Source organism: Rahnella sp. BCC 1045, from assembly GCF_019049615.1.
Taxonomy (GTDB): Bacteria; Pseudomonadota; Gammaproteobacteria; order Enterobacterales; family Enterobacteriaceae; genus Rahnella; species Rahnella contaminans.
Genome location: NZ_JAFMOZ010000109.1, coordinates 1 through 54,623 on the forward strand (window position 1 = coordinate 1; position 54,623 = coordinate 54,623).

Consider the following 54,623-nt stretch of genomic DNA (forward strand, 5'->3'; position numbering starts at 1 on the left):
ATATTCCGTCAATATTTAATTTCGGAGAGAAATCACAATTCCGGATTTTTCTGCCGCACAAAAACAAAAAAAACCCGCAGCAGTTACCTGTGCGGGTTTCTGAAATGCCGGGAATTTTTAACTTATGGACGTAGTGCCGAAAGCCTGCTGCCAGTCAGCGTCAAACTTTTGCACCGCCGCCTGAACCGCTGGCGTACCGAGAAGTTGTTCAGCAACATCCACCGGTAATGTAATCGACTGACAGCCCGCCAGCAGGCAATCCACCGCCTGACGCGGCGTTCTGAAACTGGCCGCCAGCACTTTTGAGTGCGGCGCGTGCAGACTCAGCAGCGTCTGTAATTCTCTGACCATCGCAATGCCGTCGCCGCCCTGCGCGTCCAGACGGTTCACGTAAGGCGCAACGTATTCAGCACCCGCCAGCGCGGATAAGAGCCCCTGACCTGCGCCGTAAACAGCCGTGCCGAGCGTTGGTATATTCATGCTTTTTAAGGCTTTAATCGCCGCCAGCCCCTCCGCCGTGACGGGGATTTTCACCACTAAACCGGGCACCCGCTGCGACAGTAGCAGGGCTTCGGCGATCATCTGTTCTGCATCCGCCGCCATCACCTGGGCAAACAATTTCCCGGTTCCGCCGAGGGCGTCACGCAGGGCAGGCAACACTTCCCAGAGGGATTTTCCTTCTTTCGCCACAATGCTCGGGTTCGTCGTGACCCCCTGCAACGGCAGAATGCGCGAAAGACGTTTCACCGCAATAACATCGGCAGTATCGAGATACAGCTCCATAACCTTCTCCTTAAACCTGTGAGCGAATGCAAAGTATCGGAGAGTGTACCTCTGCAAGCGGCGGGTTTATTGATCGTTATCAAAATGACTTTCGAATGAAAGCATTTAAATTACGAAAGAAGAAACTTAAGGGAGCGCCGCGATGATTTTTAATGTGCAACGTTATTCCACCCATGACGGGCCGGGGATCCGCACGGTTGTTTTTCTCAAGGGCTGCTCACTGAGTTGTACCTGGTGCCAGAACCCGGAAAGCCGTTCAGAAAAACCCGACGTATTGTTTGATTCGCGGCTGTGTACCGCCGGGTGTCAGCATTGTGCGCAGGCATTTCCCCGTGCAGTGACCGCAGAAAATGACGGGATCTGCCTGCGTCGCGAGGCATTCTCTGCGCAAGATTTATGTCAGATGGAACAGGTTTGCCCTTCCGGTGCGCTGAGCGTTTGCGGCGAAGACGCAGATATGGAAAGCCTGATGCAGCAAATCCTGCGCGATAAGCCGTTTTATCAGCGCACCGGCGGCGGCGTTACGCTTTCCGGCGGCGAGCCTTTTATGCAACCACAGACGACGCTGAATCTGCTGCAACGCTGTCACCACGCGGGTTTACATACGGCGGTGGAAAGCTGTCTGCACGTCCCCTGGAAATATATCGATCCTTCTCTCGGCGCGCTGGATTTGCTGCTGGCCGACTTGAAGCACGTCGCCGACGCGCCGTTCAGACGCCTGACCGGTGGCTCAGCAAAACGGGTGATGGACAATTTTCGCCGTCTGGCGGCTGCCGGTCAGAAGCTGATTGTCCGCGTGCCGCTGATCCCTGATTTCAACGCCGACCGGGCGTCCATCCGCCAGATTGTGGATTTCGCTGCGGGGGAAACCGGTTGTGATGCCATCCACTTTTTGCCTTATCACACGCTGGGTATCAATAAATATGTCCTGCTCGGCGAACCCTATCTGGCCCCGCGCCAGCCATTAAATGACCCGGACCTGCTGACGTTTGCTGAAGAATACGCCGCCGAAAAAGGTCTTTGTGCACAGTTAAGAGGATAAAAATAATGACGACATTGAACCTGAATACCCTCTCCGCCCGCATTCGCGCCCATAAAGACGCGCTGATCCACATCGTAAAACCGCCGGTGTGTACCGAACGCGCACAGCACTACACGCAGGTTTATCAGCAACATGCGGATAAACCCCTGGCCGTCCGCCGCGCGCTGGCACTGGCAGAACATCTCAGGCAGCGGACTGTCTGGATCAAACATGACGAGCTGATCGTCGGGAATCAGGCCAGCGAAGTGCGTGCCGCGCCGATTTTCCCGGAATACACCGTCAGCTGGATTGAAAACGAAATTGATGCGCTGGCCGACCGGCCGGGAGCCGGTTTCGCGGTGAGTGAAAAGAATAAGAATGTTCTGCACGAAATTTGCCCGTGGTGGCGCGGGCAGACGGTGCAGGATCGCTGCTACGGCATGTTCACTGATGAGCAGAAAGCACTGCTCGACAGCGGCATCGTAAAAGCCGAAGGCAATATGACGTCCGGCGATGCCCATCTGGCGGTCAATTTCCCGCTCCTGCTCGGGCTGGGGCTGGACGGACTGCGCCATAAAGTCGATGAACGCCGCAGCCGCGTTAATCTGACCGACTGGGAAGATTTGCATAAAGAACAGTTGCTGAAAGCCATTGATATCACACTGGCTGCCGTCAGCGATCATATCGTGCGCTTTGGCGATCTGGCGCAGGAAATGGCCGCCGCCGAGCCGCGCGAGAACCGTCGCGATGAGCTGCTGGCGATTGCCGCAAACTGTCACGCGATCGCCCATCAGCCACCTTCCAGCTTCTGGCAGGCGTTACAGTTGTGCTATTTCATCCAGCTGATTTTGCAGATCGAATCCAACGGGCATTCCGTTTCATTTGGCCGCATGGATCAGTATCTTTACCCGTTCTACCGCCGTGACGTCGAACTTGAGCAAACGCTGGATCGCGGTCACGCCATTGAGTTGCTGCAAAGCTGCTGGTTGAAACTGCTGGAAGTGAACAAAATCCGCTCCGGTACACACTCCAAAGCGTCGGCGGGCAGCCCGTTGTATCAGAACGTCACCATCGGCGGCCAGAAACTGCATCTCGGCGTGGCGTCCGACGCGGTTAATCCGCTTTCCTACGCCATTCTTGAATCATGCGGTCAGCTGCGTTCCACACAGCCAAACCTCAGCGTGCGTTATCACGCAGGCATGAGCAGCGATTTTCTGGATGCCTGCGTGCAGGTGATCCGCTGTGGTTTCGGGATGCCCGCGTTTAATAACGATGAAATTGTGATCCCTGAATTCATCAAACTCGGCGTCGAGAAAGAAGATGCCTACGATTACGCCGCTATCGGCTGCATCGAAACCGCCGTCGGCGGAAAATGGGGCTACCGCTGCACCGGCATGAGTTTCATCAACTTTGCCCGGGTTATGCTGGCTGCGCTCGAACAGGGGCAGGACGCTAAAAGCCATACGCAATTTCTGCCGCAGGAACGCGGGCTGTCTAAAGGCAACTTTGAAAACTTCGGACAGGTTTTTGCGCAGTGGGATGAGCAAATCCGCTATTACACGCGTAAATCGATTGAAATCGAATGTGTTGTCGATACCGTTCTGGAAGAAAATGCGCAGGATATTCTGTGTTCTGCGCTGGTCGATGACTGTATCGAGCGCGGCAAAACCATCAAACAAGGCGGCGCGACATACGACTGGGTTTCCGGCTTGCAGGTCGGGATTGCCAATCTTGGCAACAGTCTGGCAGCGGTCAAAAAACTGGTCTTCGAACAGGGTTCCGTCGGGCAGCAGGAACTGGCGGATGCGCTGGCTTCCGACTACGCGGGGCTGGACGGCGAGCGTTTACGTCAGCGGCTGATCAACGGTGCGGAAAAGTACGGCAACGACCATGACGGCGTGGATAATCTTCTGGTACGCGCCTATCAGTGCTACATCGACGAGCTGTCGAATTATCACAACACGCGTTTCGGGCGCGGCCCGATTGGCGGAACGTACTACGCCGGAACCTCGTCGATTTCCGCTAACGTGCCGTTTGGCGCAGCGACCACAGCGACACCTGACGGACGTAAAGCGTTCACGCCGCTGGCCGAAGGCGCAAGCCCGGCTTCCGGTACAGACCATCTGGGGCCAACGGCGGTGTTTAATTCGCTGGGGAAATTACCGACGGAAGCGATCCTCGGCGGTGTACTGCTAAATCAGAAGCTCAATCCGGCATCGCTTGAAAATGAAACCGACCGCCAGACGCTGATGCTGATGTTGCGGACGTTCTTTGAGGAGCACAAAGGCTGGCACGTACAGTACAATATTGTGTCCCGCGAGACGTTGCTGAAAGCGCGCGAGGAACCGCAAAACTATCGGGATCTGGTGGTGCGTGTGGCCGGTTATTCGGCCTTCTTCACTGCTTTATCGCCGGAAGCGCAAGATGATATTATCGCGCGAACGGAACATACGTTGTAATCTTCGGGACAGAATTCACTTCAGCTGACGGGCAGCCTGCGCTGCCCGTATTTTTGGGCACTTATGAACGACAGACAGCAAGTCATTTTGCAATGGGTAAACGATAAACAGCGGATCAGCGTAAGTGAGCTGTCGCAGATTTGTCAGGTTTCAGAAGTGACGATCCGTCACGATCTCAATCAGCTGGAGCAACGCCATTATCTGCGCCGCGCGCACGGTTTTGCCGTCGCGATCCAGACCGATGACGTCGATACCCGAATGATGTCGAACTTCGCACAGAAGCAAAAACTGGCAAAATTCGCGGCGTCATTAATCCAGGATGGCGAAACGGTATTTTTCGAAAGCGGCAGCAGCATTGCCCTGCTGGCACAATATCTGGCGGACAAAAAGAATCTCACGGTGATTACCGTCAGCAGTTATGTGGCGTCGTTGCTGAAAAGTATGCCGTGTGACGTGGTGCTGCTCGGCGGGATGTACCAGAAGACCAGCCAGACAGTGGTCGGTCCGCTGACAAAATTGTGTTTGCAGCAGATGAATTTTAGCAAAGCCTTTATCGGGATTGACGGATTTACTGACACCACCGGGTTTACCGGCCGTGACATGTTGCGTGCCGACGTGGTGAATACGGTCGTGACGAAGGGCGCGGAGAATATCGTCCTGACGGATTCCTCGAAATTCGGGCAGATCAATCTCAATCCGCTCGGCCCTGTCAGCGCTTTCAGTCATGTCATTACTGACGAAGCACTGCCGGATACGTTCCACCAGCAACTGACGAACTCAGGCATAAAAGTCAGCCTCGTAGGCTGACTTTTTTCATGTGATATTTGAAGTACGACGCGGATTACTGCCCGTAGTAGGCATTCTTGCCGTGCTTGCGCAGATAATGTTTATCCAGAAGTTGCGGCTGCATATCCGGCAACTGCGGCGTTAACTGGCGGGAGAAAATGCCCATGTAGGCGATTTCTTCCAGCACCACCGCGTTGTGTACGGCATTATCGGCATCTTTTCCCCAGGCAAAAGGCCCGTGCGAATGCACCAGCACCGCCGGAATATCCGCGGGATCGAGGTTACGTTCCGCGAACGTTTTAACGATCACTTCCCCGGTTTCCCACTCGTAGCGCCCGGCGATTTCGGCTTCGGTCATTAAGCGCGTGCAGGGGATGTTGCCATAAAAATAATCCGCATGTGTGGTGCCCCAGGCCGGAATATCAATGCCTGCCTGGGCCCAGATGGTCGCATGGCGGGAATGGGTATGCACAATGCCGCCCGCCTGAGGGAAGCTGAGGTAGAGCACGCGGTGCGTGTCGGTATCGGAAGACGGTTTCTTGCTGCCTTCCACGATTTTCCCGGTTTCCAGCTCCACCACCACCATGTCATCGACGCCCATATGATCGTATTCCACGCCCGACGGTTTGATGACGATCAGCCCTTGCTGGCGATCCACGGCGCTGACATTTCCCCATGTAAAGGTCACCAGATTATGGCGCGGCAGTGCCAGGTTGGCCTCCAGTACCTGCTCTTTCAGTTGTTTAAGCATCTCGGTTTCCTCATGAATCGATGCTTTATTGTCTGGTCGGCGGGCGGGTGCCGGTATGGGGCAAATCGCTAAAGAGTGCGTACGGATCTGCTGCAAACGCAAAAGTGCCTGTTTATGCCACATTCAGGGCACGCAGGTGCAACGCTTTAGTTAATTGTGTGGTGAGACTGCGGCTTGATGGTGAATTAAGATTATTCACCTAGTGAATGGATACTAATTTCACTATTTTTAGTTAACGGATGCAAAAGTGCGTCCGGATGAGTCGAATTATGAATAAAGGTTCGGAACAGCTCAAAAATTCATAAGTTGCGTGAAGGATCACCCGGTGAAATACAGTGATAACGCTGCATGTTGCCTATACTTATCGATGATGCTGAACGTTAATCCTTTGAGGAAGATAACTATGATGCTCGTAAATAAACGCGTTGCCAGTATTGCACTGGTTTTGACTCTTGCGATGTCTGTTACCGCGTGTGGTAACTGGTCTAAACGTGACCGTAACACGGCGATTGGTGCCGGTGCCGGTGCACTTGGTGGTGCGGTTCTGACTGACGGAAGTACTTTAGGTACGTTAGGCGGCGCAGCAGTAGGTGGTATTGTGGGTCATCAGGTCAGTAAATAAGAACAGATAAAAAAAACAGTAAGACGCTGCGCTTTTCAAAGGCGCAGCATCTTGTTTTATCAGCCACCCGCCAGTTTGACTTTCATCCCTTTAGCTTCAAGCAGCTGTTTCAGTAAATCACGTTTATCGCCCTGAATTTCTATCACGCCGTCTTTCACCGCGCCGCCGCAACCACATTTTTTCTTCAGTTCAGCCGCCAGTTTTTCCAGTGCAGCATCGTCCATATCGACGCCAGTAATAAGACAAACACCCTTCCCTTTGCGCCCGCTGGTCTGACGCGCAATACGAACAATCCCGTCACCTTTCGGGCGTACGACGACGGCTTTCTGCTCATCGATTCTGCCGGTATCAGTGGAATACACTAACCGGCTGTTGCTGTCATTACGCATAAATTCCCCTGCTTATCGCAGTGATGCACGGATATCACGCAGCGTCTGCGCCGGATCGGCGGACTGCGTAATCGGACGGCCAATCACCATGTAATCCACACCCGCCGCCAGCGCTTCCTGCGGGGTCATCACGCGGCGCTGATCGTCGGCTTTGCTGCCTGCCGGGCGGATCCCCGGCGTGACCAGTTTGAACGCTTGCCCCAGCGCCGATTTAAAGCGCGTCGCTTCCTGCGCGGAACATACAACCCCGTCCAGCCCGCAGTCACGGGTCAGGCGCGCCAGACGTTCGGCGTAATCTGCCGGAGATAAGGTGATGCCCAGATCCGCCAGATCGCTGCCTTCCATGCTGGTCAGCACGGTGACGGCAATCAGTAACGGCGCGTCCTTACCAAACGGCAGCAACGCCTCTTTTGCTGCGGTCATCATGCGCGCACCGCCGCTGGCATGTACGTTGACCATCCACACGCCCAGTTCCGCCGCTGCGGCAACTGCATGCGCCGTGGTGTTCGGGATGTCATGGAATTTCAGATCCAGAAAGACGTCAAAACCGCGAGTCTGCAAATCTTTTACCATCTGCGGGCCGAAATGCGTGAACATCTCTTTACCAATTTTCAGACGGCAATCACGGGGATCGATTTTATCTGCAAAAGCCAGCGCGGCAGATTTATCGGCATAGTCGAGAGCGACAACAATAGGTGAGGAATTTAAGTCGTTGTTGTTAATGTTATTTTCTGACGTCATGTCTTCAGCCTCTTGTGTTTTTTCATTTCAGGAAGGGAAAGCCTGTTTTCTGCCGCCCGCATTTTACATGGCAAGAGGCTGAATTCACAGCTACACATAATGTGACAGTTTTATTAAATTTTTGTGAAGCACTAGACGCCGACACAACGCTGGCATAGTTTGTAACTTTACTCTAAGGAAAGGCTGAAAAATGAGTGAGATAACAACCCTGACCGTCAAAATTCCGGTTGAATTGAAGGAACTGATCAAGAACGCCGCCGCTGAGGCTGAGCATTCTTTAAGTGCGGAAGTGGCAGCACGTCTGGAAGAGAGCTTTAATCCGGCAGCACCCAAGGGGAAAAAGGCGGCGAAAGCCACCGAGCATGAAATTGATAACCAGCATCTTGCTGAAGATTCTGAACCGGCGCTGACAGCAAAAGAAATTAAGAAACTGCGTACGTTACTTAACGCCCGCAAAACCACCGGTAAGAAGAAGTAATTCCCCTCTCCTTTCCCTGAATAATTCGCGTTGCAACAAGATGATAAATACATCTGCAACGCGAAGTATGTCGGGAAAATTACTGACCGTCGAGACCCCGTATAGGTTTGATCGTCGCCCAGCCACGGCATGACGGACAATGCCAGTACAGCGAATGTGCAGTAAATCCGCATTTGTGGCAGCGGTAACGTGGTTTTGTGCGGATCTGCTCACCCACCATGTCCCGCAGTAAAACCAGACTCTCTTTCGCCCTGCCTTCTTCTGCATCGGCCAGATGGTAATCCATCAGGTGATGGAACACACGCATGGTCGGATGACGTTGCAGCTGGCGGTTAATGTAGTTCTGCGCCGTTTCACGCCCTTCTTCCTGCTGGATGATTTCCGCCAGCATCAGTTCTGCCGTCGCGCCGGTGTTTTCATCGACACAACGCTTGAGGAACTCTGCCCAACCCAGCGTATCTTTCAGGTTCTGGTAGCATTCCTGCATCATCGGCAGCGCTTCGCTGACCAGTTCTTTGTCCTGCTCAAGCACGCGTTGCAGCGCATCAACCGCTTTACGGTATTCGCCCTGCGCCAGAAAAATGCGCCCCTGCATGATAGACACGCGGGCACAAAGTTTATCTGCCGCCGCGGCCTTTTTCAGCAGGCCTGTGGCCTTATCGAAATCATCAGAAACCATCGCCAGAAGCGCCAGTTCACACCAGAAATGCGCGATTTCCTTGCGGCGGTTTTCTTTGCCCAGCTTGACCAGACGCTCGGCCACATCGATAGCATTCTGCCAGTCGCTGGTCGCCTGATGGATGATCAGCAACTGTTCCAGCGCAAACAGCTGGTAGTCCTGCTCCTTCACCAGCTGATTAAACATGTCTTCTGCGCGGTCATAAAAACCGGCAGCCATGTAATCGCGTCCTAACTGCTGCACGGCAAGCAAACGCTGTTCGAAGGTCAGCGAGGCACTTTCCATCAGCGACTGGTGGATGCGGATGGCGCGATCGACTTCGCCACGGGAGCGGAAGAGGTTCCCCAGAGTCAGGTGTGCTTCGACCGTACTGCTGTCCTCTTTCAACATTTCAAGGAATAGGTCGACCGCTTTATCCTGCTGGTTGGAAAGCAGGAAGTTAACCCCTGCTACGTATTCACGCGACAGGCGGTTAGCATTTTCCTGTTTATCCTGCTGAGAACTTCTGCGCCCCATGTACCAGCCATAGGCGGCCGCAACGGGCAACAACAGAAACAGCAGTTCTAACATAGAGGGTTATTCCTTGCTGACATCATAAGATGCTGCTGGCGGCGTAACGGCAGCCGCGGGTTCAATTTGTTGTTCAAGGCGTTTGATTTTCCGCTGGGCACGCCCGAGAGATAATCGGACACGCAGGTAAAACAAACCGCAGATGACCCAGCCCAGAATAAAACCGGTAGCAAAGAGCACGGCAAGCAGTGTGGAAACACGATAGTCGCCCTGCGCCAGCAAATAATTGAAGGTCACAGTCTGATCATTATGGGCACCCAGAGTGATAGAAATCACTACGATGACCAGCAAAAATAAAAAAATCAGCAGATATTTCACATTCATTCCTGTAATGCCGGATGTACCGGATGAATTATGCCAAAAACTCTCGTCCCGACCTAATAAGTTAGCATTTCCAAACAAAGCTGGGAAACATTGCGGAGGCTTTAAATGCAGGTTGTTGGAACTTCGTGCAACTTTAGCAGTGTGTCGCAAATATCGCTGCAATTTACGATATGGAAGAGATATGGGGGCGGAAAGCGATGAATTAAAGGGGTTTTGTTAAACCCCTTTGAAATTGCCAGTGTTTATTCTCCGTCGCGTTCAGCGATTTCCTGATTTTCCGCCGGCGGCGGCGTCAGCGGTCCGACATAACGCTCAGTCAGCCAGCAGGCCAGTGTCACCAGTATCCAGCTGATACCCACGGACGCCAGCAGGTCACGCGGCCAGTGCATTCCCAGAACCAGACGGCTGCCCATCACGGCGACTGCCCACACCATCAGGAACGTGACCGTTTTGTAGTGTTTACGCCGCCACAGCAGCCCGATGCCCAGTAATGCCCAGGTAGCGGCAAACATCGTATGACCGGAAGGGAATGCGTAACCGGTGTCGTTCTGCCAGCTTTTATTCAGCCAGTGAGGTATCTGCGTGTCCTCGCCGAGTATTTCTTTGACCTGTTTGCCACGCAATTTGCTTTTCTGCGCATAAAACTCACCCACGTTCATCTGATGATCGGTTCCCAGCCACGCCACGTAGGGCCGCGGCTCACGTACTTCACCTTTGATGAAGTCTTTCGCGTATTGCCCGACCAGCAGCGCGGCCACAATAATCACACCCAGCCCGATGGCCGGTTTAAGACGAAAGCGCAGGCACCACAGGAACCAGCCGCCAAGAATCACCGTTGTGAGGATACCCCAGGGCTCGCTCACCGTTTCCGTCACCCAGAACAGCGGGCGCAAAATGGACGGATTTCCTCCCGGTGCCCAAAGCCAGCCGCTTATCCATACCGCTGCGGGCATCAGCATTAAAAGTACAGCCCCGAGTGCGGTGCGTTTGGCGATATCAAACATAGTCGTCCCTTCCGTCATTTATAAAAGAGTTGGAGTGTAGCAACGTTGTCATCGCTTCACATTCCCTAAGCGGGGATTGTTGAAGAAGCGGTTATAATTCATAAGTTATGAACTAATCGTTCAAATATTCGCGCTAAAAACTGCGCCAATCTGTGGCAAAATACCGCCCTGTCGTGATGGAAAGGCACCGATTCCCTATCCAGAGGCCGCATCTGAACGTAGGATGCGCATCAACAAGTAAAATACTCACTGTAAATAAAGACACTTTGTGGTTTTTTTGGAGCGTAAAATGCAGCTGAAACGGGTGGCAGAAGCCAATCTGCCAACACCTTGGGGCGATTTCCTGATGGTGGGTTTTGAAGAATTGGCCACCGGGCACGACCACCTGGCGTTAGTTTTTGGTGACATCAGCGGTGAAACACCGGTTCTCGCGCGTGTTCACTCGGAATGTCTGACCGGCGATGCCTTATTCAGCCTGCGCTGTGACTGTGGTTTTCAGCTCGAAGCCGCACTCAATCACATCGCCGAAGAAGGCCGTGGCATCCTGATGTATCACCGCCAGGAAGGCCGTAACATCGGTTTGCTCAACAAAATCCGCGCTTACGCTTTGCAGGACAAAGGCTATGACACCGTCGAAGCCAACCATCAGCTCGGTTTTGCAGCTGATGAACGCGACTTCACCCTGTGCGCGGATATGTTCAAGTTACTGGGCGTTGATTCGGTCCGCCTGCTGACCAACAACCCGAAAAAAGTCGAAATCCTGACTGAAGCCGGTATTAATATCACCGAGCGCGTGCCGCTGATCGTGGGCCGTAATCCGGAAAATGAACGTTACCTGTCGACCAAAGCCGCCAAAATGGGCCACCTGCTCGATAAGTAATTTTTTCAGGATATGACAGAAATATTAAGGGCACCTTAACGGTGCCCTTTTTCATGGAGTTTTGACGGGAAAAAGATTCAGAGCATTTTGCGGATCACGTAATGCAGAATGCCGCCGTTCTGGAAGTACGTCAGCTCATTGCCCGTATCAATACGGCAGCGCGCGTTCACCGTTTCCGTATTCCCGTCGGCAAAGGTGATGTGTACCGCGACATCTTGTCCCGGCGTCAGGGTTTGCAAACCCCGGACACTGATCTGCTCATCGCCGGTCAGTTTCAGCGTTTTGCGCGTCACGCCCTGCGGGAATTCCAGCGGTAAAATCCCCATGCCGATCAGGTTGGAGCGGTGAATACGTTCGAAGGATTCCGCAATCACCACGCGAACACCCAGCAAACGCGGCCCTTTCGCCGCCCAGTCACGGCTTGACCCGGAACCGTACTCTTTACCGGCAATCACCGCCGTCGGCACGCTTTCATGCTGATAGCGCATCGCCGCATCGTAAATCGCCAGTTGATCCTGCGACGGAATATGGCGGGTAAATCCCCCCTCCACGCCCGGCACCATTTCGTTTTTGATACGGATATTGGCGAACGTCCCGCGCATCATCACTTCATGGTTACCGCGCCGCGAACCGTAAGAGTTAAATGCCTTCGGCTCTACACCGTGCTGTTTCAGATACAACCCCGCCGGGCTTTCGGCTTTGATATTCCCGGCTGGCGAGATGTGGTCAGTGGTAACGGAATCCGCCAGAATGGCCAGAATTCGGGCATCGTTGATGTCTTGCAGCGCGTCCGGCTCCGCTTTCATGTCGCTGAAGAACGGCGGATGGCGGATGTAGGTCGAATCTTCCTGCCAGGTGTAGGTCGGCGTGCCTTCAACCTGAATCGCCTGCCAGCTGGCGTCACCGTTAAACACTTCCGCATATTCTTTATGGAACATCGCGGTGGTGACCTGCCCGACCGCATGGGCAATTTCTGTCGCCGACGGCCAGATATCTTTCAGATAAACCGGTTTGCCGTCTGCATCTTCCCCCAGCGGATCGTGGGTAAGATTGACGTTCATGTTCCCGGCCAGCGCGTACGCCACCACCAGAGGTGGAGACGCCAGCCAGTTAGTTTTGATCAGCGGATGAATACGCCCTTCGAAGTTTCGGTTGCCGGAAAGCACCGCGCCGACGGTTAAATCCCCGGATTTAATGGCGGATTCAATCGGTTCCGGCAGCGGCCCGGAGTTACCGATACAGGTGGTACAGCCGTATCCCACCAGATTGAAACCGAGCTGTTCAAGGTATGGCATCAGACCGGCAGCATTCAGATAATCGGTCACCACTTTGGAACCCGGTGCCAGCGAGGTTTTCACCCACGGTTTGCGGGTCAGCCCCTTCTCTGCGGCATTTTTCGCCAGCAAGCCGGCTGCCATCAGCACGCTGGGGTTTGACGTGTTGGTACAGGACGTAATGGCGGCAATCACCACTGCGCCGGTCGTGAGCGCGTAATGCTGGCCTTCTAGCGTGAAGGTTTCCTTGTCGCTACGCCCCGGTTTACTGTTTCCCAACTCCAGTTCAGTGGCCGCTTTAAACGCCTTCGGCACATCCGGCAGCGCCACGCGATCCTGCGGACGTTTCGGGCCAGCCAGACTCGGTTCAACGCGGCCCATATCCAGCGACAGCGTACTGGTGAATACCGGCTCGTCGCCCGCATTGCGCCATAACCCCTGAGCCTGCGAATAAGCTTTAACCAGTTCGATCTGCTCGTCGCTGCGGCCGCTGAGTTTCATATAACCGAGCGTGACGTCATCCACCGGGAAGAACCCGCAGGTGGCCCCGAACTCCGGCGACATATTGGCGATCGTGGCGCGGTCGGCCAGCGGTAAATCCGCCAGCCCGTCGCCGTAGAATTCAACAAATTTGCCAACCACGCCGTGCTTACGCAGCATCTGCGTGACGGTTAACACCAGATCGGTTGCGGTGATGCCTTCGCGTAATTTGCCGGTCAGCTTGAAGCCAACGACGTCGGGGATCAGCATGGAAACCGGCTGGCCTAGCATCGCCGCTTCCGCCTCAATCCCGCCGCAGCCCCAGCCCAGGATCCCCAGACCGTTAATCATGGTGGTGTGCGAATCGGTGCCGACCAGCGTGTCCGGGTAGGCGATCGTTTTACCGTTCTGTTCTTCGTACCAGACGGTCTGCCCGAGATATTCCAGGTTAACCTGGTGGCAAATTCCGGTGCCCGGCGGCACAACGCGGAAACGATTAAACGCTTTCTGGCCCCAGCGGAGGAACTGATAGCGTTCGTTGTTACGTTCCATTTCCAGCCGGACGTTTTCATCAAACGCTTCGTCATCACCAAATTCATCTACCGTCACCGAGTGGTCGATAACCAGATCGACAGGCGATAACGGGTTCACCTGATCGACATTACCGCCGAGACGTTTTACCGCCTGCCGCATGGCGGCTAAGTCCACCACTGCCGGTACACCGGTAAAATCCTGCATCAGAACGCGCGCAGGCCGGTAAGCGATTTCACGATCGGCGTGGCCTGTTTTCTGCCAGCCAACCAGTTCGCGCAAATCACTTTCCGTTACGGTGTCGCCATCCACGTGGCGCAGTAAATTTTCGAGTAAAACTTTGAGGGATTTTGGCAGGCGCTGGAGTTCACCCAGCGTTTGGGCTGCGAGCGGCAGGCTGTAGTAATGAAACTCCTTGTTCTGGACTGCCAGTTTATCCAGACTTTTCTCACGAATATCGGACGACATAGCTTCTCCTTTTACTGCTCATTTCTCGCGCCTGCGTGGCTATCAGGGAATAACCCGCAAGCTTATAAGTGCATAGTTAAACATAACACAAAATTCAATTAACATTTTAATAACAACACGAAGTGTTCATCAGGCAAAAAAAATCCCGCGGCATCGTAAGACGGCGCGGGACAGAGATTTTCAGCAAAGCGTGGCGGTTTATTTCACCGGCAACTTAATGTCTTTGAACATCTCTTCGATATCTTCATTCGAGCGCAGAGAAATGGCGGTGTCCACCACGTCGCGCGTCAGATGTGGCGCAAAGCGTTGGATAAAATCGTACATGTAGCTGCGCAGGAAAGTACTGCGGCGGAAACCGATTTTGGTGGTGCTGTACGTGAAGATATCACGCGCATCGACCGTCACCAGGTCCGGATCCTGAATCGGATCTACTGCCATGCTGGCGATAACGCCGACGCCTAAACCAAGACGGACATAGGTTTTGATCACGTCAGCATCAGTGGCGGTAAAGACGATCCGCGGCGTCAGCCCGGCGCGGTTAAACGCGGTATCCAGCTCAGAACGGCCGGTGAACCCGAACGTGTAGGTGACAATCGGATACGCCGCTAACTCTTCGATGGTGACTTTATCTTTGCCCGCCAGCGGATGATCCGGCTGAACCACAACCGCACGGTTCCAGTGGTAGCAAGGGAGCATAATCAGGTCGTCGTAAAGATGCAGCGCTTCGGTCGCAATCGCGAAATCAGCATTACCTTTGGATACGGCCTCGGCGATTTGCGTTGGCGAACCCTGATGCATGTGCAGTGAAACGCGCGGGTAGCGCTCGATGAAACCTTTAATGACGTTTGGCAGTGCGTAACGTGCCTGAGTGTGTGTCGTGGCGACGTACAGTGACCCTTTATCGGGATACGTGTGCTCGCCCGCGACGGCTTTAATGGCGTCAACTTTAGACAGCACTTCACGCGCGATACGGATAATTTCCTGCCCGGCGGGCGTGACCTGCGTCAGATGTTTACCGCTGCGGGAGAAAATCTGGATACCCAGCTCATCTTCGAGCATGCGTACCTGCTTACTGATCCCTGGCTGCGACGTGTACAGGCCTTCTGCCGTCGAACTGACGTTCAGATTGTGATTAACAACCTCTACGATGTAGCGCAGTTGCTGCAATTTCATATCTCATACCACCCTGGTTTCAAACCCTGTCACCATCCCTGTTCACCCGCTGGCTGAACAGACTGGAAATGATTTTTATTGAATGCCCGAAGTCTGTATTGCGTCGTCTTATGTCACTGACGCATTAGCTTATTACAAATGTGAATAAAAACAAATTTTATATAACAATTATATCAAAAGCTGACACATTGTATAGCCAGATAACATAAGGATTACAGCAGGCAGCACTGCCCTGAGAAGATATTCGCGAAGAACCTGTCGATGATAGATCTTATTACAATAAAAAAACCAGCCCGAAGGACTGGTTTTTTACAAACGAATAACAATGGGTTCCGGCTCAATAATACTATTTCTTTCCTTCTACCCATTTACCGTCAACATAGAATGCCGTCCAGCCGGTGGCTTTACCGTCTTTTTCTGAAGACACGTACTGCTGCTTCGTTTTACGGCTGAAACGCACCATCGATTTATTGCCTTCCGGGTCAGCCACTGGCGCATCGGCCAGATAGCTAAGTTTTTCCGGCAGACGATCTTTAAAGCGCTTCAGCTCTTCCACCAGCGGCGCACGGGTTTCACGCGATTTAGGGAAAGTATTGGCCGCCAGGAAAACACCTGCCGCGCCATCACGTAAAACGAAATAGGCGTCAGACTTTTCACATTGCAGTTCCGGCAAGGGAACCGGATCTTCTTTCGGCGGCGCAACATCACCGTTACGCAGGATCTTACGGGTATTTTTACACTCGTCGTTGGTACAGCCCATGTACTTACCGAAACGTCCCATTTTCAGGTGCATTTCAGAACCACATTTCTCACACTCAACGATCGGGCCGTCATACCCCTTGATACGGAACTCGCCTTCTTCGATTTCGTAGCCGTCACATTCCGGGTTGTTACCGCAGACATGCAATTTGCGCTGGTTGTCGATCAGGTAACTGTCCATCGCCGTGCCGCATTTGCCGCAACGACGTTTGGCGCGCAGCGCATTGGCTTCCGCTTCATCACCTTCAAGGATGTTCAGAACTTCAGCATCCGCAATCAGGTTGATGGTGGTTTTGCAGCGCTCTTTCGGCGGCAACGCATAACCGGAACATCCGAGGAACACCCCGGTGCTGGCGGTACGGATCCCCATCGGGCGGCTGCACGTCGGGCATTCGATGCTGGTCAGAACCATCTGATTCGGGCGCATACCGCCTTCTTCAGGGTCTTTCTCGGCCGTTTCGAGCTGCTTGCTGAATTCGGTGAAGAACTCATCCAGAACGGCTTTCCATTCTGCTTTATTGTTCGCGACCTGGTCCAGCCCGTCTTCCATGCGTGCGGTGAAATCATAGTTCATCAGTTCGCGGAAATTATCTTCCAGACGATCAGTGACGATTTCACCCATTTTTTCCGCATAGAAACGGCGGTTTTCAACGTGTACGTAGCCACGATCCTGAATGGTCGAAATGATCGACGCGTAGGTAGACGGACGGCCAATACCGCGTTTTTCCAGCTCTTTCACCAATGACGCTTCGCTAAAACGTGCAGGCGGTTTGGTGAAATGCTGAGTTGGCAGCAGCTGTTGCAGTTCGAGTTCGGTGCCGACTTCAATCGCTGGCAGCGTTCTGTCTTCGTCGCCTTTACGCAACGCTGGCATAACTTTCGTCCAGCCATCGAAACGCAGCGTACGGCCTTTGGCACGCAGGGAATAATCGCCCGCTTTCACCGTTAGCGTGGTGGAATCATACTGCGCCGGTGTCATCTGGCAGGCCACAAACTGGCGCCAGATCAGCTGGTAGAGACGCTGCGCATCTGCTTCCATATCTTTGAGCTGCTCAGAAACCACGGCAACATCAGAAGGACGGATCGCTTCGTGCGCTTCCTGAGAATTCTCTTTGTTGCTGTACTGCAACGGCGCTTTCGGCAGGTATTTATCGCCAAAGTTTGTGCCGATGTAACCGCGAACCATTTCTACAGCGTCCTGGCTCAGGTTGGTGGAGTCAGTACGCATGTAGGTGATGTGACCGGCTTCGTAGAGACGCTGCGCCATCATCATGGTTTTCTTCACGCCAAAGCTCAGACGGGTACTTGCCGCCTGCTGCAATGTGGAGGTAATAAAAGGAGCACCCGGTTTGCTGCTGGTCGGTTTATCTTCACGATCCACCACCTGATAACGCGCTTTTTCAAGCAGCGAAACAGCCGCGTGGGTTTGTTCTTTATTGACCGGTTTGAACGGTTTATCGAGGTGATGCGTCACTTCCATTTGCAGGGCGGTTTCTTTCTTCGCCAGCAAATCAGCGTGCAGCTCCCAGTATTCTTCCGGCACGAACGCTTTGATTTCTTTTTCGCGCTCAACCACCAGACGAACCGCTACGGACTGAACACGGCCTGCGGATAAACCACGGGCAATTTTCTTCCACAGCAGCGGGGAAACCATGTAACCCACCACGCGGTCCATAAAACGACGCGCCTGCTGAGCATTCACCCGATCAATATTCAGTTCGCCCGGTTCTTTAAAGGCATTCTGAATCGCGTTTTTGGTAATTTCGTTAAATACCACGCGGCTGAAACGTTTGTCATCACCACCAATCACTTCCCGCAAATGCCAGGCAATCGCCTCTCCTTCGCGGTCAAGGTCGGTTGCGAGATAGATGTGGTCAGCTTTTTCCGCTAACGCTTTTAACTCAGCAACGACTTTTTCTTTACCGGGAAGTATTTCGTACTGCGCTTCCCAACCATGATACGGATCGACGCCCATGCGATTAACCAGCGCGGTTTTCTCATCCTTTTTTACTTTTTTCTTTGTTTTTTCTTCGGTTGAGTCGGCGGTCTTTTTAGCAGCGGATCCACTGGTTGGTAAATCACGGATATGACCGACGCTGGACTTAACCACGTAGTCATTTCCTAAATATTTATTAATCGTTTTGGCTTTTGCCGGGGACTCAACTATTACGAGAGCTTTACCCATAATTACCTTTACCTGAATGATTCTTCATCATCTGAAGAAGATTTTGTCTAGTTATGCCGCGGCACAATATCACGTCTTTTTTTATATTGCGGCAGTGAGTCAGAACGTCAACTTATTTCTTTAAAAGAACAAGCGAACTGACTTCCAGAGGTTCAAAACACTGATTCTGCGAGGGATTAACCAGACAGGGTTCAGCAGAATGTGCTCTTTCCTATGTCAAATAATGACCAAGCGTAAACAAAACATTCCACCTGAAGCCACAAAATCCCACACTCTACCTGATTAAAATCGTCACGCAAACTAATTAACACGGAAACGCCCTTTTCGCCAATGTGTTCAGTCCTTTCGGCGAATCGTTCAAATAATAACCACAATGTAAAGCCATTACCCATAGCCGATTTGCGGTTTTAACAACGGCAGGATTACAATAACGTCAGCAATTATAGTGGGGAGTAAATATCATGCACGAAAATACATCGGCAATAAGTCGCGAAGCTTTACTGGCAGAAGCGAATAAGGTTATCCGTGAGCACGATGAGTATCTTAGCGGAATGGCTGCGACAGAAGTTGAACAGAAAGGCAATGTGCTGGTTTTCCGTGGTGAATTCTTCATGGATGAAAACGGTTTACCGACCCGAAAAACCACTGCGGTATTTAATATGTTTAAACACCTGGCTCATCTTTTTTCAGAAAAATACCATCTCGAAGATTGAGATAAAAAAGCCGCTATAAAAGAAGACGCAACCGGTTAGCTTTCCGGGAAACCTGAGCCGATAAAAAAAAGGGACCGAAGTCCCTTTTTCTTTGCGCTTTTAATGAGGCAAAGCGTTTACAGCAATGGCTTCTGACTGCGCTGCAACCAGCGCAGGAACAGACGGTCAGCGCTTTCTGCCGCGCTGCCTGTGAATCTGTCCATCATGCGTTTACGTCGGGCATAACGCACCGCAATCACTTCATGATTTTTCATTTCCGCAATCAGTAAATCATCACTGGTGCCGATGGCGTCAATCAGGCCATTTTCACGTGCCTGCGTACCAAACCAGTGTTCACCGGTTGCCACGGCATCGATATCCAGAGACGGACGATTCTGATGCACAAATTCCTTGAACAGCACGTGCGTTTCGTTGAGATCTTCGCGGAATTTCTCGCGCCCTTCTTCGGTGTTCTCACCGAGCAGCGTCAGGGTGCGTTTGAATTCTCCCGCCGTATGCAGTTCGATATCAATATCGTTCTTTTTCAATAAGCGGTTGAAGTTAGGGATCTGCGCAACCACGCCTATCGAGCCGATAATGGCAAACGGCGCGGCGACAATGCGGTCAGCTACGCAGGCCATCATATATCCTCCACTGGCGGCGACTTTATCTACCGCCACCGTCAGGCGGATCCCGCTCTGCCGCAGACGAACCAGCTGCGAAGCGGCCAGACCATAACCGTGAACCACGCCGCCAGGGCTTTCCAGGCGTAACAGCACTTCGTCTTCCGGCGTAGCCACCGCAAGCACTGCTGAAATTTCTTCGCGCAGCGAAGTCACTTCATGCGCGTCCATACTGCCTTTGAAGTCGAGAACATACAGGCACGGCTTGGATTGGGTTCCCCCCGCTTTGGCCTGTAGTTTTTTCTGTTTAGCTTCAGCTTTATCCTTTTTCTTCAGTTCTTTACTGCGGATTTTCAACTCCGCAGGACTCAGACGCGCGCTGCGCATTTCACGCTGCATTTCGCGGTACTGCTCCCCTAAATCGACCAGCTGCAACTCACCTTTTCCGTGAGATTTGCGATGACGAAGGCCGACCACCAATACCACCAGCGCACCAATGGCGATCACTACGGTCACTACTTTGGCCAAAAACAGCCCATAAAGAGAAAGTAAATCCACACAAACCGCCTTTTCGATGTGGTAATAAAACCGTTATGAAAGATGCTGAACATTCTAGACAATCGGCGCTGCGGCGTCTTGTTCGAAGATGACATCATGCCAGAGACTAAAAGTGAGTGCGCCATTGTTCCAATTTTGTTACAAAAGAGCTGTCTGTTTTTGGGTTAATCATTGAAACTCCTGCCCATTTAAGGCATATAACCGGTGATCAACTCCGAAACACCCCAAATTCACATCAAAATGTCGGACTCCGGTCGAGCGCAACTTCTCCCGTACCCGGCATTTTTGATACTCAGCGCGCCTGATGTGATGACGGCCATCGCCGCCACATCGCGCCCCGACCTATGAGGACCGCCCATGCATTACCATCCGAAATCTGACCTGCTCAACAACCGTATTATTCTGATCACCGGCGCAGGCGATGGCATCGGGCGCGAAGCGGCGCTGACCTACGCCCGCTTTGGCGCGCAGGTCATTTTACTCGGACGCACCGAAAGCAAACTGGCCAGCGTTCAGCAGGAAATTGCCGCTAAAAACCTGCGGCCTGCGTTCATTTATGCGCTCGATTTACTGACCGCCAGCGAGCAGGATTGCCAGCGCGTCGCCAGCCAGATTGCCGGATGGGTGCCACATCTCGACGGCGTTTTACATAATGCCGGGCTGCTGACAGAGATTACACCGATGGCCGAAATCAGGCTGTCGGACTGGATGAACGTGATGCAGGTGAATGTCAACGCGACGTTTATGCTGACGCAGGCCTTGCTGCCACTGCTGCTCAAATCCGCCAGCGCGTCGCTGGTGTTCACAACGTCCAGCGTCGGGCGCGAAGGCCGCAGCGGCTGGGGCGCGTACGCGGTATCGAAATTCGCCACCGAAGGCATGATGCAGGTGCTGGCCGAAGAACATAAACACACGGGTCTGCGGGTGAACTGCATTAATCCGGGCGGAACCCGCACCGGCATGCGCGCGTCGGCGTTCCCCGATGAAAACAAAGATAAACTCAAAACACCGGCTGACATCATGCCGCTGTATCTCTACCTGATGGGCGATGACAGCCGTCGTAAAACCGGTATCAGCTTTGATGCCCAGCCAGGCCGTAAAGCCGGTCCAGCCGAATAACGGAGCCAAACATGACTGAAGATCGCCACAAGCAGCGCCAGCAAAAGCTGAAAGAACAGGTTGATGCGCGCATTGACGCGGCAAAAGAGCAGCGCGGGATTTTGATTGTGTTTACCGGCAACGGCAAAGGTAAAACCACCGCGGCTTTCGGGACAGTCACCCGCGCCGTCGGGCACGGAATGCGCGCAGCGGTGATCCAGTTTATTAAAGGCGAATGGCCGAACGGCGAGAAAAATCTGCTCGAGCCACACGGCGTGGAATTTCAGGTGATGGCGACCGGTTTCACCTGGGAAACACAAAATAAAGAAACCGACACTGCTGCCTGTCAGGCCGTCTGGCAACATGGAAAACGGATGCTGAACGATGCCACCCTGGATCTCGTGGTGCTCGATGAGCTGACGTATATGGTCAGTTTCGGCTATCTGGATTTGCAGGAAGTGGTTGATGCGCTGAATGCCCGTCCGGCGCACCAGACGGTGATTATCACCGGCCGCGGGTGTCATCGGGATCTGCTGGAGCTGGCCGATACCGTCAGCGAACTGCGTCCGGTGAAGCATGCTTTTGATGCGGGCATTATGGCGCAGCAGGGCATTGACTGGTAACACCCTGCTTTACTTTGAAACGTAAGCTTTAAAACTTAAGTTTCAAAGCGTTATCTGACACTCCGCCAGTGTTGCCATTTCATTATGGACAGCGCAGGCAGCATCGATCAGCGGTAACGCCAGCGCGGCACCGCTGCCCTCGCCCAGACGCAAATTCAGGTCAAAATACGGCTGCAAACCCAGCGCCTCAAGGGCAATTGTCGCACCCTGCTCCGCAGAAATATGTGACGGAATAAGATACGGTTTCAGGGCCGGTGCAATCTGGCAGGCCGCCAGCGCCGAGGCGTAAGACAGGAAACCGTCCAGTACCACCGGAATTCCGGCCGCCGCCGCCCCGATCATTGCGCCCGCCATACCGGCAAGCTCAAACCCGCCGACTTTCGCCATGACATCCAGCGCATCCGAAGCATCCGGCTGATTTACCGCAATGGCTTTTACCACCACGCTGATTTTATGGGCCAGCCGCTCCGGCGGAAGATTTGCGCCCAGCCCGACCGTTTGCGCAGGCGCTGCCCCGGTCAGCACCGCCACCATCGCCGCCGCGGGCGTGGTGTTTGCCATACCCAGCTCACCGACCGCCAGCAGAGACAACCCGCTTTCCGCTTTCGCAATCACACGTTCTGCGCTCCAAATGAGCAGCGATTCTGCCTGTTCACGGGTCATCGCCGGGCCGGTCGCAATATTGCCGGTGCCTTGCGCGACCTTGTGGTTCAGCGTGCCGGGAATATCCGGGCCGAGTATCCCGCAGTCGACCAGCGTCACCTGCGCACCGGCGTTACGCGCCAGCACGGAAACTCCGGCTTTTCCCTGCACAATATTCACCGCCTGAATTGCGGTGACGACCTGCGGCGAAGGCGTTACGCCTTCGTGCCATACACCGTGATCGGCAGCCATCACCAGAATTTCTTTGCTGGGGAATTTTAGCGGTGCTTTACCGCGGATAGACGCCAGCTGAACAGCCAACTGCTCCAGACGCCCGAGACTGCCCAACGGTTTAACCAGGCTGTCCAGACGTTCTTCGGCAGCCCGTGCGGCCTCTGCGTCGGGTTCAGCAATCTGACGGATGATATTTGCCAGCGAAGCCATCGGTGTTCCTTATCGTGATTTAAAAATTAAATACCGCTGTCGTTGAAACGTTGGATAACGCAGGCTCCCGGGCTTAAATCGATCTCACACAGGCAGCCTTGTTTAAACGGAAAGCGCCACATGTCAGCAGGCGCGAGTTTCAACATCATCGCCAGCAACAGGCTGAGTGAACCCTGATGCGCCACAATAGCCACGCAGCTTCCCGGCGGACGCAGGTGAATTTGCTGCAACGCCTGACGGATCCGCCCGGTGAATTCGGTGAAGGATTCGCCCTGAGGCACTGCCGCTTTTTGCCAGTCCTGACACCACTGCTGATAACCTTCTGCCTCAGAGGCTTCAAGCTCTTTGTGATGGCGCATTTCCCATTCGCCGAATCCCATTTCTCTGAACAGAGGCTGGCTTTCTACCGCGATTTCGCGCCCTTTAACGATAAATTCAGCCGTGGCCTGGCTGCGCCGCATGCCGGAGTGGATCACGCAGTCGAGCGGTTTTTCTGCCAGCTGACGGGCGACGTGCTGCGCCTGAGTTTCGCCTTGCGCGGTCAGCGCGATATCGCTGCTGCCGCAGAAAACGCCGTCGACGTTTGCCTGAGTTTGTCCGTGTCGTATCAGATACAGTTTCATTTATTTTTCCGGGTCTCAGTGCCATAAAAAGAAGAAAAGAAAAACCAGTTCGCTTAATTCGCAGGCCGCACCCAACGTGTCACCCGTTTGCCCGCCTATACGGCTGGCGACAAAACGGCGGAAGGCGAAGGTAAAGCACAGCGTCACCAGCAGGGCAAACAGCGTGGAGAAACCGGCGATAAACAGAACCAGGGCGGCCATCAGCAGCAGCGTCGCATAAAAGCGCCCTTCGCTGATTTTGCCGATAAACAGATTGCCCATGCCCGATTCACGGGCGTATGACTGTCTGAACATCATGACGGACATCATTCCCCGCCCGATAACGGGCGTTACGACCAGCACTGCAAATACTGCCAGCCCGTCGGCACTTAGCTGATAAATCAGCGCCGTTCGCAGTAAAATCGCGACAATCAGCGCCAGTGCGCCGTTGGTGCCAATGCGGCTGTCACGCATAATCTCCAGAATGCGTTCCCGGCTGCGCACCGAGAACAGCCCGTCGCAGGTGTCCGCCAGCCCGTCAAGGTGCAGTGCGCCGGTCAGCATAATATGAGCGATAACCGCGGCAACCGCCGCCGGAAATGCGCCAACGTGCTGAACCAGAATCCCCCAGACCAGCGCAGAAAGCAGGCCGACAACCAGCCCGATCAAAGGGAAATACACAATCCCGCGCGGGTAATCCTTCATTTCAACACCGTCACACCAGCGTTCTTGTACCGGTATGCGGGTGAGGAACTGCAACGTTGCGAGAAACAGACGCCAAGTCATCATCGTAATATCCTTTTTTTACGCAGACGTTTTTACCGGCACCGGGATCCCGGAAACCACCAGATATACGTCATCCGCCGCAGCCGCCAGTTGCTGGTTCACCCGCCCGGCGATGTCACGAAAGCGCCGCGACAACAGGTTATCCGGCACAATCCCCATACCGACTTCATTGGTGACGATAATCACTTCCGTTTCACAATGCTGCGCGGCATCCGCGAGTTCAGTGATTTGCGCCAGAATATGTTCTTCGATAGCGGTGAAATCCATCGCTTCCGGCTCAGTTTCACCGGCCATATCAAACAGCAGATTTGTGATCAGCGTTGTGATGCATTCAATCACGATCGTCGGGAATTCAGTCTGCTTCAGGCGGACAACGTCGCCTAAATCACGATGACTTTCGAACGTGTGCCAATGCGCCGGACGCTGCTGCTGGTGGAAGCGGATCCGCTCGGCCATTTCCGTATCCGTCACCGCCGACGTGGCGATATACAACACGTCTCCGCCCCGTTTTTCTGCGATCTGTTCAGCAAAACGGCTTTTGCCGCTGCGCGCACCGCCGGTAATCAGCATCATAATCGGCTCCCTTTGGGTTAAGCGAACAATCACGTTTCGCCCTGATTTTTGAGCAAAAAAAACCGCAGCCGGTGAGAGCTGCGGTTTATGAGCATAACGGTTAGCCGTTCGCTTGTCAGCGATTAACCCCGTTTAGCCGGTCCGGTGGTACGACGTGCCGGAGCCACAGACGTGTGGCGCTTCACGGCGCGACGGATCTGGTTAGCTTTAACACGACGACGATCGCGCTCAACCGGCAGTTTGCTGACGGTTTCTTCGGTCATGTCGACCAGGGTACGCAGATAGTTGATGTCCGGCAGATCCAGCTCTTTATAGCCGCCGCGAGGCAGGCCTTTAGGCAGATTCAGGTCACCGTAACGCACGCGGATCAGACGGCTCACCTGGACGCCAACGGCTTCCCACAGACGGCGAACTTCACGGTTACGCCCTTCTGTCAGGGTCACGTTGTACCACTGGTTCAGGCCTTCGCCGCCCTGGAATTTGATGGAGCGGAAAGCGGCAGGGCCGTCTTCGAGCTGTACGCCACGGCTCAGTTGTTTGATTTTTTCATCATCAACCTGACCGAATACACGTACCGCATACTCACGTTCCACTTCACGGCTCGGGTGCATCAGGCGGTTAGCCAGTTCACCGTCGGTGGTGAATAACAGCAGACCGGAGGTGTTAACGTCCAGACGACCCACGGCAATCCAGCGTGAACCGCGCATTTTCGGCAAACGGTCAAAGACGGTCGGACGCCCTTCCGGATCACTGCGCGTACACAGTTCACCTTCCGGTTTGTAGTACGCCAGCACGCGGCAGACGGTGTCCTGAGACTCCATCACCGACAGGATGTGGCCGTCGAGACGGATTTTTGTCCCGCCGGTGACTTCAACACGATCGCCCAGCGTCGAGATTTTACCGTCAACGCTGACGCGGCCAGCCTGGATCATCGCTTCAACTTCACGACGTGAACCGTGGCCCGCACGCGCGAGAACCTTTTGCAGTTTTTCAGTTTGCCCTTCGGTGCTGTCCAGCGCATTTTTCGGCTTCTGGTACTTCACTTCTTCTTCGTCACCGTTTTCATCAAACAGTGCTTCAGCTTTAGGCTTGGTGCCACGCGGTTTCAGCGGACGCTTTTTATCATCGCGCGCGTTGTCCGGACGTGCCGGTTTGCCCATGCGGGGTTTTTCAATACGGGAATCAGAACGTGAATCGCTGCGACCCGCATCAGCACGTGGTTTATCGGTACGCGGTTTGTCAGAACGTGGCTTATCGGTACGTGGCTTTTCGCCACGCTTTTCAGCCCGCGACGGTTCCGGACGGCTTTTCGCTGCGCCGGAATTTCTGCCGCTTTTAGGCTTGTCACCAGACGAACGTGCCGGTTTGGATTTATCGCTGGTGTGCTTCTGGGAATTATACTTCTCGCTCATTGAGCAGCCTCATTTGTCGCCTTCACAGGCGTCGGGGGGAGCCGGCAGCACAATGTGACCCATTGTCTGCCCGCCAAAATTCGTTTATTGCGCTTTAATACAACGACTTACAAAAAAGTCAGCCCGCCATTATACACATTTATCCGCAATTTGTATCCTGCCAGAGGATTTGCGGGGTGATTATTTTTCAAACAGCAGTTACCGGAACGGCGTCGGATCACCCGCGCCTTCGCGGACGACTTCCGGCGATGGCTCGGTCAGATCGATGACCGTGGTCGGCTGCTGGCCCAGCGAACCGCCGTCAATGACCAGATCGACCAGTTTACCCAGGCGATCTTTGATATCTTCCGGATCAGATTCCGCAAAGTCATTGCCCGGCAGCATCAGCGTGGTGGACATCAGCGGTTCACCCAGCGCGTCGAGCAGTGCAATCGCAATCGGGTTCGACGGCACACGTAAACCGATCGTCTTACGCTTTTCGCTCATCAGACGGCGCGGCACTTCTTTCGTCGCTTTCAGAATGAACGTGTAGTTGCCCGGCGTATTATTTTTGATCAGACGGAAAGCTGAGTTATCCACGTAAGCGTAAGTGGAAAGCTCGGACAAATCGCGGCAGACCAGCGTGAAGTTGTGGTTGCCGTCCAGCTGACGGATACGGCAAATGCGCTCCATCGCGTTCTTTTCTTCCAGGCGGCAGCCCAGCGCGTAGCCCGAATCGGTCGGGTAAACGATCACATTCCCTTTGCGCAGCAATTCAACCGCCTGACTGATCAGACGTGGCTGCGGATTTTCAGGATGAATATAGAAATATTGACTCATTGTTCCTCTCAATTCTTTTCAGGTCAGTCCTCTGTGACGTCAGCGTAAAAAATGACGTCATAAAGCAGGGTTCAGACCCGTTCAATTTCAGGCTTTTTTTCGGTGACCGGCCAGTTTTTCCACACCGGTTCCACACCTGCGGGAAGCCAAAGTTTGCGTCCCAGTTCAATCCACGAGCAGGGCTGATGGAAATCAGAACCTTGCGAAGCCAGCAGTTGATAATCGCGGGCAAAGGCCGCCAGCTGCGCGCGTTCGTTTGGCGCCTGCTGACACTGCGCGACTTCCATCGCATCACCGCCGTGCTCAGAAAAATAGGCCAGCAGGCGTTTCAGCCATTTTGCCGACAGGTCATAACGTCCCGGATGCGCGACGACGGCCTGCCCGCCAGACTGATGAATAGCTTCAATAGATTGTTCTATTGTACACCACTGTGGCGGAACGTAGCCGGTCTTGCCTTTGGCGAGGTACTTTTTGAACACCTGCGCAATGTTATCCGCCGCACCAAATTCGACCAGATACCGGGCAAAGTGCGCGCGTGTGACTGCACCGCCCTGCGCCAGACGCAGCGCCCCTTCCCACGCCCCTTCGATGCGTGCTTTCGCCAGCCGGCGCCCCATTTCCTGCGCGCGCTGCTGGCGGAGTTCAGCCTGACTTTTCAGCAGACTTACCATCGCCGGATGTTCAGGGTCGATGCCTAATCCGACGATATGAATCTCATGGTTTTCCCACAGCGTCGAAATCTCAACGCCGTTCACCAGTTGCAGCGGAAGTTGCTGGCTGGCTATCGCCTGCGCCGCACGCGCCAGCCCTTCGGTGCTGTCGTGATCGGTGATCGCCAGAACGCCAACCCGCATTTCAACGGCGCGGGCCACCAGCGCTTCGGGCGTTAAATAGCCGTCCGATGCGGTCGTGTGGCTGTGGAGATCGTAGATCCTGAATGCAGTGCCGGAATTCTGATCGTCTGCTGAGAGTGAAGCTGTTGTTGGCGAAGTCATCGTCACGTCGGGGATTTAACCTGTTTCTGAATGCAGCACTTATCATAACGCGTTAGCGCTGTGCACGTTAGGGATGATTTCACCCGGTTTTTACGCACGGTTACGGTGCGATAACAATCTGACCGCACTAAAGGTGTGAAATCAGACAAATTGAGGGTTGACTTTGCCTTCGTGAACTAGTTTACTAGTACGCAAGTTCACGGGATGATTCAGTAATGAACGGCGTGACAAACGAATTCAGAAAGCTTAGGTTTTAAGAACGCGCAGTTCTTATAAACACTAACTTTCCCAAACTTAAAAAGAGTGTCTGATGATGAAAACTCACATGATGGCGGTTCTCAGCTGGTGGCGTACTTCCCCTTGTCGGGCGGAGTAATCACGCATAGCTGTCATCAGACGCTGCAAGATTTCCGAAGCCCGCTTAACGCGGGCTTTTTTGTGGCCGTCTGTTTGAAAACGTTCAGAAAATTTCAGGAAGCAAAATGACTATTCAAAAACCACGTTTAGAATTGCTGACCGCACAAGGATGTTACCGCGGCGATCCAACGGCCATCTTTCATCAGCTGTGCGGCGCGCGTCCGGCGACCCTGCTGCTGGAATCCTCAGAAGTCACCAGCAAGGAAAACCTGAAGAGCCTGTTGATTGTCGACAGCGCCCTGCGCATCACCGCGCTGGGTTACCGGGTTTCCATTCAGGCACTGACCCCGAACGGTGCGTCGTTGCTGCCGCTGATTGACAGCGCGCTGCCGTCTGAAATTCGCAATGACGTTCGCCCGAATGGCCGCGAACTGACTTTCCCGGCGATCGACCAGATGCAGGATGAAGATGCCCGTCTGCGTTCCCGCTCTGTTTTCGACGCCCTGCGCAGCATTCTGACCTTGGTAGAATCTCCGGCACACGAGCGCGAAGCGATGTTCCTCGGCGGCCTGTTTGCTTATGACCTGGTTGCCGGTTTTGAAGATTTGCCGCAGTTAGCGTCCGACCAGCGTTGCCCGGATTTCTGCTTCTATCTGGCAGAAACCCTGCTGGTGCTGGATCACCAGAACCGCACCTGCCGTTTGCAGGCCAGCCTGTTTACGCCGTCCTCTGAGGAAAAACAGCGTCTGCACGAACGTCTGGAACAGCTGCAACATCAGCTGCAATTGCCGCCACATACCATCCCGCACCAGAGCGTGCCGGAAATGCAGCTGAGCGTGAACCAGACCGATGAAGTGTTTGGTGCCGTGGTTGAGAAAATGAAAGTGGCAATCCGTGCCGGTGAAATCTTCCAGGTTGTGCCGTCACGCCGTTTCTCCCTGCCATGCCCTGCACCGCTGGCGGCCTACGAAACGCTGAAAAACAACAACCCAAGCCCGTACATGTTCTTCATGCAGGACAACGATTTCACACTGTTCGGCGCATCGCCGGAAAGCGCACTGAAATATGACGCGTCTAACCGTCAGATTGAAATTTATCCGATTGCCGGTACCCGTCCGCGCGGTCGTCGTGCTGACGGTTCACTGGATTTGGATCTCGACAGCCGCATCGAACTGGAAATGCGGACCGACCATAAAGAGCTGGCCGAGCATCTGATGCTGGTGGATTTAGCGCGTAACGATCTGGCGCGTATCTGCGAACCGGGCAGCCGTTATGTCGCTGACCTGACTAAAGTTGACCGTTACTCTTTCGTGATGCATCTGGTTTCCCGCGTTATCGGCACGCTGCGTGCCGATCTGGACGTGCTGCACGCTTATCAGGCCGTCATGAATATGGGCACGCTGACCGGCGCACCAAAAGTCCGCGCCATGCAGCTGATTTCAGCGTCTGAGCAAACCCGTCGTGGCAGTTACGGCGGCGCGGTGGGCTATTTCACCGCACACGGGGATCTGGATACCTGCATCGTGATCCGCTCCGCGTATGTGGAAGACGGCATTGCTACCGTTCAGGCGGGCGGCGGCGTGGTGCTCGATTCCGTACCGCAAGCCGAAGCTGACGAAACCCGTAATAAAGCCCGTGCCGTGCTGCGTGCCATCGCCACTGCCCACAATGCGAAAGAGGTATTTTAAGATGGCCGACATTTTACTCATCGATAACGTGGATTCTTTTACGTACAACCTGGTCGATCAGCTGCGTTCCAGCGGCCATAACGTGGTGATCTACCGTAATCAGATCCCGGCTGACGTGATTATCGAAAAACTCAGCCAGCTGGAAAAACCGGTGCTGGTGCTTTCTCCGGGACCGGGCACGCCGTCAGAAGCGGGCTGTATGCCGGAACTGCTGAAACGTCTGCGCGGTCAGTTACCGATTATCGGTATCTGTCTCGGACATCAGGCGATTGTGGAAACCTACGGCGGTTTCGTCGGTCAGGCAGGTGAAATCCTGCACGGTAAAGCCTCTTCTGTTACGCATGACAACGAAGCGATGTTCGCGGGCATGAATAACCCGCTGCCGGTAGCGCGTTATCACTCGCTGGTCGGCAGTCAGATCCCTGAAGGGCTGACCGTTAACGCCCGCTTCGGCGACATGGTGATGGCGGTGCGTCACGAAGAAGATCGCGTTTGCGGCTTCCAGTTCCATCCGGAATCCATTTTAACTTCACAGGGCGCTCGTCTGCTTGAGCAGACACTGGCCTGGGCTTTGGCGTAAGGAGAACTGTCATGAAAACGCAAACTATCCCCGGCATTCTCGAAAATCTGTATCAGGCTCAGGCGATGACGCAGGAAGAAAGCCAGCAGTTATTTACCGCCATCGTGAACGGTGAGCTGGAACCCGCGCAGTTAGCGGCGGCGCTGATCAGCATGAAAGTGCGCGGCGAGCAGCCCGCTGAAATCGCCGGTGCCGCAAAAGCCTTACTGGCACACGCCGAACCGTTCCCGCGCCCTGATTATCCGTTCGCGGATATCGTCGGCACCGGCGGCGACGGTACCAACAGCATCAATATTTCCACCGCCAGCGCCTTTGTGGCCGCGGCCTGTGGCGCACGCGTGGCGAAACACGGCAACCGCAGCGTGTCCAGCCGTTCAGGTTCATCGGATCTACTGGCCGCTTTCGGCATCCGTCTGGATATGCCTGCGGAAGAATCCCGCGCGGCGCTGGACGATTTGAATGTGTGTTTCCTGTTCGCACCGCAATATCACACCGGTTTCCGCCATGCGATGCCGGTGCGTAAAGCGCTGAAAACCCGCACGCTGTTCAACGTGCTCGGCCCGCTGATTAACCCGGCGCGTCCGCCGCTGGCACTGATTGGCGTGTACAGCCCGGAACTGGTGAAGCCGATAGCAGAAACCCTGCGCGCCCTTGGTTACGAGCGTGCGGCGGTGGTTCACGGTGGCGGAATGGATGAAGTGGCGATTCACTCGGCAACACAGGTTGCTGAACTGAAAGACGGCGAAATCACCACCTATGAAGTGACACCGCAGGACTTCGGGCTGGACAATTATCCGATCGAATCCCTGCTGGGCGGCGAGCCGGAAGAAAACCGTGACATTCTGGCACGCTTATTACAAGGTAAAGGTGATCCGGCCCATGAAGCTGCGGTAGCCGTCAATGTGGCGATGTTACTGCGTCTTTTCGGTCAGGAAGATTTGAAGCAAAACGCTCAACAAGCTTTAGATGTCATGCGCAGCGGTGAACCCTACCAGCGCGTGATTGCATTGGCAGCAAGAGGATAAGTGATGCAGCAGGAAACCGTGCTCCACAAAATTGTTCGCGATAAGGAAGTTTGGGTCGCGGAACGTAAAGAACAACAACCGCTGGCCAGCTTTCAGAACGAAATAACGCAAAGCCAGCGCAGTTTTTACGACGCACTTCAGGGTGCAAGAACGGCTTTTATTCTCGAGTGCAAGCAGGCGTCGCCTTCCAAAGGAAAGATCCGCGAGAACTTTGATCCGGTAGAAATTGCCGGTGTTTACAAAAACTACGCATCGGCCATTTCCGTTCTGACGGACGAAAAATACTTCCAGGGCAGCTTTGATTTTCTGCCGCTGGTGAGCAAAACCGTCACGCAGCCGGTGTTGTGCAAAGACTTTATTATTGACCCGTATCAGATTCATCTGGCGCGCTTTTATCAGGCCGATGCCATTTTGCTGATGCTGTCCGTACTCAGCGATGAACAATACGTGCAACTCGCCGCCGTCGCGCACAGCCTGAATATGGGTGTGCTGACCGAAGCCAGTAATGAAGAAGAGCTGGAACGTGCGGTGAATCTGAAAGCGAAAGTGGTCGGTATCAATAACCGTGATCTGCGCGATTTGTCGATAGACCTCAACCGCACCCGTGAACTGGCGCCCCGCGTGCCGCACGGCGTAACGGTCATCAGCGAATCCGGCATTAATACCTACGGCCAGATCCGCGAACTCAGCCGTTTTGCTAACGGTTTCCTGATTGGCAGCGCGCTGATGTCAGAGCCCGACCTGAATACCGCCGTCAGCCGTGTGCTGCTTGGCGACAACAAAGTGTGCGGCCTGACCCGTGCGCAGGATGCGAAAGCCGCCCATGACGCCGGCGCGATTTACGGCGGGCTGATTTTTGTCGACGCCTCTCCGCGTTTCGTGACACAGCCGCAGGCGAAAGAAGTGCAAAACGGCGCACCGCTGAAATACGTCGGCGTGTTCCGCGATGCGCCACTGGCTGACGTCGCGCAAACCGCTCAGGCGCTGAATCTCACCGCCGTGCAGCTTCATGGCGATGAAGATCAGGCGTATATCGACGCCCTGCGCAGCGAGTTGCCTTCTGCGGTGCAGATCTGGAAAGCGCTGAGCGTGAAAGACACGATGCCGGCACGCAATCTGAATCACGTTGACCGTTACGTTCTCGATAACGGTAAAGGCGGAACAGGGCATCGTTTCGACTGGAGCAAACTGGCCGGGCAAGACCTGAGCAATGTTCTGCTGGCCGGTGGCCTGAGTGCGGATAATTGCGTCGAGGCCGCGCAGCTCGGCTGTGCGGGTCTGGATTTCAATTCAGGCGTCGAGAGCGAACCGGGCATTAAAGATGCGGGTAAAATTACCGCCGTATTCCAGACATTGCGGGCTTATTAATTTCCCGCAGTGACGCAAAAATTGACAGACAGGATGGAATCACATGACTTTACTTAATCCCTACTTCGGCGAATTTGGCGGCCAGTACGTCCCGCAAATTCTGATGCCTGCGCTGGTGCAGCTGGAAGAAGCTTTTGTCAGCGCGCAGCGTGACCCGGCGTTTCAGGCTGAATTCATCGATTTACTGAAAAACTATGCAGGCCGTCCGACGGCGCTGACATTGTGTAAAAACCTGACCGCAGGCACTAAAACCAAGCTGTATCTCAAGCGTGAAGATCTGCTGCACGGCGGCGCGCACAAAACCAACCAGGTGCTGGGTCAGGCGTTGCTGGCAAAGCGCATGGGCAAGACCGAAATCATCGCTGAAACCGGTGCCGGTCAGCACGGTGTGGCGTCCGCTCTGGCCTGTGCCCTGCTCGGCCTGAAATGCCGGATTTATATGGGCGCGAAAGACATTGAACGCCAGTCACCGAACGTGTTTCGTATGCGTCTGATGGGCGCTGAAGTGATCCCGGTTCACAGCGGCTCTTCCACGCTGAAAGATGCCTGTAACGAGGCACTGCGCGACTGGTCTGGCAGCTATGAAACCGCTCACTATATGCTGGGCACCGCGGCAGGTCCGCATCCTTATCCGACCATCGTGCGTGAATTCCAGCGCATGATTGGCGAAGAAACCAAAGCGCAGATGCAGGAACGCGAAGGCTGTCTGCCGGATGCGGTGATCGCCTGCGTCGGCGGTGGATCTAACGCCATCGGTATGTTTGCTGATTTCATCGATGACACCAGCGTGAAGCTGATTGGTGTTGAACCGGGTGGCCTGGGTATAGAAACCGGGCAACACGGCGCACCGCTCAAACATGGTCACGTCGGTATCTATTTCGGGATGAAAGCCCCGATGATGCAAACCTCAGAAGGCCAGATTGAAGAATCTTATTCGATTTCTGCCGGTCTGGATTTCCCGTCTGTCGGGCCGCAGCATGCTTTCCTGAACAGCATCGGCCGCGCGGAATATGTATCTATTACCGATGACGAAGCGCTGGACGCCTTTAAAGAATTGTCCCGCCATGAAGGGATTATTCCGGCACTGGAATCTTCACACGCGCTGGCTTACGCGCTGAAACTTATCAAGGAAACGCCAGAGAAAGAACAAATTCTGGTGGTGAATCTTTCTGGCCGCGGCGACAAAGATATTTTCACCGTACATGACATCCTGACTGCCCGGGGAGAAATTTAATGGAACGTTATCAGCAATTATTTAAGCGTCTGGAAAGCAAAAAAGAAGGTGCCTTTGTTCCCTTCGTGACGCTGGGTGATCCGGGCGTTGAGCTGTCCCTGTCCATCATCGATACGCTGATTGAAGCCGGTGCCGACGCGCTGGAGCTGGGCATTCCGTTCTCTGATCCGCTGGCAGACGGCCCGACGATTCAGAACGCCAACCTGCGCGCGTTTGCCGCCGGGGTGACGCCAACACAATGCTTCAATATGCTGGCGCGCATTCGCGAAAAACATCCGGATATCCCGATCGGCCTGCTGATGTACGCCAACCTGGTGTTCCATAACGGCATCGAAACTTTCTACCAGCGTTGCGCTGACGTGGGCGTGGACTCCGTGCTGGTCGCCGACGTGCCGTTTGAAGAATCGGCCCCGTTCCGCGCGGCGGCGCTGCGTCACGGCATCGCGCCGATCTTCATCTGCCCGCCGAATGCGTCAGACGATCTGCTGCGCGAGATTTCCTCTCATGGCCGCGGCTACACCTATTTGCTGTCACGCGCTGGTGTGACCGGGACGGAAAAACGCGCCCTGACGCCGCTGAATCATCTGGTGGATAAACTGCGTGAATATAACGCAGCGCCGCCTTTGCAAGGCTTCGGAATTTCTGAGCCTTCACAGGTGAAAGAAACGCTGGCCGCCGGTGCGGCGGGGGCTATTTCCGGTTCCGCGACGGTACGCATCATAGAGAATAATCAGCATCAGCCTTCAGAAATGCTGGCTCAGCTTTCCCGTTTCGTCAGTGAAATGAAAGCCGCCACCCGCACGTAATCGCGTGCGCTTCTGCAAACAGAACCTTATTCAATACCTGACTAAGGTTCTGTTTCTTTTAAATTCTTACGTTTTTTTTCTCCATTCGATTTGTATAAACCCCGCCAATAATCCAAACTAAAATCACTCGGCAAATCAATAACAATACGGGTGCTCGAAGTATTGTTTGCCTGAGTCTGAATCGGGTGACTTTTGGTTTTATAACAAAGCATGGAGAGTTATTTATGAAGCTATTCAAGACATTGTCTGCTTTCTGCATGGCCGCAGTGGTCGTCATGGCCGTGGCTGCCTGCGCACCGACAAAAAAATCTGAAGGCACGGGTGGTTACATCGATGACACCGTAGTCACCACGAAAGTCAAATCCGCCCTGCTGGCCGATAAGACCATCAAATCACGGGAAATCAGCGTTGAGACCTTCAAAGGCCGCGTTCAGTTGAGTGGTTTCGTGACGTCAACGGCAGATGCAAACCGTGCGGTAGAAGTCACGCGCGGCGTGGCGGGTGTACGCTCCATCGAGAACGATATGCGACTGAAATAATCAGAGATCTTTCTGATGAAATACGAAGAGGCGCCAAAGCGCCTCTTTTTTTTGCAACGTAACAGGCAATATCAGAAACGATAGCCGACGCCAAACATAAAGACCCATGGATCAATCCGGGTGTTGATGTTTTGCTGCTCGCCGCCTGCTTTGAATTTAACTTCTGTATCGATATCCATCCACCAGACCGACATGTTGATCAGCCAGTTATCATCGAGATTGTAATCCAGGCCCGCCTGCGTGGCCACGCCCCAGGAGTCTTTTACGCTCAGATCAGAAAGCCCGGCATCGCGCCCGGTCTGGTTGAAATTCGTATCGTAGAAGGTGGTGTAGTTGATACCCAAACCGAGGTACGGACGCAGTTTGTCGCGCTTATCCCCAAAGTAGTATTGCGCCATCAATGACGGCGGCAACTGTTTCACTTCAGCAATTGTTCCGGTGCTTTTCAGACCGATTTTATGCTGGAATGGCGTCGCGGCCAGCAGTTCCATCCCGATGTTGTCGGTAAACATATAGCCGAGCGTCAAACCCATCTGCGTGTTGTTATTGATGTTAAAAGAACCCAGCCCCAGGACGTTGTCTGAACCTTCGGTTGGACGAACGGTTGCTGTCCCTACACGAACAATCACATCCCCTGCTTCATGTGCGCTCGCGATTGCCGGAAATGCCGCTGCTGCCACTAATGCCCAATATGCTGCTTTCATTGTCCCTTCCCTTTGTATGGTTTATTTATTGGCCGCGCGAATGATACCTACTCTTTGGTACGGTTTGATCAAAGCGGGATCACATCTTTAAAACAATTTTTCATAAATTGCATCTTTCTCAATCCGATCTAAATCTCTAAAAACAAAGGAATTGATCTGCATCAAAAACGAGGGGATTTTGCTGTTTCATTAAAGCCCAAAAATTTCAGTTGCTAAAAAAAATGCCGCTGCGTAATTTGCCTGAACCCTGTTGGTTTTGGTTTGGTGCCGTAAGGAGTCGGTAGCTTCCCAAGATGAGCGAAATTAATAATCCTTGTATGACCTGTGGCGCGTGCTGCGCCTATTTCCGTGTTTCATTTTATTGGGCTGAATCTGAAGAAGCTGGCGGCGTTGTTCCGCAGGCACTGACAGAACAAGTCACGCCTTTTTTGAGCTGCATGAAAGGCACCAACAGCAAGTCGCCTCGCTGTGTGGCTCTGGAAGGGGAAGTGGGACAATCGGTTTCCTGTTCTGTTTACCTTAACCGCCCGACACCCTGCCGCGAGTTTGATCAGTCGGGGCTGAACGGTGTCGCCAATACGGCCTGCGATCGCGCACGTGCGCGTTACGGCCTGCCGCCGCTGGATGTGGATTTACCGATGATTGATGTCGGGTCTTTCACGCCAGAGCTGGCAGAGGTTCATCAGGCTGACTGACAGGAAGTCAGCGCAAAAGTATCGGCGGGGGCCTATTACAGGTTACAATCCCCGCCTTGTTATTTTTAGCTTGTGCCAAGGAGCGTCCATGTCTATCACGGCCAGTACATTGTACCGTGACAGTTATAATTTTTTGCGTAATCAGCTGAGTAGCGTTTTCGCGCTTTCCCTGCTGGCCGCATTAATTACCGTCATATTGAGCTGGATTTTAAGCCCGTCAGCCGATCAGCTTGATGCTATCGGGCAACTTATGAACAACATGGCGGGCATGAGCGTCGCCGATATGATGGGTTTCATTGAACAACAGGTCACGCCGGAACAACAAAGCGCCATTTTCCGCTACAGCATTGCGGCGCTGTTCTCGACGCTGGCCGGAAATGTGATTCTGGTTGGCGGGATCCTGACGCTGATCCAGCTGGTTTCACAGGGCGTGCGCGCCAGCATAACCCAGGTGGTGACCGCTTCTTTGCCGGTGTTGCCGCGCTTAATCCTTTTGCTGTTCGTCTTCAGCGTGATGTTCCGTCTCGGTCTGGCGCTGCTTTTCGTGCCTGCGTTTCTGATTGCCATTGCCTGGTCAATGTCGCCAATCATCGCCTGTAAAGAGCAGGTCGGGATGTTTAAAGCCATGCGTCTGAGCACCCGTCTGGCCTTCAGCCATGTGCGCCTGGTTGCGCCGGGTGTTTTGATGTGGATTCTGGCGCAGGTGGTTCTGATGCTTTTCGTCGGCGCGTTAAGTGCGTTGAATCCGATGATAAGCGCGGTGATTTTCGGCGCGCTCAGCAATGTCATCACGGCATTTATCCTGATTTATCTGTTCCGTCTTTACATGAAATTACATGTTTAATAGTGACATAACTTTTTCAGGGGCGCTCCGGCGCCCTTTTCTTTTGTCCGGTAAATGATTCCGGTATAGTCATCCCATACATAAAACATGGAATGAAGTATGAAGCAGCTCCTCGATTTTCTTCCCCTGATTGTCTTTTTTGTGGTTTATAAGCTTTACGACATTTTTGTCGCATCAGGCGCGTTGATCGCTGCCACTGCGCTGGCGTTAGTCATCACCTGGGTGATGTATCGCAAAATTGAGAAAATGACGTTAATCACCTTCGCCATGGTGGCTGTTTTTGGCACCCTGACGCTGGTCTTCCATAATGATGAATTCATTAAATGGAAAGTCACCGTCATTTACGTTCTGTTCTCCGGCGCTTTACTGATAAGCCAGCTGGTTCTGAAAAAGCCTCTGATTCAGCGCATGTTGGGCAAAGAGCTGACGCTTCCCGACCACGTCTGGAATAAGCTGAATGTCAGCTGGGCGATTTTCTTCCTGCTTTGCGGTCTGGCAAATATCTACGTGGCTTTCTGGCTGCCACAGAATATCTGGGTTAACTTCAAAGTGTTCGGACTTACCGTTCTGACGCTGGTCTTCACGCTACTCAGCGGCATCTATATTTACCGGCACATGCCGGATGATGAAAAAAAATAAGCATTCTTCTGCACGGGCCTTCTTTTGAAGGCCTTCGTTGTTTTGAATAAAACATTGATCACTGTGAAGCAATCAAACATGAACGAAAAACAGAGTTTACCCAATGGTGAAATGGTATTGCGTACGCTGGCAATGCCTGCTGACACCAATGCAAACGGCGATATCTTTGGCGGATGGCTGATGTCACAGATGGACATGGGCGGCGCGATCCAGGCGAAGGAAATCGCTAAAGGCCGCGTAGTGACCGTTCGTGTGGACGGCATGACGTTCCTCAAGCCGGTCGCGGTGGGTGATGTGGTGTGTTGTTATGCACGCTGTATTCGTACCGGCAACAGCTCGATCACCATCAACGTTGAAGTGTGGGTGAAGAAGGTCTCCTCTGAGCCTATCGGACAGCGCTACAGGGCCACTGAAGCGGTGTTCACGTACGTTGCGGTGGATGAATCTGGAAAATCGCGCCAGTTGCCTGACGGACGCAGCAATTTCAGTGTTGATTCTGGTGGTGTTTCTCAAGATTAAACAGAACGCGGCAGTATGAAAGACAAAGGTCGCCCTGAAGGCGACCTTTTTTATGGAGCAAGGGGCACGATGCCGCTTTATTCGACGGTGGTGCCGCCTTTGATTTTGAACACCAGGTTAACCACTAAGTTGCTGGCGGCCTTCGGTTCGTAACGCCATTTCCCCATCGCCTGTTTCACTTCACGCTCAAACATGTTGCGCGGCTCTGCGGAAAGTACGCGGATATTTTGTACGCGGCCATCACCGTCGACATCAAACTGCACACGGACACGTCCTTCGATACGCAGCGCCAGCGCACGCGCCGGATACATCGGTTCACCACGTTGCAGCGGTCGCGGCCCGGTGTTGCTCTGGGCATTGGTGGACGCAGGTGGCTGGCTCACTGGCTTCGTGACCGGCTGATTGCTGGTGACGGGCGCGGTTTGTACCGTTTGCGTTGGTTTTTCCACCGGACGTTCTACCGGTTTCACTTTTGGCTTCACGACCGGTTTTTTCACCGGCTTAGGTTTAGGCTTCGGCGGTTCCGGGATCACAACCGCTTCCGGCGGCGGCGGAGGCTCTGGCACCACTTCCGGTTCAGGCTCAGGTTCCGGCGGTGCTGGCTCAGGCTGTGGCGGCGGCGGAGGTGGCGCAAAGTCAGCCGGGTTGACCATCGTCACACTCATGACTTTTTGTTCCTGCGTCGGCAACTTGATTGACTCACCGACTGCCATGTACAAAACACCCGCAATAACAGCAATGTGCAAAGTGACAGAAAGAACGGCAGGCAATGTAACCTTGCGGATAAATCTAAACTTTTTTAGCGGCATAATGATTCATTTTCCCCGTGAAGCCGCAAGTTTAAATGTAAATAGCAATCATATTCAACACCGAGATGACAACTATTCTCAAATAACCTTTGCTTTGATCCCACGCAAAGCACTTTCCCCGGGCTTCAGGTTTAGCTATGTTAATTCTGCAAAATGATCTGACTGCCGATGGCGGCCTGAAATTGCTCAATAAAAACCCATTAAAGGTGACTCATGCTTTACGTTATTTATTCTGAAGACGTTTCCGACTCACTGGAAAAACGCACACTTGCGCGCCCGGCGCACATCGAACGTCTGAAAAAATTGCAGGAACAAGGCCGCGTCCTGATTGGCGGCCCGACACCGGCCATCGACAGCGAAGACCCGGGCGCTGCGGGAATGACCGGTTCCCTGTTGGTCGTCGAATTTGAAACGCTTGAAGCCGCCAAAGTGTGGGCTGACGCTGATCCGTATGTCGCCGCAGGTGTTTATAAATCGGTGACGGTGAAACCGTTCAAACGCGTATTCTGATTTCCGACGGGCAGTCTCAGGCTGCCCGCTTTTTGCTTATCTGCACTTCATCCCTGCCGCGGCCCTTGTTTTAAGCAACTTTACTTTTGCTTACAGCAATTGATTGTCTAAATATCCGGTTACCTGAACATTCACTGCATCACTTATTAATCAATACCGCGCGGAGAGCCCGATATGCAATGTCCTGTATGCAAAGAAAGTCAGCTGGTTATGTCAGAACGTCAGGGTATAGAAATCGACTATTGCCCGGATTGCCGTGGCGTCTGGCTCGACCGGGGAGAGCTGGATAAAATCATCGAGAAATCCGCCGTGATCCAGCAGACGGAACGTCCTTCCGCACCACGCTATGAAGAAGCCGCACGCCGCGACGATCACCGTCATCACAGCGGGCATGACAATCGCGACCATTATTCCTCACAAAAACCGTATAAAAAGAAGAGTTTTCTTTCAGAGCTTTTCGACTGAATAACGGAAAGCGCGCGCCGTAGCAGAAACGCTCTGGCGCCATTTCTCCAAAGCCGTCACATTGCTTTCATCCGTTGTGTGTTAGGATGACTACCCCTGCCCACGAGGTAAGCACTATGTCATTCTTCGACGGATTGAAGTTTCTAACCAGTACGACCACGAAGGTCACCTGCCCGGAATGCGGTTACGTTTCTGAACAGATGAGCGCAAAAGTGCGCAAAAACTCCACGCTGGTTTGTAAAAAATGTGGCGCGCTGTTTCAGCCTAAATCCCGCTAATCACGCATTCCATTCATAGTTCACGGCATACAATGACAAACGCTGATGTTGCTGATGATGAATCTGACGAATTCGGTAGATGTGACGATAGCGTCTCGACTGACCTTCCAGCCAGCGGCTTCTCCGGCGCTGAGTCTGGCGTAACATGCGCCAGCGGCCGACTTCATTTTTACTGCGTTTCATTCACCTGTGTCCCGTGATGACCGTTATTAACGGAAGCGTTTCTTAGCCGGAAAATTTCTCATCGTAAAAAACTGCGGGGACATTATAGGCCGATGACGTTGTGATCCAAGTCTTGTTTTTCCCTTATTCAGCGTTATCAGCTAACCTTGATGTCAGGACAGTGAAACTTTTATTAATCGGATACATATTTAAGAGGTAGCTGATTGATTGGTGGGATAAAGTTGGTTAAAAGTCCCCCTCTTTCCCGTACACTCACTTCGACAGCTTGCGAACAGGATTTTTCGCCTTTATGACAACATTTTATACGGTAATCAGCGGACTTCTGGTTTTCGGTTACTGGTTACTGATTGCCGGCGTGACCTTGCGTATTTTGATGAAACGCCGCGCGGTGCCTTCCGCCATGGCGTGGCTGCTGATTATTTACATCATTCCGCTGGTCGGTATTATTGCCTATCTCTCATTCGGTGAACTGCATTTAGGTAAACGCCGCGCCGAGCGCGCAAAAGCCATGTGGCCTTCAACGGCGCGGTGGCTGAACGATCTAAAAGACTGCAAACGTATTTTTGCCACTGAAAACAGCGAAATCGCCGCGTCGCTTTTCCAGCTCTGCGAACGCCGCCAGGGCATTGCGGGCGTCAAAGGCAATCAGTTGCAATTGCTGACCACCAGTGACGACGTGCTCAAAGCCATGATGCGCGATATCGGGCTGGCACGCAGTAATATCGAGATGGTGTTTTACATCTGGCAGCCCGGCGGGCTGGTAGATCAGGTTGCAGAATCGCTGATGGCCGCATCCCGTCGCGGTATCCACTGTCGTCTGATGCTGGATTCCGCAGGCAGCGTGGCGTTCTTCCGCAGCCCTTATCCGGCCATGATGCGCAATGCCGGTATTGAAGTTGTGGAAGCGTTGCAGGTGAACCTTTTCCGCGTGTTCCTGCGCCGTATGGACTTACGTCAGCACCGTAAAGTCGTGCTCATCGACAACTATGTTGCTTATACCGGCAGCATGAATATGGTCGATCCGCGTTTCTTTAAACAAAATGCCGGCGTGGGTCAGTGGGTTGACCTGATGGCGCGTATGGAAGGCCCGGTCGCCACTACAATGGGTATTGTATATTCCTGCGACTGGGAAATTGAGACCGGGAAACGTATTCTGCCGCCGGAACCTGACCTGAATCAGATGCCGTTCGAGCAGGAAAGCGGCCATACCATTCAGGTGATCGCCTCCGGGCCGGGCTTCCCGGAAGATATGATCCACCAGGCATTGCTGACCGCTACCTATTCTGCCCGCGAGCAGCTGGTGATGACCACGCCGTATCTGGTGCCAAGCGATGACCTGCTGCATGCCATCTGTACGGCGGCACAGCGTGGAGTCGATGTCAGTATCATTCTGCCAATGAAAAATGATTCGATGATGGTGGACTGGGCGAGCAAAGCTTTCTTTGGCGAGTTGCTGGAGGCTGGCGTAAAAATCTATCAGTTTGAAGATGGCCTGCTGCATACCAAAAGCATTCTGGTCGACGGTCAGCTCAGTCTGGTCGGCACCGTGAATCTCGATATGCGCAGCCTGTGGCTGAATTTTGAGATAACACTGGTCATTGATGACGCCGGATTCGGTGACGACCTGGGCCGTGTGCAGGAAGATTACATTGCCCGCTCTCATCTGCTGGATGTTGAAGCCTGGCTTAAGCGCCCGTTCTGGCATCGCATCGTCGAACGTTTGTTCTACTTTTTCAGTCCGCTGCTGTAAAAGCCGCGTCGGGCGTGATGTAATACACGCAGTACCGGCTTGCATAAGCCTGAACACATTCATCTGTAAACGAGAATTAATATGGACCTGAATAATCGCCTGACCGAAGACGAAACGCTTGAACAAGCCTATGACATCTTTCTGGAGCTGGCCGGAGACAACCTGGATCCTGCAGATATCCTGATCTTCAATCTGCAATTTGAAGAACGCGGCGGCGCTGAATTATATGATCCGGCGGAAGACTGGGTTGAGCATGTTGATTTCGACTTAAACCCGGATTTCTTCGCTGAAGTCGTCATCGGTCTGGCCGATGCGGAAGACCAGCCGATTAATGATATTTTCGCACGTGTATTATTGTGCCGCGAGAAAGATCACAAGCTGTGTCACATCCTCTGGAAAGAATAATCTCACCCGTCACCCTTTAAGCTGTCCCTGCGCTGGCTGCCTTCATTCACCCCGGTCACATAATTATGTATGCTGCCGGGGATTTATTCAGTTGCCGCCTTGATACAGCTCGAATGATTTAGGGTTAGTTGAATGTTGAAAAAGAAAAACCTGCCAATGGCAGGTTTTTTTATGCGTCAGTTTTGGTGCCTTGTCATCAGAGCGGATCAACTTTCAGGCAGGAAACCGCATGGCGGAAACTGCCTTCCAGCAACGGGCGGGTTATCGCACATTCCGGCCCGGCAATCGGGCAGCGCGTACGGAACACGCAACCTGATGGCGGGTTGATCGGCGAAGGTAACTCCCCTTCAAGCAGCTGAATGGTTTTGTTGCGCTCTTTGTCCGGGTCCGGAACCGGCACCGCAGACATCAGCGCGCGAGTATACGGATGCTGAGGATTGTTATACACCTCGTCATACGTACCCAGCTCAACCGCGTGGCCCAGATACATCACCAGAACACGGTCAGAAATGTGTTTAACCACCGCCAGATCGTGCGCGATGAAAATCAGTGACAGGCCCATTTCACGCTGCAATTGCTGCAACAGGTTGACGACCTGTGCCTGAATGGAAACGTCCAGCGCTGAAACCGGTTCGTCACAGATAATCAGTTTTGGCTCAAGGATCAGCGCGCGGGCAATACCGATACGCTGGCACTGGCCGCCCGAAAATTCGTGAGGGTAACGGTTGATCAGGTTAGGCAACAGCCCGACCTTCAGCATCATCGCCTTCACTTTTTCTTTCACCTCGGAACGAGGCATTTTCGGGTTATAGGTTTTCAGCGGCTCAGCGATGATTTCGCCGATAGTCATACGCGGATTCAGGGACGCCAGCGGATCCTGGAAAATCATCTGGATATCGCTGCGCGTGTGACGCCATTCGCTGTCAGACATGTTCAGCAGATCTTTGCCCAACCAGGCCACCCGCCCGTCTGTGGCTTTCACCAGGCCAATCAGTGCGCGGGCAAACGTCGATTTGCCGCAACCCGATTCGCCTACCACGCCCAGCGTTTCGCCTTCGTAAAGACGCAGCGTCACGCCGTCTACTGCTTTCAGCGTTTTGGACGGTTGCCAGAACCATTGTTTGCCGTCTTTGATGTCGAAATGGACTTTAAGATCCGCCACTTCGAGCAGAACTTTTTTCTCGGGCGCGAACGAATTCATAGCCGCACTGTTCATTACTGTGTTGTCTGTCATACCAGTTCCTCCAGCGGCTTGTAGCAGGCACGTAAGCGACCATCACCGAAACGCTCAAGCGGCGGTGCAGAGGCACAAATATCCATGGCATGCGGGCAACGTGGCTGGAACGGGCAGCCTTTTGGCAGACGCAGCAGGTTTGGCGGATTTCCCGGAATGGTCAGCATCGCACCCCCCTCGGCATCCAGACGCGGAACTGCATTGAGCAGGCCGATGGAATACGGATGGCAAGGCTCGTAGAAGACATCGCGTGCACGGCCATATTCCATGGTACGACCGGCGTACATCACCAGCACTTTGTCGCAAATACCGGCGACCACACCCAGATCATGGGTAATCATGATAATGGCAGTATTAAACTCAGCTTTCAGCTCATTGAGTAACGTCATGATCTGCGCCTGAACGGTCACGTCCAGCGCCGTTGTTGGCTCATCGGCAATCAGCAATTTCGGACGACACAGCAAGGCCATTGCAATCATCACGCGCTGGCGCATGCCACCGGAGAATTCATGCGGGTACATTTTCATGCGCTTGCGGGCTTCCGGCATTTTTACAGCGTCCAGCATGCGCACGGACTCTTCAAACGCTTCACGCTTGCTAAGTTTTTTATGCAGGATCAGGACTTCCATCAGCTGTTCCCCAACGCGCATGTACGGGTTGAGGGACGTCATCGGATCCTGGAAAATCATCGAAATCTGTTCTGCACGCAGCTTGTTCAACTGGTTTTGTGGCAGGTTCAGGATTTCGCGACCGTTGAATTTCGCCGTCCCGCCGATGCGGCCGTTACTGGCAAGCAACCCCATCAGGGCGAAGGCAGTCTGGGATTTACCGGAACCAGATTCCCCGACAATACCGAGTGTTTCACCGGCACGCAGATCGAAGTTAAGGTCGTTAACGGCGGTAACATCACCGTCCGGTGTCGCGAAGGTCACGCGCAGGTCTTTGACATCTAAAAGAATCGGCGACGCTGTGCCCTCAGTTGCGGCAGGTGCTGCAAATGTGGAATGTTCAATTGTGCTCATGGTCGCACTCCTTAACGATCTTTCGGGTCGAGGGCATCACGCAGGCCATCGCCGATAAAATTGAAACAGAACAGAGTGACAACCAGGAAACCTGCCGGGAACAGCAGCAACCAAGGTGAAACTTCCATCGAGTTGGCGCCGTCGCTCAGCAACGCGCCCCAGCTGCTCAGTGGCTCCTGCGTACCCAAACCTAAGAAGCTCAGGAAGGATTCGAACAGGATCATGCTTGGAACCAGCAGTGACGCATACACCACCACGACACCCAGCACGTTAGGGACGATGTGACGCAAAACGATATTGCGCGTGTTCACACCACTCACCAGCGCAGCTTCGATGAATTCTTTGCGTTTCAGGCTGAGGGTCTGACCGCGAACAATACGCGCCATGTCCAGCCAGGACACCATCCCGATTGCCACGAAGATCAACAGGATATTCTGCCCGAAGAACGTTACCAGCAGGATAACGAAGAACATGAACGGGAAGGAGTTAAGGATTTCCAGCAGGCGCATCATGGCGGAGTCGATTTTACCGCCCAGATAGCCGGACAAAGATCCGTACAGCGTACCGAGGATCACCGCCACCAGGGCCGCAGCCACACCGACCATCAGGGAAATGCGCCCGCCGATAGCCACACGCACCAGCAAATCACGGCCAGAAGAATCGGTGCCGAAATAGTGATGAGAGGCGAAATCAGGCGCGCCAGACATCATGTTCCAGTCAGTATCGTCGTAGGCAAACTGTGACAACATCGGCGCAAACGTAACGAAAAGTGCGATAAAGGCCAACACAATCAGGCTGGTGACCGCAGCGCGGTTATGCATAAACCGGCGTCGCGCGTCCTGCCACAAACTGCGGCCTTCAACTTCCAGCTTTTCGCTGAAGTTTTCGACGACGTCGCTATTTTTTTTACTTAAGATCATTGACGTACTCCGGCATTAATAACGGATTTTCGGGTCGATGACGGCGTACAGCACGTCGACGATTGCATTGAACAGAATGGTCAATGCGCCCACCAAAATGGTCAGGCTGAGAACCAGCGAGTAGTCACGGTTTAATGCTCCGTTAACAAACAGCTGGCCGATGCCCGGCAATCCGAAAATGCTCTCGATAACCATAGAACCGGTGATGATCCCAACAAAAGCTGGCCCCATATAGGACAGTACCGGCAGCAGCGCGGGCTTCAGTGCGTGACGCAGAATAATGCGACGCAGCGGTAAACCTTTGGCGCGAGCCGTACGGATGAAGTTGGAGTGCAGAATTTCAATCATAGAACCGCGGGTGATACGCGCGATACTGGCAATATACGCCAGTGAGAGTGCGACCATCGGCAGGATCATGTATTTCGTTCCGCCGCCATTCCAGCCCCCGCCCGGCAGCCATTTCAGGGTGATCGCAAATATCAGCACCAGTAACGGCGCAACCACGAAACTGGGAATAACTACCCCGGTCATCGCCACGCCCATCACGGTATAATCCCATTTCGTGTTTTGATTCAGCGCAGCAACAACACCCGCCGACACACCAAAGAAAATCGCCATGATAAATGCCGCCAGCCCGAGTTTCGCTGAAACCGGGAACGAGGCCGCAACCAGATCATTAACGGTGTAATCCTTGTATTTGAACGACGGGCCGAAATCACCTTTCGCCAGCTGTTCTAAGTAGTGGAAATACTGCTTATACATCGGGTCATTGAGGTGGTATTTCGCCTCAATGTTCGCCATCACTTCTGGCGGAAGATTACGCTCACCCGTAAAAGGGCTGCCCGGTGCGAGACGCATCATAAAAAACGAAATGGTGATCAGAATGAATAGCGTCGGAATCGCTTCCAGACAGCGGCGTAAAATAAACTTTAACATTGCCCGTACCTGTTTCTAAGCCTGTCACTACAGCTTGATAGTTTATGGCTTGATCACGACGGCCATCGGGTGATTACCGTCATGGTGGCTCTTTGCTTCAGCACGAAAATTTCGCGCTAAAAACTTTACCTTCATCAAAATACAACGAGCAGGGCAGCTCGGGGATGCCCTGCTCTGCACTATTTAATTAGTGTTTGATGATGTACAGATCTTTCACGTAGACGTTGTCTTGTGGATCTTTACCGGTGTAACCACCGACGTAAGGTTTCACCAGACGGGCGTTCACGTAGTAATAAACAGGCACGATAGCAGAGTCTTTATCGAGCTGAGCTTCCGCTTTCTGATACAGCGCAGCGCGTTCTTCGTCAGTTTTCACATTCAGAGTATCAGCGATGTCTTTATCAAACGCCGGGCTCTTATAGTGCGCAGTGTTGTTGCTGCTGTCAGACAACATGGTGTTCAGGAAGGAAGAAGGTTCGTTGTAATCAGAGCACCAGCCTGCACGTGCAACGTCGAAGTTGCCCTGATGGCGGCTGTCGAGGAAGGTTTTCCATTCCTGGTTGACCAGTTTAACGTCAACGCCCAGGTTTTTCTTCCAGATAGCGGCAGCAGCGATAGCCAGTTTTTTGTGCAGATCAGAGGTGTTGTACAGCAGATCAAACGTCAGAGGCTTAGCGGAAGTGTAACCTGCTTCGGCCAGCAGTTTTTTCGCCTGCTCGTTACGTTGTTCCTGCGTTTCTTTGAACCAGGCCGGAGGCGTCAGTTTTGCGCCATCGGTGTAAGGCGGTGTGTAGCCGTACGCTGGCAGATCGCCCTGCGCTTTCACTTTGTTCACGATGATGTCGCGATCCAGACCCAGTTTCAGAGCTTCACGAACGCGGGAATCGGTGAATGGCGCTTTCTGGTTGTTGATTTCGTAGTAGTAAGTACACAGATACGGGTCAACATGAACCTCAGCCGGGATTTCTTTTTTCAGTTTCTGGAACAGTTCGATCGGCATGTTGTTGTAAGTCATGTCGATTTCGCCGCTGCGGTAGCGGTTTACGTCTGTCACTTCAGAAGAGATTGGCAGGTAAGTCACCTGGTTGATCACAGTTTTCGCGTTGTCCCAGTAAGTCGGGCTACGTTCCAGAACGATACGTTCGTTGACGGTCCAGGCTTTCAGGGTGTACGCGCCGTTGCTCACATAATTTTCAGGCTGAGTCCATTTGTCGCCAAATTTCTCAACCACTTTTTTGTTTACCGGCTTCATCGCGGTGTGAGACAGCATTTTTACGAAATACGGAACAGGTTCGGTCAGTGTCACTTGCAGGGTATGGTCATCAATCGCCTTCACACCCAAGGTATCAGGGCTTTTTTTGCCGCTGATGATGTCATCGATGTTTTCGATGTGACCGTATTGCAGATAGCTCTCATATGGAGAAGCGGTTTTCGGGTCAGCCAGGCGCTGCCAGCTGTAAACGAAATCTTCTGCAGTGACAGGATCGCCATTTGACCATTTAGCTTCCGGACGCAGGTGGAAGGTCCAGACTTTAAAATCTTTGTTATCCCAGCTGGTTGCTACGCCGGGGATTACGCTGCCGTCTTTGCTGTCGGTATTAACCAGGCCTTCAAGCAGGTCACGGATTACGTTTGATTCCGGCACGCCTTCAACTTTATGCGGGTCAAGTGACTGAACTTCAGAACCGTTATTACGCACCAGTTCTTGTTTAGCCGCCAGAGTTACGCCGGCAGGCACATTGGCCGCAACTGCGTTATTGATAGAAATTGTTCCCACCGCAGCCATGATGCATGCAGCCAGCAGATTTTTTTTTGTGATGTTGGTCATTTTTATTTAACTCCAATTTTTATTATGAACTTGCACGCCCGGGTGCAAGATAAACCCTTGCTGGGTCAATGGGTTTCAAAAGCAGGAACGAATTGCTCGAGAAAGGCCCCCCATGTAGTACCACCCGCAGATGGCTGTCCCCTATTACTGCATGTTGCTACATCTCAGGTTTGATGAAACGTCAGGCTGTATTCGCCGTGCGGTTTCCGGGATCGTTAAGGATGATCCCACTCCATTTGATAACCCCGTACGTAACTTCACAATGTTCAGTCGCACACCAGGCAATCACATTCTGTTATTTCTGTACTTCACCCGATTATTTTCTTTTAACCCGGATTAAGGCGATAGAAAATCCGTCGCAGTTAAGCGCTGTCATTCATTTTAATCAGAAGAAGTACTGAAGATTTGTTTTGTTGAATCGGGAGAGTCAACGCAAGGTTGTTAATTGTCGTCATCTCAATGCCTGACTTTCTTTTCACGGAAAGCGAGCGAGGATAATTTTGTGATACGCATGATGACACGACACTCTCCAAAACAAATGAAATTGCTTCAATCTCTCTACGCCTGGCAAGATTCATTCTCACTCAGAGCATGACTCTAAACAAAATTCCATTTTTGAAGACGATTTGAAAATTATCAGAAGCCTGATACGGGCGCCAATAAATTTTGCAAATTTGTTACGTAATTCTCTTTTATGCGTTAAGTGTGCCAGAAGGACACCCGCGACCTCACATCAGAAATAGCACTTAACCCATTGTTATATATCGAGTTAATACGGTATTTCTCACACCTTTTTGTAAAGACGGTTGTTCAGGAATTGCTCTGACACAATCAGTTAACAATCGGATGATTTCAAGGATAAAGCGCTGTTAACTGCTGTGTTAACACTAATAACATCTCGGTACGGCCTGCACAAGCCTTACAGAATGATGTGGGTAAATTAACGGCAATACGGGCAATAAATAACGGTATTTAGCGAAGAATTAGCTAAGTTTATTAGAATAAATGGAGACTTGGATTAAAAAGGAAGGTGAAATGTAGATTTACGCCACATTAGGGTGCAAATGCTCTCAATTAAGTCATTAGCTGCACTATAATAATGCACAGGATTATAAGAAGGAGTAATAATTCTCACGGATAAGGTTAATGTATCCGCGAGAATTTGCAGGCTAAGAATCAGAGCAAACCGGGGAAAATAGCTTTAATACCGGTGACGATAAACTCAATACCGAGTGACATCAGTAAAAGACCCATGATACGGGTAATGACGTTTATGCCGGTTTGCCCTAACAGGCGGACTAATAAAGGTGCCGCACGGAACAGCAGCCAGCAACAGAATGCAAAGAAGATGATTGCAACGGTCAACCCCAGCAGATTCTGCCAGCCGTTGTACCGTGAACTCCAGACAATCGTCGAGCTTATCGCACCCGGTCCGGCCATCAGCGGCAAGGCCAGCGGAACCACGCCGACATTTTCACGGATTGCCGTTTCTGATTTCTCCTGCTTGTTCTGCTTATCTTCACCCAGCTTTCCGCTGATCATCGACATCGCTATCGTCACCACCAGGATCCCGCCGGCAATACGGAACGAATCAATGGAAATCCCGAACAGGTGCAAAATCGCGTCGCCAAGGAAAAGCGCCGTCGACAATATAATGGCCACTGACAGGTTGGCTGTCATGTTGGTCTTATTACGTCCCGCCGCTGCCTGATAGCTGGTCATGCTGATAAAAACCGGCAAAATCCCTACCGGGTTGACCAGTGCAAACAGGCCGACGAAAAATTTGATATACCCTGAAAAATCTAATAAAGATTGGCTCACGCAGAACTCCGCACAAATATGCCAGCAGAAGAAGGTTTTGATGGGCGCTAATGTACTGGAATCCCCGTAAAGGCGCCACGCCGTTTCATAGTTTTTATCACCAGATTTAGAAATAAAGGCAGTGAATAAGGCTTTTGTTAAAAATGAGTTTTTTTATTGATAACTTTAGCTACTAAACTGTATTATCCATGGGTAAATTTGATAATCATTCTCAACAACACACTGCTGAATGGTGTCAGCATCGGTATTCAGTGATCCAGATCAAATTCACCTTGCCTACAAATAGGTAAGCTCAGTACATAGTCACTCAGCGTTACTTGAAGACAAAACGTTCAGTGATAGAGGCGATTTAAAAGATATCGACTTTACCCGGTGCTTCACAACTGAAAGCTCTTTGAGCAAATAAAGAGACAAAGACAACACATTGAGATCTTTAGCATTAATTAGTTTCTCACGGTGACTGATAGCAGGTCTATACTAGTCTTTGGCAGATTATTTACTAAAAGAGTTTAACTTTATCAGGAGAGCATTATGGCTGTAACAAATGTCGCTGAACTAAACGCACTCGTAGCACGAGTCAAGAAGGCACAGCGCGAATATGCCAACTTCAGTCAAGAACAAGTAGATAAGATTTTCGCTGCCGCCGCCCTGGCTGCTGCCGATTCTCGAATTCTCCTTGCCAAACTGGCTGTTGAAGAATCCGGAATGGGTATCGTCGAAGACAAAGTGATCAAAAACCACTTCGCCTCTGAATATATCTACAATGCTTACAAAGATGAAAAGACCTGTGGCATTCTGGGTCAGGATGATACTTTCGGTACCATCACTATCGCTGAGCCAATCGGCCTGATCTGCGGTATCGTTCCAACCACCAACCCAACTTCTACTGCGATTTTCAAAGCGCTTATTAGCCTGAAAACCCGTAACGGCATCATCTTCTCCCCGCACCCACGTGCAAAAAATGCGACCAACAAAGCTGCTGATATCGTGCTGCAAGCCGCTATCGCTGCAGGTGCACCAAAAGACATCATTGGCTGGATTGATGAACCAAGTGTAGAACTGTCTAACCAATTAATGCATCACCCTGACCTGAACCTGATTCTGGCAACCGGTGGTCCTGGCATGGTTAAAGCAGCATACAGCTCTGGTAAACCAGCGATCGGTGTAGGTGCAGGTAACACCCCAGTTGTTGTTGACGAAACTGCCGACATCAAACGTGTTGTCGCTTCTGTTCTGATGTCTAAAACCTTCGATAACGGCGTAATCTGTGCTTCTGAACAGTCCATTATCGTCGTTGATTCTGCTTATAATGCAGTTCGTGAACGTTTTGCTTCCCACGGCGGCTACATGCTGCAGGGCAAAGAGCTGAAAGCGGTTTCTGATATCATCCTTAAAAACGGTGGCCTGAACGCTGCTATCGTAGGTCAGCCAGCAGTGAAAATTGCTGAAATGGCCGGCATCAAAGTTCCTGCTAACACCAAAGTGTTAATCGGCGAAGTCAGCGTTGTTGACGAATCTGAACCGTTTGCACACGAAAAACTGTCCCCTACCCTGGCAATGTACCGTGCTAAAGATTTCGAAGATGCGGTAAACAAAGCTGAGAAACTGGTAGAAATGGGCGGTATCGGCCACACATCTTGTCTGTACACAGACCAGGACAACCAACCAGAACGTGTGAATTATTTTGGCAACAAAATGAAAACCGCACGTATCCTGATCAACACCCCGGCTTCACAGGGTGGTATCGGTGACCTGTATAACTTCAAACTTGCTCCGTCTCTGACGCTGGGTTGCGGTTCATGGGGTGGTAACTCCATCTCTGAAAACGTCGGTCCTAAACACTTGATCAACAAGAAAACTGTAGCGAAGCGAGCAGAAAACATGTTGTGGCATAAACTTCCGAAATCAATCTACTTCCGCCGTGGCTCACTGCCAATCGCGCTGGAAGAAGTGGCAACGGATGGAGCGAAACGCGCTTTCATCGTGACTGACCGTTACCTGTTCAACAACGGCTATGCTGACCAGATCACCAGCGTTCTGAAAGGTCACGGCATTGAAACTGAAGTGTTCTTCGAGGTTGAAGCGGATCCAACTCTGAGCATCGTTCGTAAAGGTGCTGAGCAAATGAATTCCTTCAAACCAGACGTTATCATCGCTCTGGGTGGCGGTTCCCCAATGGACGCCGCGAAGATCATGTGGGTTCTGTACGAACACCCGGACACTCAGTTTGAAGATTTGGCGCTGCGCTTTATGGATATCCGTAAACGTATCTACAAATTCCCGAAAATGGGCGTGAAAGCGAAAATGATTGCGGTCACCACCACTTCCGGTACAGGTTCTGAAGTGACTCCGTTCGCTGTTGTCACCGACGATGCAACCGGTCAGAAATATCCACTGGCTGACTATGCGCTGACACCTGATATGGCTATCGTTGACGCAAACCTCGTCATGAACATGCCTAAATCACTGTGCGCCTTCGGTGGTCTGGATGCGGTGACTCACGCACTTGAAGCTTACGTTTCTGTACTGGCTAACGAATATTCTGACGGTCAGGCTCTGCAGGCCCTGAAATTGCTGAAAGAAAACCTGCCGGCCAGCTACAAAGACGGTGCTAAAAACCCGGTTGCTCGTGAACGTGTTCACAATGCGGCAACTATCGCGGGTATCGCGTTTGCCAACGCCTTCCTGGGGGTTTGCCACTCAATGGCCCACAAACTGGGTTCTGAGTTCCATATCCCACACGGCCTTGCTAACGCCATGTTGATTTCTAACGTGATTCGCTACAACGCCAACGATAACCCAACTAAACAGACTGCTTTCAGTCAGTATGACCGCCCGCAAGCGCGTCGTCGTTACGCAGAAGTCGCTGACCATCTGGGTCTGGGTGCTCCTGGTGACCGTACTGCACAGAAAATTGCAAAACTGCTGAACTGGTTGGATGAAATCAAAGCGGAACTCGGCATCCCAACGTCTATCCGTGAAGCTGGCGTTCAGGAAGCAGACTTCCTGGCTAAAGTAGATAAACTGTCTGAAGATGCGTTCGATGATCAGTGTACCGGTGCTAACCCACGTTACCCTCTGATTGCAGAACTGAAACAGATTCTGATGGATACCTACTACGGTCGCGAATTCAGCGAAGAAGTTGCTGAAGAAGTGGTTGTTGCAGCGCCTAAAGCTGAGAAGAAAACCAGCAAAAAATAATCTGCTGAGATTCTGATAGCAAAAAAACCCGCCGGAAGG

General features: G+C 52.7%; 51 protein-coding genes, 1 pseudogene and 1 other annotated feature. Of the genes and pseudogenes, 25 read left to right on the forward strand and 27 right to left on the reverse strand.

Annotated elements, in window-relative coordinates; translation table 11 throughout:
• Positions 1-117: 117 nt before the first annotated feature.
• A complete protein-coding gene (gene fsa, locus J1782_RS06220) occupies positions 118-783 on the reverse strand; it encodes a fructose-6-phosphate aldolase (RefSeq protein WP_165057160.1) in 666 nt (221 codons plus the stop codon).
• 142 nt (positions 784-925) lie between these two features.
• Between fsa and J1782_RS06225 the strand changes: the two genes are divergently transcribed.
• The 3 genes from J1782_RS06225 to J1782_RS06235 all read left to right on the forward strand — a co-directional run bounded on the left by J1782_RS06225 (position 926) and on the right by J1782_RS06235 (position 5,070).
• Positions 926-1,825: a glycyl-radical enzyme activating protein gene (locus J1782_RS06225; protein WP_217152670.1), complete on the forward strand. Its 900-nt coding sequence runs from the start codon at positions 926-928 to the stop codon at positions 1,823-1,825.
• A 5-nt stretch (positions 1,826-1,830) separates the two neighbouring features.
• A complete protein-coding gene (locus J1782_RS06230; RefSeq protein WP_217152671.1) occupies positions 1,831-4,263 on the forward strand; it encodes a formate C-acetyltransferase/glycerol dehydratase family glycyl radical enzyme in 2,433 nt (810 codons plus the stop codon).
• A gap of 63 nt (positions 4,264-4,326) precedes the next feature.
• Positions 4,327-5,070, forward strand: coding sequence for a DNA-binding transcriptional regulator YciT (locus J1782_RS06235; protein WP_217152672.1), 744 nt, complete (start codon positions 4,327-4,329; stop codon positions 5,068-5,070).
• A 34-nt stretch (positions 5,071-5,104) separates the two neighbouring features.
• On the opposite strand, the gene araD is transcribed toward J1782_RS06235, so the two are convergent.
• A complete protein-coding gene (gene araD, locus J1782_RS06240; RefSeq protein ID WP_165057153.1) occupies positions 5,105-5,800 on the reverse strand; it encodes an L-ribulose-5-phosphate 4-epimerase in 696 nt (231 codons plus the stop codon).
• 403 nt (positions 5,801-6,203) lie between these two features.
• Here araD and osmB point away from each other — a divergent pair, with 403 nt between their 5' ends.
• Positions 6,204-6,422, forward strand: a complete 219-nt coding sequence (gene osmB, locus J1782_RS06245) for an osmotically-inducible lipoprotein OsmB (protein ID WP_056780657.1) — start codon at positions 6,204-6,206, stop codon at positions 6,420-6,422.
• Between the two features lie 59 nt (positions 6,423-6,481).
• Here the strand turns inward: osmB and yciH are convergent, their stop codons facing one another.
• Positions 6,482-6,811, reverse strand: coding sequence for a stress response translation initiation inhibitor YciH (yciH, locus tag J1782_RS06250; protein ID WP_165057151.1), 330 nt, complete (start codon positions 6,809-6,811; stop codon positions 6,482-6,484).
• A gap of 12 nt (positions 6,812-6,823) precedes the next feature.
• Positions 6,824-7,552: an orotidine-5'-phosphate decarboxylase gene (pyrF, locus tag J1782_RS06255; protein WP_152325949.1), complete on the reverse strand. Its 729-nt coding sequence runs from the start codon at positions 7,550-7,552 to the stop codon at positions 6,824-6,826.
• A 190-nt stretch (positions 7,553-7,742) separates the two neighbouring features.
• On the opposite strand from pyrF, the gene J1782_RS06260 reads away from it, so the two are divergent.
• Positions 7,743-8,030, forward strand: a complete 288-nt coding sequence (locus tag J1782_RS06260; protein WP_152325948.1) for an Arc family DNA-binding protein — start codon at positions 7,743-7,745, stop codon at positions 8,028-8,030.
• A 79-nt stretch (positions 8,031-8,109) separates the two neighbouring features.
• Here the strand turns inward: J1782_RS06260 and lapB are convergent, their stop codons facing one another.
• From lapB to pgpB, 3 genes are all read right to left on the reverse strand, one after another.
• Complete coding sequence (gene lapB, locus J1782_RS06265) at positions 8,110-9,279, reverse strand: lipopolysaccharide assembly protein LapB (RefSeq protein ID WP_195824565.1); 1,170 nt, start codon at positions 9,277-9,279, stop codon at positions 8,110-8,112.
• Positions 9,280-9,285: 6 nt separating this feature from the next.
• Positions 9,286-9,597, reverse strand: coding sequence for a LapA family protein (locus J1782_RS06270; RefSeq protein WP_152326349.1), 312 nt, complete (start codon positions 9,595-9,597; stop codon positions 9,286-9,288).
• Between the two features lie 248 nt (positions 9,598-9,845).
• Positions 9,846-10,607 (reverse strand): phosphatidylglycerophosphatase B, encoded by a 762-nt coding sequence (gene pgpB / locus J1782_RS06275; RefSeq protein ID WP_208950458.1) that lies wholly within the window; start codon positions 10,605-10,607, stop codon positions 9,846-9,848.
• A 289-nt stretch (positions 10,608-10,896) separates the two neighbouring features.
• Here pgpB and ribA point away from each other — a divergent pair, with 289 nt between their 5' ends.
• The gene (gene ribA, locus J1782_RS06280) at positions 10,897-11,487 is read left to right on the forward strand and encodes a GTP cyclohydrolase II (protein WP_101076876.1); all 591 of its coding nucleotides are present in this window, start codon (positions 10,897-10,899) and stop codon (positions 11,485-11,487) included.
• 77 nt (positions 11,488-11,564) lie between these two features.
• Here ribA and acnA read toward each other — a convergent pair whose 3' ends face one another.
• The 3 genes from acnA to topA all read right to left on the reverse strand — a co-directional run bounded on the left by acnA (position 11,565) and on the right by topA (position 18,357).
• Positions 11,565-14,240 (reverse strand): aconitate hydratase AcnA, encoded by a 2,676-nt coding sequence (gene acnA, locus J1782_RS06285; protein WP_217152673.1) that lies wholly within the window; start codon positions 14,238-14,240, stop codon positions 11,565-11,567.
• Positions 14,241-14,438: 198 nt separating this feature from the next.
• On the reverse strand, positions 14,439-15,413 hold the full coding sequence (cysB, locus tag J1782_RS06290; RefSeq protein ID WP_152325944.1) for an HTH-type transcriptional regulator CysB: 975 nt from the start codon (positions 15,411-15,413) through the stop codon (positions 14,439-14,441).
• Between the two features lie 346 nt (positions 15,414-15,759).
• Positions 15,760-18,357, reverse strand: a complete 2,598-nt coding sequence (gene topA / locus J1782_RS06295; RefSeq protein ID WP_152325943.1) for a type I DNA topoisomerase — start codon at positions 18,355-18,357, stop codon at positions 15,760-15,762.
• A gap of 461 nt (positions 18,358-18,818) precedes the next feature.
• Between topA and J1782_RS06300 the strand changes: the two genes are divergently transcribed.
• Entirely contained in the window at positions 18,819-19,070 is a 252-nt protein-coding gene (locus tag J1782_RS06300) for a YciN family protein (RefSeq protein WP_152325942.1), read from the forward strand.
• A 116-nt stretch (positions 19,071-19,186) separates the two neighbouring features.
• Here J1782_RS06300 and sohB read toward each other — a convergent pair whose 3' ends face one another.
• On the reverse strand, positions 19,187-20,230 hold the full coding sequence (gene sohB / locus J1782_RS06305; protein WP_217152674.1) for a protease SohB: 1,044 nt from the start codon (positions 20,228-20,230) through the stop codon (positions 19,187-19,189).
• A 357-nt stretch (positions 20,231-20,587) separates the two neighbouring features.
• Between sohB and J1782_RS06310 the strand changes: the two genes are divergently transcribed.
• Both J1782_RS06310 and cobO read left to right on the forward strand, forming a co-directional pair.
• Positions 20,588-21,349, forward strand: coding sequence for a YciK family oxidoreductase (locus J1782_RS06310; RefSeq protein ID WP_217152675.1), 762 nt, complete (start codon positions 20,588-20,590; stop codon positions 21,347-21,349).
• A gap of 11 nt (positions 21,350-21,360) precedes the next feature.
• A complete protein-coding gene (gene cobO, locus J1782_RS06315) occupies positions 21,361-21,951 on the forward strand; it encodes a cob(I)yrinic acid a,c-diamide adenosyltransferase (protein ID WP_152325939.1) in 591 nt (196 codons plus the stop codon).
• A gap of 42 nt (positions 21,952-21,993) precedes the next feature.
• Here the strand turns inward: cobO and cobT are convergent, their stop codons facing one another.
• The 7 genes from cobT to J1782_RS06350 all read right to left on the reverse strand — a co-directional run bounded on the left by cobT (position 21,994) and on the right by J1782_RS06350 (position 28,224).
• Positions 21,994-23,037 (reverse strand): nicotinate-nucleotide--dimethylbenzimidazole phosphoribosyltransferase, encoded by a 1,044-nt coding sequence (gene cobT / locus J1782_RS06320; RefSeq protein WP_217152676.1) that lies wholly within the window; start codon positions 23,035-23,037, stop codon positions 21,994-21,996.
• A gap of 26 nt (positions 23,038-23,063) precedes the next feature.
• Positions 23,064-23,660 (reverse strand): alpha-ribazole phosphatase, encoded by a 597-nt coding sequence (cobC, locus tag J1782_RS06325; protein ID WP_217152677.1) that lies wholly within the window; start codon positions 23,658-23,660, stop codon positions 23,064-23,066.
• A gap of 15 nt (positions 23,661-23,675) precedes the next feature.
• Entirely contained in the window at positions 23,676-24,428 is a 753-nt protein-coding gene (gene cobS / locus J1782_RS06330) for an adenosylcobinamide-GDP ribazoletransferase (RefSeq protein WP_217152678.1), read from the reverse strand.
• Between the two features lie 15 nt (positions 24,429-24,443).
• A complete protein-coding gene (gene cobU, locus J1782_RS06335; protein WP_152325935.1) occupies positions 24,444-24,998 on the reverse strand; it encodes a bifunctional adenosylcobinamide kinase/adenosylcobinamide-phosphate guanylyltransferase in 555 nt (184 codons plus the stop codon).
• A 122-nt stretch (positions 24,999-25,120) separates the two neighbouring features.
• Positions 25,121-26,041 (reverse strand): 23S rRNA pseudouridine(2605) synthase RluB, encoded by a 921-nt coding sequence (rluB, locus tag J1782_RS06340; protein ID WP_259228644.1) that lies wholly within the window; start codon positions 26,039-26,041, stop codon positions 25,121-25,123.
• 567 nt (positions 26,042-26,608) lie between these two features.
• Positions 26,609-27,229: an L-threonylcarbamoyladenylate synthase gene (locus J1782_RS06345; RefSeq protein ID WP_152325933.1), complete on the reverse strand. Its 621-nt coding sequence runs from the start codon at positions 27,227-27,229 to the stop codon at positions 26,609-26,611.
• Positions 27,230-27,300: 71 nt separating this feature from the next.
• Entirely contained in the window at positions 27,301-28,224 is a 924-nt protein-coding gene (locus tag J1782_RS06350; protein WP_254302948.1) for a PHP domain-containing protein, read from the reverse strand.
• Between the two features lie 337 nt (positions 28,225-28,561).
• Positions 28,562-28,664: a sequence feature (Trp leader region), on the forward strand.
• Positions 28,665-28,706: 42 nt separating this feature from the next.
• On the opposite strand from J1782_RS06350, the gene J1782_RS06355 reads away from it, so the two are divergent.
• The 6 genes and pseudogenes from J1782_RS06355 to J1782_RS06385 all read left to right on the forward strand — a co-directional run bounded on the left by J1782_RS06355 (position 28,707) and on the right by J1782_RS06385 (position 35,821).
• Complete coding sequence (locus tag J1782_RS06355) at positions 28,707-30,269, forward strand: anthranilate synthase component 1 (protein WP_217152679.1); 1,563 nt, start codon at positions 28,707-28,709, stop codon at positions 30,267-30,269.
• 1 nt (position 30,270) lies between these two features.
• A pseudogene (trpD, locus tag J1782_RS26330) lies at positions 30,271-31,874 on the forward strand (bifunctional anthranilate synthase glutamate amidotransferase component TrpG/anthranilate phosphoribosyltransferase TrpD).
• A gap of 3 nt (positions 31,875-31,877) precedes the next feature.
• Entirely contained in the window at positions 31,878-33,242 is a 1,365-nt protein-coding gene (trpCF, locus tag J1782_RS06370) for a bifunctional indole-3-glycerol-phosphate synthase TrpC/phosphoribosylanthranilate isomerase TrpF (protein WP_217152680.1), read from the forward strand.
• Positions 33,243-33,285: 43 nt separating this feature from the next.
• Entirely contained in the window at positions 33,286-34,476 is a 1,191-nt protein-coding gene (gene trpB / locus J1782_RS06375) for a tryptophan synthase subunit beta (protein WP_152325927.1), read from the forward strand.
• Entirely contained in the window at positions 34,476-35,282 is an 807-nt protein-coding gene (gene trpA / locus J1782_RS06380) for a tryptophan synthase subunit alpha (protein ID WP_152325926.1), read from the forward strand. The genes trpB and trpA overlap by 1 nt, the downstream gene beginning before the upstream one ends.
• Positions 35,283-35,506: 224 nt before the next feature.
• Complete coding sequence (locus J1782_RS06385) at positions 35,507-35,821, forward strand: BON domain-containing protein (protein WP_152325925.1); 315 nt, start codon at positions 35,507-35,509, stop codon at positions 35,819-35,821.
• Between the two features lie 71 nt (positions 35,822-35,892).
• On the opposite strand, the gene ompW is transcribed toward J1782_RS06385, so the two are convergent.
• Positions 35,893-36,525, reverse strand: coding sequence for an outer membrane protein OmpW (gene ompW / locus J1782_RS06390; RefSeq protein WP_152325924.1), 633 nt, complete (start codon positions 36,523-36,525; stop codon positions 35,893-35,895).
• Between the two features lie 293 nt (positions 36,526-36,818).
• On the opposite strand from ompW, the gene J1782_RS06395 reads away from it, so the two are divergent.
• From J1782_RS06395 to yciA, 4 genes are all read left to right on the forward strand, one after another.
• Complete coding sequence (locus J1782_RS06395; protein WP_165057126.1) at positions 36,819-37,220, forward strand: YkgJ family cysteine cluster protein; 402 nt, start codon at positions 36,819-36,821, stop codon at positions 37,218-37,220.
• An 88-nt stretch (positions 37,221-37,308) separates the two neighbouring features.
• Positions 37,309-38,064: a YciC family protein gene (locus tag J1782_RS06400; RefSeq protein WP_165057124.1), complete on the forward strand. Its 756-nt coding sequence runs from the start codon at positions 37,309-37,311 to the stop codon at positions 38,062-38,064.
• A gap of 99 nt (positions 38,065-38,163) precedes the next feature.
• Complete coding sequence (locus J1782_RS06405; protein ID WP_152325921.1) at positions 38,164-38,703, forward strand: septation protein A; 540 nt, start codon at positions 38,164-38,166, stop codon at positions 38,701-38,703.
• A 78-nt stretch (positions 38,704-38,781) separates the two neighbouring features.
• A complete protein-coding gene (gene yciA / locus J1782_RS06410) occupies positions 38,782-39,222 on the forward strand; it encodes an acyl-CoA thioester hydrolase YciA (RefSeq protein ID WP_104921632.1) in 441 nt (146 codons plus the stop codon).
• 77 nt (positions 39,223-39,299) lie between these two features.
• Here the strand turns inward: yciA and J1782_RS06415 are convergent, their stop codons facing one another.
• Entirely contained in the window at positions 39,300-40,031 is a 732-nt protein-coding gene (locus J1782_RS06415) for an energy transducer TonB (protein WP_165057122.1), read from the reverse strand.
• 213 nt (positions 40,032-40,244) lie between these two features.
• Between J1782_RS06415 and J1782_RS06420 the strand changes: the two genes are divergently transcribed.
• The 3 genes from J1782_RS06420 (at position 40,245) to J1782_RS06430 (ending at position 41,284) form a co-directional block, all read left to right on the forward strand.
• Positions 40,245-40,541 (forward strand): YciI family protein, encoded by a 297-nt coding sequence (locus tag J1782_RS06420; protein WP_104921630.1) that lies wholly within the window; start codon positions 40,245-40,247, stop codon positions 40,539-40,541.
• A 174-nt stretch (positions 40,542-40,715) separates the two neighbouring features.
• A complete protein-coding gene (locus tag J1782_RS06425) occupies positions 40,716-41,006 on the forward strand; it encodes a zf-TFIIB domain-containing protein (protein WP_217152681.1) in 291 nt (96 codons plus the stop codon).
• A gap of 116 nt (positions 41,007-41,122) precedes the next feature.
• The gene (locus tag J1782_RS06430; protein ID WP_015697086.1) at positions 41,123-41,284 is read left to right on the forward strand and encodes a YnfU family zinc-binding protein; all 162 of its coding nucleotides are present in this window, start codon (positions 41,123-41,125) and stop codon (positions 41,282-41,284) included.
• On the opposite strand, the gene J1782_RS06435 is transcribed toward J1782_RS06430, so the two are convergent.
• Positions 41,285-41,467 carry a YciY family protein gene (locus tag J1782_RS06435; protein ID WP_015697085.1) on the reverse strand — a complete coding sequence of 61 codons (183 nt, stop codon included), beginning with the start codon at positions 41,465-41,467 and terminating at the stop codon, positions 41,285-41,287.
• Positions 41,468-41,756: 289 nt separating this feature from the next.
• On the opposite strand from J1782_RS06435, the gene cls reads away from it, so the two are divergent.
• Entirely contained in the window at positions 41,757-43,217 is a 1,461-nt protein-coding gene (gene cls / locus J1782_RS06440) for a cardiolipin synthase (RefSeq protein WP_152325917.1), read from the forward strand.
• A 75-nt stretch (positions 43,218-43,292) separates the two neighbouring features.
• Positions 43,293-43,622: an HI1450 family dsDNA-mimic protein gene (locus J1782_RS06445; RefSeq protein WP_195812954.1), complete on the forward strand. Its 330-nt coding sequence runs from the start codon at positions 43,293-43,295 to the stop codon at positions 43,620-43,622.
• A gap of 196 nt (positions 43,623-43,818) precedes the next feature.
• Here the strand turns inward: J1782_RS06445 and oppF are convergent, their stop codons facing one another.
• The 6 genes from oppF to J1782_RS06475 form a co-directional block, all read right to left on the reverse strand.
• The gene (gene oppF / locus J1782_RS06450; protein WP_208950472.1) at positions 43,819-44,823 is read right to left on the reverse strand and encodes a murein tripeptide/oligopeptide ABC transporter ATP binding protein OppF; all 1,005 of its coding nucleotides are present in this window, start codon (positions 44,821-44,823) and stop codon (positions 43,819-43,821) included.
• 29 nt (positions 44,824-44,852) lie between these two features.
• Positions 44,853-45,878, reverse strand: a complete 1,026-nt coding sequence (locus tag J1782_RS06455; protein WP_165057118.1) for an ABC transporter ATP-binding protein — start codon at positions 45,876-45,878, stop codon at positions 44,853-44,855.
• A gap of 11 nt (positions 45,879-45,889) precedes the next feature.
• A complete protein-coding gene (gene oppC / locus J1782_RS06460) occupies positions 45,890-46,798 on the reverse strand; it encodes an oligopeptide ABC transporter permease OppC (protein ID WP_152325915.1) in 909 nt (302 codons plus the stop codon).
• Between the two features lie 15 nt (positions 46,799-46,813).
• A complete protein-coding gene (gene oppB / locus J1782_RS06465; protein ID WP_217152682.1) occupies positions 46,814-47,734 on the reverse strand; it encodes an oligopeptide ABC transporter permease OppB in 921 nt (306 codons plus the stop codon).
• Positions 47,735-47,921: 187 nt separating this feature from the next.
• On the reverse strand, positions 47,922-49,562 hold the full coding sequence (oppA, locus tag J1782_RS06470; protein WP_152325913.1) for an oligopeptide ABC transporter substrate-binding protein OppA: 1,641 nt from the start codon (positions 49,560-49,562) through the stop codon (positions 47,922-47,924).
• A 1,176-nt stretch (positions 49,563-50,738) separates the two neighbouring features.
• Complete coding sequence (locus J1782_RS06475; protein WP_104921625.1) at positions 50,739-51,383, reverse strand: YchE family NAAT transporter; 645 nt, start codon at positions 51,381-51,383, stop codon at positions 50,739-50,741.
• Between the two features lie 531 nt (positions 51,384-51,914).
• Between J1782_RS06475 and adhE the strand changes: the two genes are divergently transcribed.
• Positions 51,915-54,584 carry a bifunctional acetaldehyde-CoA/alcohol dehydrogenase gene (gene adhE / locus J1782_RS06480; RefSeq protein WP_152325912.1) on the forward strand — a complete coding sequence of 890 codons (2,670 nt, stop codon included), beginning with the start codon at positions 51,915-51,917 and terminating at the stop codon, positions 54,582-54,584.
• Positions 54,585-54,623 lie beyond the last annotated feature (39 nt).

Coding starts and splice junctions, on each gene's coding strand:
- fsa (WP_165057160.1), bottom strand. CDS start 783: ATGGAGCTGTATCTCGATACTGCCGATGTTATTGCGGTGAAACGTCTT.
- J1782_RS06225 (WP_217152670.1), top strand. CDS start 926: ATGATTTTTAATGTGCAACGTTATTCCACCCATGACGGGCCGGGGATC.
- J1782_RS06230 (WP_217152671.1), top strand. CDS start 1,831: ATGACGACATTGAACCTGAATACCCTCTCCGCCCGCATTCGCGCCCAT.
- J1782_RS06235 (WP_217152672.1), top strand. CDS start 4,327: ATGAACGACAGACAGCAAGTCATTTTGCAATGGGTAAACGATAAACAG.
- araD (WP_165057153.1), bottom strand. CDS start 5,800: ATGCTTAAACAACTGAAAGAGCAGGTACTGGAGGCCAACCTGGCACTG.
- osmB (WP_056780657.1), top strand. CDS start 6,204: ATGATGCTCGTAAATAAACGCGTTGCCAGTATTGCACTGGTTTTGACT.
- yciH (WP_165057151.1), bottom strand. CDS start 6,811: ATGCGTAATGACAGCAACAGCCGGTTAGTGTATTCCACTGATACCGGC.
- pyrF (WP_152325949.1), bottom strand. CDS start 7,552: ATGACGTCAGAAAATAACATTAACAACAACGACTTAAATTCCTCACCT.
- J1782_RS06260 (WP_152325948.1), top strand. CDS start 7,743: ATGAGTGAGATAACAACCCTGACCGTCAAAATTCCGGTTGAATTGAAG.
- lapB (WP_195824565.1), bottom strand. CDS start 9,279: ATGTTAGAACTGCTGTTTCTGTTGTTGCCCGTTGCGGCCGCCTATGGC.
- pgpB (WP_208950458.1), bottom strand. CDS start 10,607: ATGTTTGATATCGCCAAACGCACCGCACTCGGGGCTGTACTTTTAATG.
- ribA (WP_101076876.1), top strand. CDS start 10,897: ATGCAGCTGAAACGGGTGGCAGAAGCCAATCTGCCAACACCTTGGGGC.
- acnA (WP_217152673.1), bottom strand. CDS start 14,240: ATGTCGTCCGATATTCGTGAGAAAAGTCTGGATAAACTGGCAGTCCAG.
- cysB (WP_152325944.1), bottom strand. CDS start 15,413: ATGAAATTGCAGCAACTGCGCTACATCGTAGAGGTTGTTAATCACAAT.
- topA (WP_152325943.1), bottom strand. CDS start 18,357: ATGGGTAAAGCTCTCGTAATAGTTGAGTCCCCGGCAAAAGCCAAAACG.
- J1782_RS06300 (WP_152325942.1), top strand. CDS start 18,819: ATGCACGAAAATACATCGGCAATAAGTCGCGAAGCTTTACTGGCAGAA.
- J1782_RS06310 (WP_217152675.1), top strand. CDS start 20,588: ATGCATTACCATCCGAAATCTGACCTGCTCAACAACCGTATTATTCTG.
- cobO (WP_152325939.1), top strand. CDS start 21,361: ATGACTGAAGATCGCCACAAGCAGCGCCAGCAAAAGCTGAAAGAACAG.
- cobT (WP_217152676.1), bottom strand. CDS start 23,037: ATGGCTTCGCTGGCAAATATCATCCGTCAGATTGCTGAACCCGACGCA.
- cobC (WP_217152677.1), bottom strand. CDS start 23,660: ATGAAACTGTATCTGATACGACACGGACAAACTCAGGCAAACGTCGAC.
- cobS (WP_217152678.1), bottom strand. CDS start 24,428: ATGATGACTTGGCGTCTGTTTCTCGCAACGTTGCAGTTCCTCACCCGC.
- cobU (WP_152325935.1), bottom strand. CDS start 24,998: ATGATGCTGATTACCGGCGGTGCGCGCAGCGGCAAAAGCCGTTTTGCT.
- J1782_RS06345 (WP_152325933.1), bottom strand. CDS start 27,229: ATGAGTCAATATTTCTATATTCATCCTGAAAATCCGCAGCCACGTCTG.
- J1782_RS06350 (WP_254302948.1), bottom strand. CDS start 28,224: ATGACTTCGCCAACAACAGCTTCACTCTCAGCAGACGATCAGAATTCC.
- J1782_RS06355 (WP_217152679.1), top strand. CDS start 28,707: ATGACTATTCAAAAACCACGTTTAGAATTGCTGACCGCACAAGGATGT.
- trpCF (WP_217152680.1), top strand. CDS start 31,878: ATGCAGCAGGAAACCGTGCTCCACAAAATTGTTCGCGATAAGGAAGTT.
- trpB (WP_152325927.1), top strand. CDS start 33,286: ATGACTTTACTTAATCCCTACTTCGGCGAATTTGGCGGCCAGTACGTC.
- trpA (WP_152325926.1), top strand. CDS start 34,476: ATGGAACGTTATCAGCAATTATTTAAGCGTCTGGAAAGCAAAAAAGAA.
- J1782_RS06385 (WP_152325925.1), top strand. CDS start 35,507: ATGAAGCTATTCAAGACATTGTCTGCTTTCTGCATGGCCGCAGTGGTC.
- ompW (WP_152325924.1), bottom strand. CDS start 36,525: ATGAAAGCAGCATATTGGGCATTAGTGGCAGCAGCGGCATTTCCGGCA.
- J1782_RS06395 (WP_165057126.1), top strand. CDS start 36,819: ATGAGCGAAATTAATAATCCTTGTATGACCTGTGGCGCGTGCTGCGCC.
- J1782_RS06400 (WP_165057124.1), top strand. CDS start 37,309: ATGTCTATCACGGCCAGTACATTGTACCGTGACAGTTATAATTTTTTG.
- J1782_RS06405 (WP_152325921.1), top strand. CDS start 38,164: ATGAAGCAGCTCCTCGATTTTCTTCCCCTGATTGTCTTTTTTGTGGTT.
- yciA (WP_104921632.1), top strand. CDS start 38,782: ATGAACGAAAAACAGAGTTTACCCAATGGTGAAATGGTATTGCGTACG.
- J1782_RS06415 (WP_165057122.1), bottom strand. CDS start 40,031: ATGCCGCTAAAAAAGTTTAGATTTATCCGCAAGGTTACATTGCCTGCC.
- J1782_RS06420 (WP_104921630.1), top strand. CDS start 40,245: ATGCTTTACGTTATTTATTCTGAAGACGTTTCCGACTCACTGGAAAAA.
- J1782_RS06425 (WP_217152681.1), top strand. CDS start 40,716: ATGCAATGTCCTGTATGCAAAGAAAGTCAGCTGGTTATGTCAGAACGT.
- J1782_RS06430 (WP_015697086.1), top strand. CDS start 41,123: ATGTCATTCTTCGACGGATTGAAGTTTCTAACCAGTACGACCACGAAG.
- J1782_RS06435 (WP_015697085.1), bottom strand. CDS start 41,467: ATGAAACGCAGTAAAAATGAAGTCGGCCGCTGGCGCATGTTACGCCAG.
- cls (WP_152325917.1), top strand. CDS start 41,757: ATGACAACATTTTATACGGTAATCAGCGGACTTCTGGTTTTCGGTTAC.
- oppF (WP_208950472.1), bottom strand. CDS start 44,823: ATGAATTCGTTCGCGCCCGAGAAAAAAGTTCTGCTCGAAGTGGCGGAT.
- J1782_RS06455 (WP_165057118.1), bottom strand. CDS start 45,878: ATGAGCACAATTGAACATTCCACATTTGCAGCACCTGCCGCAACTGAG.
- oppC (WP_152325915.1), bottom strand. CDS start 46,798: ATGATCTTAAGTAAAAAAAATAGCGACGTCGTCGAAAACTTCAGCGAA.
- oppB (WP_217152682.1), bottom strand. CDS start 47,734: ATGTTAAAGTTTATTTTACGCCGCTGTCTGGAAGCGATTCCGACGCTA.
- oppA (WP_152325913.1), bottom strand. CDS start 49,562: ATGACCAACATCACAAAAAAAAATCTGCTGGCTGCATGCATCATGGCT.
- adhE (WP_152325912.1), top strand. CDS start 51,915: ATGGCTGTAACAAATGTCGCTGAACTAAACGCACTCGTAGCACGAGTC.